Origin of the sequence: Brucella haematophila (assembly GCF_005938105.1) — a bacterium.
Taxonomy (GTDB): Bacteria; Pseudomonadota; Alphaproteobacteria; order Rhizobiales; family Rhizobiaceae; genus Brucella; species Brucella haematophila.
The window spans coordinates 115,054-172,724 of sequence record NZ_VCPE01000003.1 but is presented as its reverse complement, the minus strand read 5'-3'; the positions used below and the strand labels follow the sequence as shown (position 1 = coordinate 172,724).

Here is a 57,671-nt window from a genome sequence, read left to right as displayed (position 1 = left end):
TCACGCTCATTCTGAGCGGCATCTTATTGAATCCCAGTCTGAATCCCTTTTTGAAACTCAAAATATAAAAACGACGATTTTGAAGGAGCCCCTTGCACTCTCATCAGAGACCACGATCAAGCCCAGCGACACCAAACAACCCCCCCCGCTTTCTATCGATACAGTTCTTAGAGCATGCCCGGACATCGCTGATTACGCACCAAACAAAATCGTTTCATGGCGCGATCTAATCGAAGCCTCGAGGGTCGTTTCTACTTTTCTCGGTATCAGCCAATCAGCCTATCATGAAGCTTGTCAGGTCATAGGTATCGAAAGCGTGTCGGCAACTATCGCAGGCATTCTCCAGCGCATAAGTGAAATCAGTTCTGCTGGAGGCTATTTGCGCGCTCTAACGCAGAAGGCGAGGGCGGGCGAGTTCTCTGTTGCTCAGATGCTTTTACCTTTGCTCAAAACGAAGAAATCTGAATGCACATCAAGCTAGTTGGCATGCCGACATCTTTTTCAACGCTTCATCCAAAGGTCGCAAAGATTTCCAACCGATGACTGAAACGCATGCCGGCTGAGTGAATGGCACTACTTGAGAGCTAACAGCACCAATTGCTGTACGAGCGGATCAGGTTCATTTCTCTCTCCTCAAAATTCTCTGTTTGTTACAAACAGCATATCGGTCCGCGTGATCTCGGACAGAAGCGCTAGTTTCGCATCGCTGACATGCCAATAAGATGGGGTAACGGCGTAAGTCCCAGCATGATCGCAGCAAGGCCGAGCGAGAGTTCTTGGTTTGTGCTCAATCCAATTTCTTGTCTAAGAAGACGTCCGCAACGAATATTTAACCATAATCCGGCGAATACTTATCGGGTTCCAATCAGGCTTACGGTATGTCGCAATTCGCAGTTTTATCCAAATTCACATTGAGTATTGTTGTAATTTCCGGCGTGCTAGTCGGTTCGGGCAACGCAGCGACGCAATTTTTTGAATATGGGATAGTGCGACAATCTTTCGAACAGCACCGACGCCATTCCTTGCCGTTTTCAACCATTGAGCTACCGATCAATGGACTGCTTTTGCGGGTAAAAGATATCCGGCTGTCCGCGTCAGTGGGGTCCGCCGCACCTATCGAAGCCGAACTGGACCAGATGGCCACCGGCAGCATCAACCGCACACAACCGGCTCGTCAGGAAATTTCTTCGACCTATGTGCCAACTGCCGACGACATGGCACCCGCGATAGAAATGCCAAGGGGCGTTGGTTCCAAAGAACAGATTGCAGCCTATCAGATCATGTTGGACAGGGCTGGCGCGTCGCCTGGGGCTATCGATGGGCGTTCAGGCAGCAATGTCGACAAGGCTGCTGCGGCTTTTGGCGAAATCACGGGCAGATTTATCAATCCAGCCGATCCGACCGCTGTTCAGGCTGAACTGGAAAATACCGGCGGACCAGCTTTCAAGGATTACCTCATCACCAATGAAGACGTTGGCAGGCAGTTTGTTGCAGAAATCCCCGCTGACTACGCTTTGAAAGCCCAATTGCCAGCAATGGCTTATACCTCAGTCACAGAAATGCTTGGCGAGCGGTTTCAAATCGATGAAGGGTTCCTTAAAGAGATCAACCCAGGGGTTAACTTCAATCAACCTGACTCGATCATCAAAGTTCCCAATCTCGGCAAAGCCAAACGCACGCCGATTGCCCATATCATAGCAGATAAAGGTCGCAAACAGGTTCGGGGCTATGGCGCAGATGGAAAGCTGAAGGTAGCCTACCCGTCCACAATCGGCTCTTCTGACACTCCTTCCCCTTCAGGCACGGTTCAGGTCAAACGTATAGCGATCAATCCCAATTATACATACAATCCCAGGATAAACTTCAAACAGGGAGCCAATGAAGGTGTTCTGACCATTCCGCCTGGTCCAAACGGTCCCGTCGGTACGGTATGGATTGCGCTTTCCAAACCCACTTACGGTATTCATGGCATCCCTGACCCTTCACGCATCGGCAAAACATCGAGCCATGGCTGTGTGCGTCTTACAAACTGGGATGCGGAAGAACTCGCGAAAATCGTCAAACCCGGCGTCATGGTCGTGTTCACGGAGTAAACGCAGATCGCCATCGCATTGACGGGTGGTGGCTCCCGGTCATGTTTGATGTTCATCTTATATGATCCAGTGTCGATTGGGTGCTCTTCGTTCCGATCACCTCTAACAGTTAGTACAGCGTAAATCTCCGCCATCGACGCCGCTATGAAATCGACCCGAAGTCAGTATTAGAGGTTAGAGCGCGAGCAGAATTGATGCGATGCATTATGGATCGAAAAGTCCCTTTTGAAGTGACTTGGTGTCTGGCTGCAATCAGGTGCAAGCAGTCGACAGCCGCTCTGCTTCATGCTGGGAAGGGGATACGAGTTTGCGGCAGTGTATCATATCAACAGAAGACCGTTCTCGATTCTTCTAGCGTAAAATGAACCGCCCACACAGTTACCCCTGGGGTCCGGACGTGACGTCGAGTGTGTCGCCCACGCGGGTTATCCGCAAGGACATTGACCGCATGCCAATGTTGATCAGGACGCATAGGTCCTGGATGAAATGATGCAGAACCGCCGAAACACTAAGGCTACCGAACGCCTGTTAATCAGCCTATTGATGAAGCACGGCACTCAAAGCGCCAGATCATACCACATGTCGAGCACAAGTCTCACAAGAGGCTTAACTACCTGTCGAGAATTCTCATCTGCCGTTTCGAAAACGCGAAAAGACACGGCAAGGGTTTGGATCCATCGCGCAAGGCTATCGCTGAATTGATTGCTGTAGCCCGTCAACTCGCCTGAGGGCCGGAACAGCGTCAATCGCGTCTTAATTCAAACAATGTGACAGCATCTACCAGCCACATCTTTAATGCTTAAGGCTATTTTCTGCCCGCCAAAGCGCTCCAGCACATATCGATAATCAACTGCCTTTCGCTCAACTCGAGGGGGGCAGGATTGGGTCTTCTTCGTTTCAGTGTATGACGGATTGCACCGCGCGCAAAACTTGCAAGAAGCTTTGGCGATCCTGAACGAACCGCACCGGCCTCCTGTGCGGCGAGAATGAGCGCATCGGTATATGCGAGGAATTCCCGAAACAAATCAGCAGTTTGTTTCAGCGTCAGGACCGGATTATTGTTTAGATAGTCGAACAAAGCCGCCCGCTCTGCATCTTCCCAAATAAAATCGACATAGCGTTCCAGATATTGGCGGACGCGCTTCTCGTGCGGGAGGTCAGCCGCCGTCTCTGGCGCGAGCTTCTCATACATAACCTGGGCAATATCTGCATAAATCTCGCGAACCAACTCATCCTTGGAGGCGAAATAGTTGTAGAGCGACCCGGTTGCGACGCGAGCTTCAATAGCAATAGCCGCCATGGAACATTGCAGGCCATCGCGGACGATCAATCGTGATGCCGCGGCAATGATCCGTTTGCGTTTGTCGAGACTCATATCCATAAACTGAATGAACCTTCATTCATTTGTCATGTGCCAACGCTATCGATGTCGATGACTGGGCGCAAGTCCAAAAATTTGGCAGCGCCACAATTCGCAATGAACCCGCAAACCACTGTCGACACAATCGATTCAGGAGCCATCCATGTCAGAGCCCGTAACCTTTATCCATCTCACCGATCTTCATATCGGTAACCCGGCTGTTGAAGACGATCATCTTTATTCCGACACGACGACGACGCTGGCGCGCATTCTGGCTGAAATCAAAACGCTCAAGCCGCAGCCTCGTTTCATGGTCGTCAGCGGGGACCTGACCAATCGCGGCGACGCTGGCAGCTATGAACAATTGAAGCGCCTCATGGCGGAAGCCGAACTCGACATGCCGGTCGTCTACGCCCTTGGCAATCACGACCGTCGTGATGGCTTCTATCCAACCATGCTCGGACGGGTCGACAATATTAATGCACCTTATGATCACGCGAAGGTTCTGGAGGGCGTTCACGTCATCGTGCTTGACACAAGTGTGCCTGGGAAGATCGGCGGCTTCTTCGAAGACGGCCAACTCGACTGGCTCAAGGCAGAACTTGATCGCCACGCAGACCTGCCCAAGCTTTTGGTCATGCATCACGCGCCAGCGCTTGATACTGACGATACTGACATGGAATGGGAAGCGCTCAGCTATGCTGATACCGAGGCGCTGCGTCAGGCTGTTGAAGGGCATAACGTTATCGGCATTTTGTCAGGACATATTCATTACGATCGCGTGAGCAACTGGTATGGCATTCCGGTCGTCGTAGGCGTCGGCCAGCATGCCGCCACTGACGTTTTGTGGCTGCATGAAGGACTTCGCATGCTGGAAGGCTCTTCCTTTGCTATCGGCACGCTTCGTTCTTCAGGACTCAGCATTACTTTCGCACCACAGCCATCCACACGGCGGGAGTTGCATAGCTTCACCTTTGCCGGGATGGCAGAAGTGATCCGCCGCTACGAAGCCGACGCACTAGCTGCCGAATGATTTCCAACGCGAAAGAAGCTATGACCATGCTTAAGAAGATAGTTTTCGGCGCGCTTGCGGTGGGGCTGACCTGGCCCGCGATTGCGGAGACGATGTCGGCGCAAGTGGACAAGCCTGTTACGATCACATTCTATAATTACAATCTCGCTTCCGCCGGTAATGGTGCGGAAGCGACCAAAAAAATGATCGCTGAATTCATGGCGGCGAACCCGAACGTCACGGTGCAGGGCGTGCCATATTCCGCTGCCGATACAAGCCGCATTCAGGCCGATCTGGCTGCCGGCCTGCCGGTCGATCTTGCCCAGACCGGCTTCATGTCGCTCGACTATGCACGGGAGAATTATGGCGCGAAGGCGTTGGAACATATTGTTCCCGCGCAGGAATTGGCCAGCCATTTCGAGGGTATGAGCCCGAATGGGCTGAAACTTGCCGTTATCGAGGGCAAGTCTTACGGCGTCCCATATACATTCTCGACGCCTGTCTTGTTCTACAATGCCGATCTGTTCCGTAAGGCTGGTCTCGATCCGGAAAAGCCACCGCGCAATTGGGATGAGCTGAAGCAGGATGCGCTCGCCATCAAGAACGCTGGCAATATGGGTTTCGCTGCGGGCATCACCGGGCCGGCCAACTATGACTGGTTGCTGCAGGGTGTAGTGCGCTCAAACGGTGGCGAGGTAATCTCCCGAGACCGAAAGACGCTGAAATTTGCCGAACCGGAAGCCGTTGAAGCGGTGAAAATGCTGCGCGATCTGCATGACGTGGGCGTCTACGAGAATCTGGATTTTAACAGCCAGCTGGAGAACATGGCCGCTGGCAAGGTTGGCATGTATCTTATGACAAGCGCCATTCAAGGCGCGCTTATCGCTGGGGCCAAGGATAAGTTCGAGCTTCGAGCCGCTCCCATGCCGCAATTCGGCGACAAGCCGACCAGGCCCAACAATTCGGGTAGTGCGCTCACCATTCATACCGATGATCCGCTCAAGCAGCGCGCCGCCTGGGAGCTGACGAAGTTTCTCACTTCCAAACACGGCTACACCATCGTGACCTCGGAGATTGGTTACCTGCCGCTTCGGCCTGATATTGTCAACGACCCACAATATCTGGGGGAGTGGGTCAAGGCCCATCCTCTTGTGGCGCCTAATCTCGACCAGCTTTCGCGCCTGGAGCCATGGGATCCTATGCCTGGCCCGAACTATGTACAAATCATCAATACCATGATGGACGGCGTTGAAGCATCGATCTTTGGAACCGGCGATGTACAGCAAACGCTAGTGGATGCTCAGACGAACGCGCAGGCTCTTATGCCTTAATTCTCGTCGGCCCGTCGTTTCAAGGCGGGCCGCCTTTTTGAAAGGCCGACAATGGCGCTGCTTTCTTCCTCAACTCCCGTCCGCACGGTAGGACTGCGAAAAGCTTCCCGCTCCCCGCTTGCTCCTTGGCTCTACCTGATACCGGCGCTGCTCACGCTCACCATCTGGGTCTATTGGCCTCTGGTGGACGCATTCCGGCTTTCCTTCTATCGCTGGAATATGTTGCCAACCGCGCCGCAGGTCTTTGTCGGATGGGACAACTATCTGCGCATTTTTTCCCTGCCGAAATTCTGGCAGGCACTGAGCAACACCGGCATTTATGTGCTGGGATTGCTACCGCTTTCTGTACTGATACCGCTGGCGCTCGCCATCTACACTCATGATTTGCCGGCCCGGGCGCGTACCGTCTATCGCGCTATCATCTTTGTTCCGATGATTATCGCCCCTGTTGTAGCCGCTGCCTTGTGGCGATGGCTACTCGATCCCGGCTATGGCCTCGTCAACACGGTTCTGCAAATACTGGGCTTGGGGCCGGTCAAATTTTTGACTGATCCATCGCTCGCGATCTGGACGGTGATCGGCATCACAGGATGGAAACTGATCGGTTTTTCCACTTTGATCCTCTCTGCGGCTAACGCGAATATCAATCCGTCATTGATTGAGGCTGCGCGAATGGACGGTGCAAACCAGTGGGAAATAATCCGTGACGTGCGTCTGCCGCTTTTGCGGTCGTCTGTATTGTTTCTGGTCATGATGACCATCCTGCTCGGTGCGCAATGGAGCTTTACCTACATCAATGTTCTCACAGGTGGTGGTCCCTTGGGTGCGACCTCCAATATCTATTATCTGCTGTGGGATTTCGGGTTCTCGTCGATGTCGGTTGGCTGGAGTTCTGCTGCCGCGGTCATTCTGTTCCTGGGCTTCAGCGTTGTTGCTTTTGTCCTTTTCCGTCTCATCGACAGGTATTCGTTCCATGACAATTGATGCAGTCTTACAGACTAAGGCGACGGGAAGGGCGCGCTTACGCCGCAGGAACAAGGCCCAATCGTTTGTGCAAACAGGCTTCGGCCATGCAACGATGGTTCTCCTGTCGCTGACCTGCCTTTTTCCCGTTTACTGGATGGTCGTTACATCGTTGCGCCCGGCCAATGCGCTCTTCGAGGCGAGCCTGTGGCCGAGCGCTGTGTCACTGGATAACTATGCCTATGCGCTCAACACCATTCCGATCATGCGCATGCTTGGCAATACGCTTCTCGTCTCTGCTGTCGTCACTGTGATCCAGCTCATTACCGGCTTGCTCGCCGCCTACGCATTTGCACGCTTCCGGTTTCGTTTCGACAAATTTGTTTACACGATCATCGCGCTGACCTGGCTTGTGCCGTTTCAAGTCGTGATGATTCCGAACTATCTCCTGGTTGCGCGAATGGGGCTTCTCAACAGCGTGGTCGCGTTGATCTTGCCGCATTTTGCCTCTGCACTGGCGATTCTTCTGCTCACCCAATCCATGCGCGGTTTTCCCAAGGAAGTGTTCGAGGCAGCGCGTGTGGATGGCGCGCGAAGCTGGCGCATTCTTTGGGAAGTCGTCGCGCCAAATCTGCGTGGCACCATCGCCTCACTGGCGATTTTGATCTTTATTTCGACCTGGAACGAATATTTCTGGCCGCTGCTTCTATCACGCAAAGCTGAAAACAGCGTGGTGCAGATTGGCATACAAATGTTCATGACAAGCGAAGGCAATCAATGGGGTCCACTCATGGCGGCCTCCACCATGGCCAGCCTTCCCATTCTGCTTATCTATATCGTTCTGCAACGGCAGGTCGTCCAATCTTTTATGAAATCAGGAATTCGTTGATGCACATGAAACATACCCGCCATATCCCGGTTGTGGGCACCTTCAATATTCGCGATCTCGGCGGCTACACCGGTCTGGATGGCGAAACCCAATGGCGTCGAGTGTTGCGAGCTGATGGCCTGCATCGGCTCGACGCTGAGGGCATGGCGTTGTTGGTCGATGAAGGTGTGACGACGGTGATTGACCTGCGCCATGATCGGGAATTGGAATCACAACCTGACCCGTTTCATGCGCATCCGGCGGTCACCTATCACAATGTTTCATTGTTCGAAGCACTCATACCCGAGCCTGGCGAAAAGGGGGATGTCCTTTACGATCTTTACATCAAGGCTCTGAACCACCGTCCGGTCGAAATTGTTCGCGTACTGACCATGATTGCCGAAGCGCCGGAGGGTATTGTGCTTTTCCACTGCACGGCCGGTAAAGATCGCACAGGTATCATAGCAGCATTGCTGCTGGCATTGGCAGGGGTGAATGCAGATATTATCGTGGAAGACTATGCGCTGACCGGCCCGATGATCGCGCCAATGATCGATGATATTCTCGCGCACGCTGCACTACACGGAACAGATCTGGAGAGCTTCCGCCCGCTTCTGGCTGCAGATCCACATACCATGGCTGACACGATCACTTATATCGATCAGCACTACGGCTCTGCTGCAGATTATCTGGCGAAGAATGGCTTAAGCGCTGCGACTGCCGCATTACTGCGCCGCCGCCTCATGCATGGAGACCTATCATGACTGATATTGTTATTTCGGATTTGCGCAAGACCTATGACGGTAAACCAGTACTGCATGGCATTGAAATGCAGGTCCCACATGGTCAGTTCGCGGTGATTGTCGGTCCATCGGGATGCGGAAAATCAACGTTGCTTCGCACGATAGCGGGGCTTGAGGATATCTCGTCAGGTTCTATACGTATCGGTGGCACCGTCATGAACGAGATTGACCCGGCGGATCGCGGTTGCGCTATGGTGTTTCAAAACTATGCGCTCTATCCGCATATGACTGTGCGTCAGAATATTGGTTATCCACTTCGCATCGCCAAAGTACCAAAAGGCGAAATCGAACGACGGGTGGGGGAAACAGCCGCTATTCTCAATCTGACCGACTATCTGGACCGACGTCCGGCGCAATTGTCCGGCGGCCAGCGCCAGCGTGTTGCCATGGGTCGTGCCATTGTGCGCGAACCGGATGTTTTCCTGTTCGATGAACCCTTGAGCAATCTTGATGCATTATTGCGCGTGCAGATGCGTATTGAGATCAAGCGCTTGCACAAGCGGCTGAAAGCCACATCGATTTTCGTCACTCATGATCAGGTTGAAGCGATGACACTCGCCGATATACTGATCGTGATGAATGGCGGTCGGGTTGAGCAAATCGGAGCTCCAGGCGAAATTTATAAAAAGCCTGCATCAGCCTTTGTCGCTGGATTTCTCGGCGCTCCGGCAATGAACTTGTTGCCCGCTACCGTCGGACCGCAAGGTCGCGTGACGCTCGACGAGGAAGGCTGTGAGCCCTTGCTCTTTACCCCCGCCTTACCGCAAGGGATGCCACTCACCATCGGCGTGCGGCCAGAAAAAATCAGTCTTGCAAGCGAAGAATTCCACGGTACACCTGCAACAGTTGATTTTATCGAGGAACTGGGAAACGCACGTGTGGCCTATTGCGCGCTCGGCGCGCATGAACTGGCTGTCATCCTGTCTGCCGAGGACATCCGCCGGGACGGCGAGCCTGTCAGGCTTGATATCGCGCCAGATGCCTGGCACCTGTTTGATCGTAGCACCGGAAAGCGAATTGAAACGCAATGCGTCGCTACCAAAGCCCCGTCAGAGCCCGTTGAAGAATGCGCTAAGCCGGTCCATTGCCTGTTCTAGCCGTTCGTAGCTTTCCGAGCCGAAGCACACCCGCAAGTGACTGTCGCCTGATTTGCCGTAAAAGCCACCGGCTTCCACTACAACGCCCGCCTCTTCAAGGATCATGTCGGCGGCCTGTTGGGAGGTGAGGCCCGTTCCGCTGATGTCTGGAAAGGCGTAGATGGTGCCTTCCGGGCTTTCACAGGTCACACCCGGCATCTGGTTGAGGCGGCTAACAACGAGGTCGCGCTTGCGGCGGTCATCGGCGACCATGTCGTCAAGAATAGCAGCCGGACCTGTGATGGCAGCCAGAGCGCCATACTGAATAAAGGTGTTGACGTGGGTAATCTCATTGGCCGTTAGCTTAAGGAAGGCTGGCATAAAGGATGCGTCGGCGACGACATAGCCCAGCCGCCAGCCGTCCATCGCATAGGCCTTGGTGAAGGCGAACATTGAGATGGTGCGCTCTTTCATGCCCGGAAGTGCTGCGATGGAGATGTGTTCAGAACCATCAAACAGGATCTGTTCGTAGACCTCGTCCGACACGATGACGAGATCATGTTTAATGGCCAGATCGGCCAGGATTTCCAGTTCGGCGCGGCTATAGACACGGCCCGTCGGGTTCGAGGGGTTAACCAGCACGATCATCCGCGTGCGCGCTGTAATCAACGGCTCGATCAGCTCCCGGCTGATGCCGAAATTCGTTTTGGGGTCGAGCGGTGCCAGCACCACGCGAGCACCGGTCATCTCGATTTTGTTAATGTGCTGGGGATAATATGGTTCCAGCAGGATTGCCTCGTCGCCCTCGTCGAGAAGAGCCATGAAAGCAACGAAAGATGCCTGGGTGAGGCCGTTGACCATGAGAATTTCATCGTTGGTCACGTCGATCTTGTTATATTCCGCGAGCTTCTTCTGCAGGGCGTTGCGCAGCTCTTTTTCACCGCGCATGTCGCTGTAATGCACGTGACCGTCGCGCAAAGCCTTGATTGCGGCGTCTTTGATGTGCGCAGGCGTGTCATGGAAGGGGCGACCGAGTTCAAGATGAATGAGGTCAACGCCGGAGGAAGCCAGCGCGGCAGCCTTCTGGAACATGCCGAAACTCTTGGGAGAGGTTTGCGTAATCCGCCGCGCAAAACGTGCCATCTGGTCATTCCTGTGCTGGTCTATCTTGATCCGGGTTGGGATTCCGGGCCGTTGTGCAGACTTCTTATCGAGTTTTGAGCGTTTGATCAAATGATATATCGGCTTGTTTTCGCCTCTGCGGCATGTAAAAGTTCGGCATAGTATTTTTCGCAATCCAACAAAGGAGTCTGGTTGTTGTCACTCGACGAAGGATTTGGTCCCGTTTCCGGCCGAGTGACCGTACAGGACGCCGTCTACCTGCAGTTGCGTGAGGCGCTATTGATCGGTCGTTTCGATCCGGGTCAGGTGCTGACCATTGCGTCGCTGTCGCAGACATTCGATACAAGCCATATGCCCGTGCGCGAAGCATTGCGGCGGCTTGCGGCGGAGAAGGCTCTTGAAGTGGCACGCAATGGTTCGGCGCGGGTCCCGCCGGTCAGCGTCGCCAGGCTTGACGACCTCTGTCAGGCGCGAGCTACGGTGGAAGGTCTTGCAACTGAATTGGCAGCGCAAGCAATTACTGCTGAGGAAATCGAAGCGCTGGAAGCCAATATCGTTCTGCATGAAGCTTGTGCTGGCGAGGAGCAGGTTTACGCAATGCTCGATCGCAATCGCGAATTTCATTATCTTATCTACAAGGCATCCCATTCTGAAGTCCTCATGCAGCTGATAGACACGCTATGGTTGCGGTATGGTCCGTATATGCGTATGTTGTCGGCCTATGTGCAGCCGCGCATGAAGGCAGAAGGCGACAAGGCTTATACACGGAATCACCGTCGTATTGTCGCGGCGATGAAATCGCGTGATGCAGGCCGTGCTCGTGAGGCAATGGTGTCGGATATACGGGATACACAGGATCTTTTTCGAACGCTGATCGTGGAATAACGCCCAGCTTTTGCATCGTAGCGTGCGATTTGGCGCCCAGAGATTTCCGTAATCGCATATAAATCAATAATTTAATAGATTTTCGATGGAGCGCAGAATACAATTGTGCGATCCGCACAGGTCACCGCATTGACGTCGCCCGAATACTGTGATCTTTTGATCAAAATATTTGAGGTCTGAAATGTCTGACTATTTCCTCTATCATTCGATCGGCACTTTCCCCGGCAAGGCGGAAAAGATGGGGGAAGCTCTGTCCGCTTTCTCCGCCGTTTGGTCTGCGGAGGATGATGGCCAATGGCCTGCCGCGCTTGCGGCCCGTCGGACTTTCATTGATGCTTGGCGCGGTGTGATCGATGCGCCGGAAGGCTCGCTGACCACGGCCGAGAATGTGACGACGGCGCTTTACAGTATCATCGGCGGACTGCCGGAAGAGCGATTGCGTGGTAAGCGGCTGCTTGTTGCCGCCGATTGTTTCCCCAGCCTGCATTTTATGCTGGCCGGTATCGCGCAGCGCTTTGGTTTTACACTGGACACGGTGCCTATGCGTCCCGGCGAGGCTTGGGTGCGCGACGAGGATTTCATCGCACGCTGGCAGGATGATGTGGGTGTGGCATTGCTGACATTCGTTTCGTCGACCACATCACATAAGGCGGATGTTGAAGCTCTTTGTGTTCATGGTCGGGCGATGGGGACACTGGTCGGTGTCGATATCACACAAGGCGTCGGCGTTCTGCCATTCTCGGTCAAGACAGTTGAGCCGGATTTCGTCGTTTCCACCTCGTTGAAATGGCTATGCGGCGCTTCGGGTGCAGGGATCGTACAGGTCAGGCCGTCATTGCTGGCTGATCTGCGGCCAGAGCTTCGCGGTTGGTTCAGCCAGGAGAACCCGTTTTCCTGGGATCTCGACGGGTTTTCCTATGCGGACGATGCGCGACGCCTGGATCACGGTACACCAGCGATCCTGGCTTCCGTCGCGTCTCTGCCCGGTATTCAATGGGCGATGGAACAGGGTGTCGATAACATCCGGGCGAACAATCTTGCCAGCGCCCATGCCATCATCGCACGTGCACAGAATCTCGGTTGGAAGCTCGTCTCGCCGACCGATGACGCTCGGCGCGGCGGCAGCGTAATGCTGACTCTGCCAGCCGATGTTGTTCCGGCGGCGGTGATATCGGCGCTGCGCGAGCAGAAGATCTATTGCGATGCGCGGGGCAGCACGATGCGGCTTTCGCCTGGTTGGGTTACGTCAGCCGATGCGGTCGACCACCTCTTTACTGCGCTGGAACGCATCGTACCCAAACAAGCTGCCTGATGCAGGTGACAGGCACAGATAACTATCGATCATAATCAGAGACAAGAAGTCCAGAGAGGAACCATGTTTAAGAAAGTCGTTATCCTGACAGCTGCAGCTCTGTCGTTGATGGTTTCGTCCGCATTCGCGGACGGCAAGATTGTCGTCGGCTCCTATGCCGCCAACCCTCCATGGGAATTCAAGAACGAGAAGGGCGTCTTCGAGGGCTTTGAAGTCGATGTTGCTACCGAAGCCGCAAAGCGCCTCGGCATGGATGTTGAATTCCAGCCTCTCGGCTTTCAGGCACTGTTTGCCGCGACCAGTTCAGGTCGCGTCGATTTTGCCATTTCGTCGATTTCGGTCACGAACGAACGCCTGAAGACGCAGTCCTTCACGCAGCCCTATTATGACAGCGACGGCACAATCGTTGGCAAGGCTGATTCCTCGGTCAAGACATTGGAAGACCTCAAGGGCAAGGTGATCGGCGTTGTCGCTGGCACCACCGGTGAGAGCTGGGCAAAGGAAAATGCCGAAAAGCTTGGCATCGCTGATGTCAAAAGCTATGCGGCTCAACAGGATCTGCTGCTCGACGTGCAGACTGGCCGAATTGTGGGTGGCGCTGGTGAACTGGCCGGTTTCCAGTACGCGATCCAGAAAATGCCAGCCCTGAAGGTTCTCGTCCGCATTCCGACGGGTGAACGCTTTGCCATGATGGCCAAGAAGGACCTTGAAATCCTGCCGAAGGTCAATGACGAGATTTCCAAAATGAAGGAAGACGGCACTCTCGCCGCCATTCACAAGAAGTGGTTCGGTGTCGAACCGGATGCTGGCACCTCGACCGTCAAGCCGATGCCGGTTCCATCCGCGCAATAAACAAGAGTGGCTGCGTCGGTTGTCTGGCGCAGCCGCCTCTCAAACCACCTCAGGATTTCCGGATTGGTGCCATGGGTCTGATCGAAACGTTTTTCAATTGGGACATTCTCGTCCGGTCCTTTCCGATCCTGCTGCTCGGGCTGGGTAACACGCTGCTGCTGGGCATAACCGCGATTTTCTTCGGTAGCCTTTTCGGCCTGCTACTCTGCTTTGTGCGCCTCTATGCGCCCAAACCGTTTCAATATATCGCCATCGGCTATATCGATATCTTTCGGGCTCTGCCAGTTCTGGTGGTCCTGATCCTGATCTATTACGCACTGCCTTTCGTCGGCATTTCGTTTTCGTCCTTCACCTCGGCGACGCTGGCGCTATCGATGGTCTTGGCGGCCTTTACTGCCGAAGTTTGCCCCGCCGGTATTGAGAATGTGCCAAAGGGACAGTTCGAGGCGGCGGTTTCACTTGGTCTGCCTTTCTGGCAGGCAATGCGCAAGATCATCCTGCCGCAGGCGCTCAAGGTCATGGTGCCCCCGCTGACCTCCAATTGCATCTCGACCTTCAAGGACACGGCGCTCGCTTCGGTTGTTGCCATGCCTGACCTGCTTAAGCAGGCCAACGACACACAAGCGCTGATGGCCAACCCAACGCCTTTGATTGGCGCCGCGATCATCTATTTCGCTTTCCTCTGGCCGATGGTTCGTCTGGTCGGCTATCTCGAAAAGCGCAGTGCTACTGCAAAGACTGCGCGCTGAACGCGACAAGACTGGCTTCCCCGATGACCGAAAAGTTCTCAGCCTACACGACCGACCGACCAGCTATCATCATGAGTGGCATCAACAAGTGGTACGGTAATTATCACGCGCTTCGCGATGTGAACCTTTCCGTCGCGAGGGGCGAGCGCATTGTCATTTGCGGGCCGTCAGGCTCGGGAAAATCGACAACCATCCGCTGCATCAATCAGCTTGAAAAGCACGAAAGCGGCTCGATCGTCGTCGACGGCATAGAGCTTAACGGCAAAGGCCCGCAGCTCGATGCAATCCGTCGCGAGGTTGGCATGGTGTTCCAGCATTTCAACCTCTTTCCGCATCTGACGATCCTGGAAAACTGCACCATCGCGCCGATGACAGTGAAGAAGATTCAGCAAAAGGAAGCCGAGGAGCTTGCCCGCAAATATCTCGAGCGTGTGCGCATAGGCCATCTGGCGGACCGCTATCCTTCGCAGCTTTCGGGTGGGCAGCAGCAGCGTGCGGCAATTTCGCGGTCGCTCTGCATGCAGCCCAAGGTGATGTTGTTTGACGAGCCGACCTCCGCGCTTGATCCGGAAACTGTGGGCGAAGTGCTGGATACCATGATCGCGCTCGCCGAAGACGGCATGACCATGCTGGTTGTGACCCACGAAATGGGCTTTGCACGTCGCGTTGCTGACCGGGTGATCTTCATGGATCACGGTGCGATCTGCGAGGAAGCCAAGCCGCAGGATTTTTTCACGGCGCCTAAGAGCGAGCGAGCTGCAGCCTTTCTCCAGCAGATCATGCACTAGCCGCGAAAGCGACACCAACATTCGTTTGGGAGTATCTCGATGCCTACAGCTTTTGAAAGCGCCGGAGCGTTTCCGGTGGACCGCGCGCGCGCCCATTTTCCGGCTTTATCCCTGCCGGGCAATCCGGTTTTCTTCGACAATGGAGCAGGCGCACAAGTGCCTCAAGGCGTTATCGACGCCGTCAGCAACCACATGCTGCATCGCATGGTGCAACGGGGAGGCCGATATGCATCGAGCCGCGCGGTGGATCAGGCGATAGCTGAGGCGCGCCAGAGCGTTGCCACTCTCGTCAATGCCTATGATCCGGCGGAGATTTCCTTTGGCATGAACGCTACTTCGTTCATCCGGCTTGTCAGTCTGGGCATCGCCAAAATGATTGATCAGCGCAACGAGATTATCATTACCGATATGGATCATGACGCCAATATCTCGACTTGGCTTGCGCTTGAGAGTCAGGGCGTGAAATGCGTCTGGTGGAGGATGCGCGAGGACGGCAACCTGCATGTCGATGATTTGAAGCCACTGCTGAACAATCGCACACGCCTGGTAGCTGTCACGGTGGCCTCGCATTCTATCGGGTCGCTTGTCGATGTCTGTACCGTCGCGGAATTGGCGCATGCTGCCGGTGCGGAAGTCTTCCTTGATGCCGTCCATTATGGACCACATGGTCTGATTGATGTGCAGGCTTGGGATTGCGACTATCTTGTCTGTTCCGGCTACAAGAATTTCTCACCGCATATGGGTTTTCTCTGGGGCCGGTTTGAGTTGCTTAGAGCCCTGCCGACTTTCAAGGAAGATTTCATCCCCGACGTGCCACCACACAAGATCGAAGTGGGCACCTTCACCTATGAAAATGCTGTGGGTATGGGGGCAGCGGTTGACTATCTGGAAGCGCTTGGCCGTAATTTCGAGGCATCGTCGGTGCAGTCACGTCGCGACGATTTAGTTGCTGGCATGACGGCTATCAGGACCTATGAGACGACGCTGTCGCGTTCTGTTCTGAAGGTGCTGAAGTCGCATGGTGCCATCATCTATGGGGTGTCAGACGAGGCACGCATTGCCGAACGTGTGCCAACTTTCTGCTTCAACGTGCCGGGCAAGCAGCCTGCCGACGTCGCTCAGGCCATGGCAGATGCAGGTATCATGATCCGCGACGGTCACCTGTTTGCGCCGCGGCTGATGGCGAGGCTGGGGCTCAGCATGGACAGCGGCGCTCTCCGCGTAACCCTGGTGCACTACAATACGATTGAAGAGATCGCTCACTTCGACCGGGTACTGACATCAATTCGGGATTGAAGGCAATTCGCTGTCAATAATCTGGCGCATAGGATCCGCGTCGGTCATGACCCGTATCCCAAACGGTTCCGTCACGACCACGGCAGGGCTTGCAGGGGGGGACAAAGCTATTCGCGCGGCTGCTCAAGCATTACGGGGGTGGGGGCAATGCCTCCGCTTCGAGCCAATCTGGGTCGATTTCCGGCAGCGGAATTGCATCGAGCAACGCGCGCGTATAGGCCGATTTCGGGTTGGCGAAGACCCGTTCGCAGGCCCCCGCCTCGACTACCTTGCCGGAACGAAGCACATAGACGCGGTCGCAGATCGCGCGAATGACGCTGAGGTCGTGACTGATGAAGGCCATGGACAAGCCCATGTCCCGCGACAGGTCCTTCAACAGGTTGAGAACCTGCGCTTGCGTCGAGACATCCAGACCCGAGACAATCTCGTCGGCCAGAACGAAGTCCGGTTCGAGAAGGGCGGCACGGGCGATGCCTATACGCTGACGTTGGCCGCCTGACAGTTCGTGAGCGTTGCGGCTGAGCACAGCCTTGGGCAGGGTGAAACGGTCGAGAATCCTGAGTACCTTAACCTCGGCTTCAGCTGCGTTACTGGCCAAGCCGTGCAGGAGCATTGGCTCCACCAGGATACGACGAATGGAATGGCGTGGATTGAGCGATGCCATCGGGTCCTGAAAGACCATCTGCATACGTCGACGCAAAGGCCGCATTCTGTTGTCGGGCAGGCGGGTGATATCCTGTCCGTCGAACCGGATTTCGCCAGCGGAGGTATCGACGAGACGCAACAGCGCCCGGCCTAGCGTAGTCTTCCCCGACCCGGACTCGCCGACAATGCCAATCGTCTCGCCACGTTCGATGTCGATATCGATGCCATGCAGCACTTTATGGCCAACGGACTTGCTGAAAAGTCCGCCAGCGCCGTAAGCGACCTCTACGCCGCGAGCTGTGAGAAGCATATTGCTCATCAATTTATTCCGATCTCGGCGCGTAGTTGCTCGAACACCGATTGTGGCACAGGCTCCAGGCCAGCATCGGGGCGGTCGTAGCGCGGGCCAGCTGCCAGCAGGGCTTTCGTGTAGATGTGCTTGGGGTGCTGCAGGACGTCCGCAGTGCTGCCCTGCTCGATAACCTTGCCGGAATAGAGCAGCGTTACGCTGTCACATATTTGGGCAACGACGCCGAGATCGTGCGTCACGAAGATCACCCCCGTGCCATGAGCGCGCTGCATACCGCGAATAAGGCGCAGGATTTGCTTTTGCACGGTCACGTCGAGCGCGGTCGTTGGCTCGTCCGCAATCACGAGCTTGGGTTCGAGCGCAAAGGCTGAGGCAATGAGTACGCGCTGGCGCATGCCGCCCGACAGTTCATGCGGATAAGCACGCAGAACGCGCTCGGGATCGCGGATATGCACTTCTTCCAGCAAGGCGAGCGCACGTTCTCGGGCGGCCTTGCTCGATAGGCCGCGCTTGAGGCGCAAGCCATCGGTTAGTTGTGCCTCGATGCGACGGCCGGGATTGAGCGCTGTCTGCGGGTCTTGGGGGATCAACGAAATCTCGCTGCCCATGATCTGGCGCAATTGCGGTGCGGGCATGGTCAGCAGGTCGCGGCCTTCAAAATCAATGGCACCACCGGTAATGCGGACCGTGCGTGGCAGGATGCCAAGCAGTGCTTTGGCGATGGTCGACTTACCGGCGCCGCTTTCTCCGACGAGGCCTCGGACCTCGCCGCGCTCGAGCGTCAATGCGACGTCGCGAAGAACGGGCGCGCCGCCATCCCGATCCGAGACTGCCGAGAGGTTATTGATGGAGAGAAGGGGTGCGGTCATCGGCGCATCATCGGGTCAAGGGCGCGGCGAAGGCCGTCGCCAAGCTGGTTGAAGGCAAGAACGGTGAGGAAGAGCATTATGAGAGGTGCTACCAGCACCCACCAGCCCTGATAGATGATCTGTCGACCCTGCGCGATCATACCGCCCCAAGTCGGTGTATCGGAGGAGACTGAAAGGCCGACGAAGGAGAGAATGGCTTCGACGATTACGGCAATGCCCATTTCCAGACTTATGAGTGCGATCAGGACCGGGCCAACATTGGGCAGGATCTGGCCGATCAGAATCTTGAAGCGAGAGAAGCCGAGAACCTTCGCTGCCGTCACATAGTCCATCTGCGCCTGTGCCATGGTTTCCGAACGAACGACGCGACAAAACCGCGTCCAGTCGATGATAACGATGGCTGCGATTACAGAATGAACGCCCGCGCCGAAGACCGCAACCAGAAGGATTGATAGCAGGACCGGCGGGAAGGCCATCCAAATATCGACGAGGCGGGAGATGATGGCATCCACCCAGCCGCGATACCAACCAGCGAGTAGCCCGAGTGTAGTGCCGACCAGTGCTGAAAGACCTGCGGCGACGAAGGCAACGAGCAGGGCGATGCGCGTGCCGTGGATCAGGCGTGAAAGCACGTCGCGGCCAAGATCGTCGGTGCCAAACCAGAAGCCGGGTTCGGCGCCCGCATAGCCTGCCGGGGGCAGGGTGGCGAGCATCAGGTCCTGTTCGAGCGGATCCTTCGGTGCGAGCCAGGGCGCGAAGATGGCGACCAGTATCAGACAGAGGATAAAGCCGCCGCCGAGGATCACCTTGGGTTCGGAAAGCGCAGCGCGCAGTGACTTAGCCATGGCGCAGCCTCGGATTGAATGCGGCGACGAGCGCGTCCACCAGGATATTGATAATGATGAACAGCGCACCGAAGACCAGAACAAGGCCTTGAATGAGCGGCAGGTCGCGATTGATGACGGCGTCGATGGCCATATTCCCGATACCGGGATAAGCGAAAATGCGCTCGACGACGACGGTGCCGCCAATCAGGAAGGTGAACTGGACCCCGGTTAGCGCGATGGTCGGACCAACGGCATTGCGCAGTGCTTCTTGTAGCACCAGTCGTAGCGATGACATACCCTTGAGCTTGGCGAGCAGGATATAGTCCTGCACCATGGCTTCGAGGAGCGCCTCCTTCAGCACGCGGGCGATAATCGCCGCAAGCGGTAAGCCAAGCGCCAGCACTGGCATGGTCATATGCGAGGCGATGTCAGCGAACTGGGCAAAACGCAGGCGCAGCAAGCTTTCAAAAAGATAGAAAGGAGTGGCGAAATCGCTCTGCACGCTCGGGTCGATGCGCCCGGATAAAGGCAATACCGGGAAGAACACACCCAGCAACAGCACAAGCGCCAGTGCCCAGACGAAGTCCGGCACAGCCAGCACCACGCCGTTGACGGTATCTATGACGGGTTCGGCTGGTGTGCGGCGCACGAGGGTGCCGACAACAGCTACGGCGGTGCCGAGCAATATGGCGAACAGAAGCGCGACGAATGCCAGCTCAAGGGTTGCCGGAAGGCGTTCTGAAAGCAATTCCAAAACATTGCGGCGCAGCGAGATGGATGTACCGAAATCACCTGAAAGCAGTGACGTTAGCCAGATACTGAACTGGTTGAAGATACTGCCATCCAGCCCATAGTTCGCGCGAAGCTGTGCGATCTGTTCGGGGGTAGCGCCCGGGGAAATCATCATAGCGATCGGGTCGCCAGGAACGACGCGCAGGAGGACAAAAACCACAACCGCAACCCCGAACAGGGTCACCGCCGCGAGAACCAGACGGTTCAGGATTGAAAGAGCAAGCAGTTGCATGGGTATGAAGCCTCACGCAGGCAGACAAGGATGCTATGCGAGCGTGTCCGGCTGAAGAAGCCGGACAACAATCTAGCAAGGGAAGACCGGAACACTGGGTGCTCCAGCAACGCGCAATCAAGCCCTCGATATGAGGGTCGGCTGCAGTGCGCCCGAAACGTTCGGAATGGCCTTCAGCGTCGATTTGTAGATGATTGGCTGTGCGTATTGCAGCAACGGCAGCACGTAACCCTGCTCCGCAATATACTTGCAGACGGCTTTCCAGCCGGCGATGCGCTTGGCCTCGTCTTTCTCGCCCCATAACGGCGCGATCATGTTGTCGAGGTCATCCGTGTTCCACACCGAATGCGGGGAGGGGCCAAACATAGCAAATCCCGTAGAGGTGGTCGGGTCGCCGATTGCATTGCCCCAGTTGTAGAAGGCAGCGGGCGCAAGTTGGTCGGCAGCGCGCAGCTCATAATGCTTGGCGATTTCGTAGACCTCGATCTCGGCTTCAATGCCGACCTTACGCCACATGCCCACGATGGCCTGAACCATTTCGTAGTCTTTCGGCTTCAGGCCCCGCGTGGTCTGGATCTTGAACTTCACGGGCTTGTCGGTCGAATAGCCGGAGTCGGCCAGCAGCTTTTTGGCAAGGGCAGGGTCGTAGGGAACCTTGATCGATGGATCGTAGGCCGAGTATTCCGGCGCTTCGAGCGTATCGATTGGTACGCCATAACCGCGCAGCAGGCGCTTGACGATGGCTTCCTTGTCAATCGCATGACAGGCGGCCAAGCGCACGTTCTTGTCGTTCATAACCTCGATATTGTTGATGAAGATCATGCCAATATCGGAGATCGGGGTCGCAACGCCTGCAAGGCCTGCTTTTTCCTTCAGACGGTCGAATTCCTCATAGGGGATTTCCAGCGTGACATCGGACGAACCGGATTCGATCTCGGCGACGCGGCTGGTACCATCGGGCACGAACTTGAAGATTACTGTCTCGAAAGCGGGCTTGCCGCCCCAATAGTTGGGATTAGCCTTGAGCCGCAGGAAGGCGTTGCCTTCATAAGCATCAACCATATAGGGGCCAGTACCAATGGGCTTCTTCTCGAAACCTTCCGCGCCGACCTTCTCGTAATAGGCTTTGGGCAGGATGTAACCGGTGAGGAAAGCCATCCACATGAAATAGGTGGGTTCGAAGCGCAGCACGTCGCCGGTGATCTTGTTGCCTTCGATCTTGTAATTGCCAGCCGTGGACCAGACGAACTGGATCGGGTTGCCGGTCTTGTCGTTGGCGGCGCGTTCCAGAGCCCAGACCACGTCTTCCGGGGTGAACGGCGATCCGTCATGCCAGGTCACGCCTTCGCGGACATCCATCCAGACCTTGGTTTTGTCGTCGTTCCAGCCCCATGCGGTCAGCAGACCCGGGACAAATTTAAGATCGGGATCCTGGCCGATATATTGGTCGAAAATCGAGCGATAGATTGCCTGGATGGTCGGATTGACCGCCGACGGACCGACGGTCGGGTCGAAGGACGGGAGATTGACATTGAAAGCGATGGTGAGCGTGTCGGCTTCTGATGCCTGCACTGGCACGCGCCCTGCCAGTATGCTTGAAAAAAAGGCAGCAGCGCCCATACCCAGCGTCTGGCGACGGGTGAATTCAGTCATGATTTGCTCCGCGTTCCCCTGATCCCTGGCTTTTTTGAGTGTTCCCCCACTCGCCAAGGTATTTATTGTTCGGAATACTTTAATCTTAAAATAGCGCCGATTGGCTGGCAAGCGAATTGTATACTCTGACAGCAATTTTAAGGCGAACCATATGCTTATGCATATTGTTACTCTATCCACTTCGCCCGTCAATCGTCGAGAGTGTTGGCTCTGTGCGCTGGTATTCGCGGCTTCACGAATATGCAGATAAAGAAATATGATTCTGCATAGGTTTGGTGATGAAGCCGCAAGTGTGGCAGGTGCATGCCCCAACTAGTCGTCAGTCATACCGCATCCTATTTCAGCGAGCACGCGAGCAGCATGCCCGAACCGCCCCCCAATCCCGGACCCGGATGGGTTGACGCGCCAATATGATAAAGACCCGGCACGTGGGTCCGGTGATTGACCGACGACTTGAATGGACGCCAGATGAAAAATTGATCGACGCCGCAGAAACCACCATAGGGGTCACCACCAACGAGGTTCATGTTCATCGCTTCAAGATCGGCTGGCGAATAGGTCTTGCGGGCGATGATGGTCTCGGCAAAGCCCTCGATGTGCTGGGCGAGAATGCGCTCGATACGGTCGGCATATTGTTCGCGCAGTTCGTCAGTCCAGCGCCCATCGGCGGGCGTAACGAGTACTCCCGCCGCATCTCCTTCGATGTGTCGTGGGGTTTCAGGCAATTGCAGCCAGAGGATTGCCTGACCTTCGGGTGCGCGGGATGGGTCAAGCGCGGTTGGTTGGCCGACGCAGATGGTTGGCACCGCTGGCAACATGCCGCGGTCACACTCATTAGCGGCGCGCGAGACACCATTGAGGCCGGGTGTGAGGTGCAAAAGCGCCACTTTCGACAGCTCCTCGCCGCCCTTCCAGCGCGGCGGAGACTTTAGTGCATAGTGGACCTGCATGTTGCCTTTGCCATAGCGATAGCTTTGTAGCCCATCCGCAACGGCTGAGGGCAGCGGTATGCTGGAGTTCTTCAGAAGGCGACCGTAAAGCTGGTTGGGTGTGACAGAGGCAATGACACCCTTGCTCGCCTGCAGAACCTCGCCACTGGCAAGCCGGACACCCGTGGCCTGACCGTTGTGGCCTTCGACTATTGTCTCCACATCCGTTCCGGTGCGGATCGTGCCGTCTTGGTCCTTGATGAGTTGTGCGAAGGCCTTGACGAGATTGTCGGCGCCGCCTTTGACAATCGGGCAGCCAGCGAGTTCGATGGCAAACCCGATGACCCGGAGCATGGCTGCTGAATAGGTGCTTTCCGGATTGAGGCCGCAATGAAGCACCCAGGGCGCAAAGAGCCCGCGCATCACATCGGACCGATAGGTGGTTTCGAGATGATGGCGACCGTTGACAAGCGCCTCGCCGAACCATGCGGCGAGATTGCGGGGGCCGCGCTTCCACGCTTCCTTCAAAACTGTCTTGAAGATGCCGCCGGACCAGAGCGATCCGCCAAGCAGCGAGAACATGAACGGTGCGTCGGCACCCATCCGGTCCATCTCGCGGGCAAAGGACTTGCCGTCGCCCTCGGCGAGCGCGTCGAAGGCTGCGATGTTGGCTTTGCGATCTTTGGACAGGATTGCATGTCGCCCGTCGGCCAGTACGACGCCGGTGGGCAGGTCGGCATGAGCGAATTCGAGGCCTCGTGCCTCCAGGTCTTTGCCAAGTGCGCCATAGGCAGGCGAGGTCAAGAAGAGCACCATTGTCGTTGCCATGACATCGTGGTGGAAGCCCGGCGCAGTGATCTCTTCGGTGCGCAGGCAGCCGCCGAGCCGGTCGTTACGCTCGAGCAGCAGAACCTTCTTGCCTTTCTTGCCGAGCATGGCAGCGGCTACTAGTGCATTAATGCCGCTGCCGACCACGATATAGTCATGTGTCACCATGTTTCGTCGCTCCCCTGAAATTGGCCATTGGCCAGCGCCACGTCGGTTTTTTATCGATTATATCGTCAGTAGTGCGAGTATCGACAGGCCTGTTCCCTGAAGTCCAACAAAGGATTCTCTGACATGGACTTCCCCTCATGCGCTTCTTTAAAAAGCTTGATATGAATTTTCTTGAAGCTTAAAAGATATCATATGTGAATGCAATGAAATGCCTGCGCTCAAAGTTGAGCTTTCCGATGTATCGTGTCTTCGGAGCCATTAACACACGCGGGAAGCGCTTGCTTCAGGGCCTGAGACGTCAGAGGCACTGCTGCCGTCGACTTTCGCAGTTATATGCATTTGAAAATAATTGGGGGGACTAAATGAGCGGAAACGACATGGAGTTTGATGCTATCGTCGTAGGTGCAGGGCACAATGGTCTTGCTGCAGCGGTGCATCTGGCGTCAAAAGGTTGGCGCGTTGCTGTTGTGGAGGCTGCAGCGTCACCCGGAGGGGCGGTGAAGACCGTGGAACTGACGGAGCCGGGTTTCCGTCATGACTGGGCCGCCATGAACTTGTCGATGTTCGCTGGATCAGCTTTTCACGCAAGCTACGCCGCAGACCTCGCTGCTCACGGTCTCGAATTCGTACCCGCACAAAATTGCTTTGCCAGTGTGTTTCGCGACGGCACCCACTTGGGTGTTTCCAGCGACGTAACCGTAACGAACGCCAAAATTGCAGAACTGTCACCTGCCGATGCCAAGGCGTGGGCAGAGATGCTGTCTGATTTCGAGCGCAATGCGCCGCATATTTTCGGCTTGCTGGGCTCGCCGATGCCGTCACTGGCCGCAGTGAAGACAGTCTGGAAGGCTTACCGGGCGCTCGGTATGGATAACCTCTGGCGCATTGGACAGCTTCTGCTGGCGACACCACGTGATTTTCTCGATGCGAATTTCGAAAGCCCCAAACTCAAAGCCATGATGGCAGCCTGGGGTCTGCATCTCGACTTCGCGCCTGACGTTGCAGGCGGTGCGCTGTTTCCCTATCTTGAATCAATGGCCAATCAGGCATTCGGTATGGTCATCGGCAAGGGCGGAGCCGATACGATCATTCGTGCGATGGTGGGACTTCTGCAGAAGAAGGGCGGACAACTCATTCTTGGTCAGCGTGTGGAAGAGATCAGGCTCGACAAGGCTGGAAAGGCGACGGGCGTGGTTCTGTCCGACGGACGCACGTTAAATGCCAAACGGGCGGTGATAGCCAACCTCAACCCCAAAGTGCTTTTTGGCGGTGACATGCTGCCCCCGTCCGCCATCCCGCAGAAGGTTCATAAGGCGACAGATGCCTTTCGTGCCGGACCTGGCACGATGATGATCCATCTTGCTATGGACGAATTGCCAAACTGGACGGCGGGCGCGGAACTCAAGCGTTTCGTTTATGTCCATGTTGCTCCCGACCTCGCCATGATGGCACGCGTCTACGCCGAAGCGATGGATGGATTGCTGCCGGGAGAGCCGGCGCTTGTCGTTGGCCAGCCCACGGCCATTGATCCAACGCGCGCACCCGAGGGCAAGCATGTTCTTTGGGTGCAGGTGCGTGTCCTCCCGGCGGAGATCAAAGGAGATGCCACCGGCGAGATTGCTGGCAGGGATTGGAGCAGTGTGAAGGATGCCTATGCTGATCGGGTTATTGCCATCCTCGAGCGCTATGCGCCCGGGATTGGCGGCTTGATCCGGGCTCGTTCGGTCTTCTCTCCTGAAGACCTTGAGTATGAGAACGCCAATCTTATCGGTGGTGATAATCTAAGTGGTTCACACCATCTCGATCAAAATTTTCTGTTCCGTCCCATTGCGGGCTACTCGCGCTACAAGACGCCTATCCGCTCGCTTTACATGTGCGGAGCCGCCACTTGGCCCGGCGCTGGCACGGGCGCGGGCTCCGGCTTCATGCTTGCAAAGATGCTCGCCGGAAACTGATGGGGTGGTGTGCATACCGAATCGTCTCGGATTGGTGGGTTAGCACTTGACCTGGAATCAGAGTCAATAAAGCCACAACAGATCCGCTTCGGTTAGGTTTTGGCGGAGTGGGGCTAATTTGTCGCTGTTTTCGCTTGGGGATAGTGAAAATGAGAATATATCAGGATGCCAGATGACAACGTTGTCACGATCTGGATCATTCTTTCAAGTCAAGATTCTGGCAAGGGTTGAATTTGGCGGTTTTCAAAGATCTATACTGAGAAGGATTGCTTATCAGGTTAATCAACCTGCTTTGCGGATGTGAAAATAATAGCGCGCTGATCAAATTTGAGGCAGTTGTATATACAAGTTCGTACAAATTTCTATATTTTAAACTTAAGTATAGAATTGTTATAACGCAACTTGTTGTGGCTTTTGTGCAATGGAAAAGCATCAAATGCATTCTGCGGTTGAAATTTTGCGCGCCACTTATTGCAAATATAGAAATATCGTGAATATTTCGGCCCAGAACGTGATTTCCTCAAGGGCCGGAGCCGCATTTCATGAAATCTATTTCATCCAAGCGCATTGATATCAAAGAAGAATTATTGAATACCATCTACTCGTATAAGAATGTGGCTCTGATTTCTGTTGCGGCGATGATGGGCGGTGCTGGTTCTGCTGAAGCGCAAGTCGTTATTCCAAGCTCAACATCAACGATCAATCTTCAAACCTTGAGCCCGGGATCATCTAATTTTGACGCCCCTTCAACGACCGTCGTGAATGCTACATCGTCCACGGGCGTTAATGCCAATGGTGCGCAAAACTGGGTGGTGACAAATTCCGGGTCGATTTCTGGACCATCTGTCGGCATCAGCCTGGGCAGCGCTGCGGGCACCAACACATCCACGTTCACCAATTACGGAACTGTCACGAATACCTCCTGCGGGACCGGAGCAGGTTTCTGCGCCAGTGTGATCATCCGCGGTGCCGGTACGGTTACCAACGAAACCACTGGCAGCCTGGTGTCGGCATCTGACGGAATCTACGTTGGGGGGAACTCCAGCGTGATCAATAATGGTCTCATCAATGCCGGCCTGACCGCTGTCTATTTTGGTTCGACGGGCACATTTTTGCAGTCGAGCACTGGGAGCATTATTTCAGCGAATTATGGTGTCTCGGTCGACAGCGGCCCTGTAACCGGCAATAATTTTGGTCTGATTTCAACAAGAGGCAGAGGGTTAGGCGGTACGGGCTATCTTACGTTCACCAATGAAACAGGTGCAACGATCATTAGTTCCAACAATGACGCGGTACGATTTGAGACCGGTTCGACCGGCAATTTAACAAATAATGGAACGATCACAGGTTCCACGTCGGCGAGCGGTACGGCGGGTGTTAAGTATGATACGGGCGGCAGGGGTGGCGCGCTTATTAATACCGGTACCATTACGGGTGTCAGGGGTGTTATAGTTCGCACGAACAACACAACGATCGATAATTCCGGAACAATTACCGGAAACACCGAAGGCGTCTATATTTCGACATCGGGCGTAGTTACTTCTTTTCTGAACCAAGCTGGCGCCACTATTACCGGCGGAACTTATTCCATTAACAACCTTGGCACCATTTCCAACGGTATCGACAACTACGGCGTGCTTCAGGGCAATGTCCAGTTGACTGGCGCAGCGCTGAATCTGCTGGGGACCAGTAGTGCGGTCAATGGCACAGTCACTGGCAATACCAGCTCGGCCATCAATGTAGGCTCCGCTTCGCAGACCGGTGAATTTACAGTGAACTACACCGCTGATGTTGGGACAATCTCTGTTGCTTCCGGCAGTGCACTGACACTGGCCGACGGCATAAACTGGACGGCATCTGTCGCGAGCGACGCAGCAATTTCCAATGCCGGAACCACCATCCTTGGCAATGGCAGCAGTCTCACTGGCAACACCAGCAATGCCGGCCTGTTGACCCTGAGCACTGGCAATAGTGTAGCCGCAAGCATCGTGGGCAATCTGACCAATGAAACCAATGGCGTCATCAAACTTGGTTCGAGCTCCGATAGCGCCGGAAACACGCTGACTGTCACCGGTAATTATATCGGCAATGGCGGTACGGTGGCGTTTAACACCGTTCTCGGCGACGATAGCTCATTAACGGATCAGTTGATCATCAGCGGCGATTCATCGGGGACGTCCAGCGTTCAGGTGACGAATGTCGGCGGAACCGGGGCACCAACCGTTGAGGGCATCAAGATCATCGCCGTTGCAGGCGATTCAGCTGCCCAATTTTCGCTGTTGGGCAATACGACCTATGATGGCGATCAGGCTGTTGTAGGCGGCGCATACGCCTATCGTCTCTATCAGGGTGGCGTAGCCACGCCAGCTGACGGTAACTGGTATTTGCGTTCGTCTTTGGTACCGACAACACCCGTTGATCCCACAACACCGGTCGATCCTACAACTCCGGTCGACCCCACTACGCCGGTTGATCCTACAGTTCCAGTCAATCCCGGCGAACCAACGGATCCGACCACCTCTGTCCCTCCTACCATTCCGCTCTACCAGCCGGGTGTGCCAAGCTATGAAGCTTATCCTCAGGCGCTGCTTGGTCTGAACGGTTTGCCCACTCTGCAACAGCGTGTTGGCAACAGGTTTTGGGTTGGCAATGGCAACAGGGTAATTTCGCAGGGCGCAGATCCGGTAGGGACACCTTACGCAGCACCCGAAGAAGCCGGGCCTTATATTGACACCAACGGCATATGGGGGCGCATTGAAGGTTCGCATACCAGCATCGATCCTCGCCGCTCCACTTCAGGTACGGATTTCAATCAAAATGTCTTTAAACTGCAAGCCGGTATTGATGGATTGCTGGCAGACAATGAAAGCGGAAAGCTGATCGCAGGCATTACAGCCCATTATGTACACGGCAGGACCGATACGGACTGGCGTTATGGTGCTGGCGGATATGGCGACGGAGAAATCCGCACGGATGGTTATGGATTTGGCGGTACACTGACCTGGTATGGTGAAAACGGCTTCTATATTGACGGTCAGGCACAGGCGACATGGTATAAAAGCGATCTGAGTGCCAATCCAAACGGAGATTTGACTGAAGGCAATGACGGTTTTGGCTACTCGCTGTCCGTTGAAAGCGGAAAGCGCATCGCAATTGACCAGAAGTGGTCCATCACACCGCAGGCGCAGCTGGTCTACTCGAACGTAGATTTCGACAGTTTCCGGGATGTTTTTGGTGCGCGCGTGAGCCTTGATGATGGTGACAGCCTGCAAGGTCGCCTTGGCCTCACACTTGATCATGAAACGTCATGGCAAAATGCGAACGGCCTTATCAATCGGGCACACATCTACGGAATTGCGAATATGTACTACGAGTTTCTTGAAGGTACGAAAGTCAATGTTTCGGGTGCAAGCTTTGCCAGCAGTGGCGAACGCATCTGGGGTGGGCTCGGCATTGGTGGCACCTATAACTGGAATGACGACAAATATTCGATCTATGGCGAGGGGCTTGTTAACACCAGCCTGAATAACTTTGGTGATAGCTATTCCGTCAAAGGACAGGCCGGTTTCCGTATCAAGTGGTAACGGCCAATTGTTAGGTCCGGTCAACCCCGCTTTCAAATGACCGGCCTATCGCCGCTGCCAGTGGAACCCTTAACGACTGGCAGCGGCTCTTCGGCCAAAGGCATTCCAAACCGATGTTTTGGGTAACAAGTAACGTTGTTATGGATTGAGTTTTAATCGCCGGATGAGCAGTTCGGTATTCATAGACAGATATGAACTTCCTACCGTTGAAGTCAGCTCAATCATCGAGGATTACCACGCAATCTATGGTGATAAGGCAAGCATTATGGCGGTCTGCTTCGCCTTGGACGCGTGGACTGCAGGTGGAGATGAAGCAAAGTCCAGATGGGCGACAGCTCTCAAACATACGAGCCCGTAAGCAGTGCCATTCGTTCAACGGAAACACGTTCCTGGCTGACAATCCAATGCCGTCGCGTGCACGTTGTGGCAGTTCTTTCCCAATGGTCGATCTGGTGCCTTTCAGGCGTTAACTCGAGGTGGTGAACGCAGCTTGCCTGAAACACTGCGTTCACCACAATCGCGCTTAAACAGGCTCGGCCAGCACCTTGAGTGCGTTACCACGAATGGATGCGTAGTCTGGGTAACGCTCGTTGCCGAGCTGCTCAAGTTTAGAAAGCTGGACAGATGTGTCAAAGATGAACTTTGCCCGTTCATAGCGGCGCTTCATGAAGCGAGCCAGCGCGTCGCTGAGAGCGCCTTCTGCCGCGAGCTCTTCAGCCAGCACGATGGCGTCTTCGACAGCCATGACGCCGCCACTTGCCAGATGCGGCGTCATTGTATGTGCCGCATCGCCAATCAGTACGGAACGCCCGCGATACCATGGTTCGGTAACGAACAACGTCTCGAGTGGCCGATAGATATAGGCGGTGCTTTCGATCAGCGTCGGTCGAATGGCTTGTGCGAACGGTTCTGTGTATTCCTCAAGAAGCTCGGTCATCAGGTTGCGCGTGCTTTCGGGCGTCACCCAGATATTCTCTTTGAGGTTCAGCATCAGATAGGCGTAGATTTCATTGCCGGGCAGGGGAAATATGCCGAATTTGGTCGTTGTACCCTTCAGGGTCATGCCTTCGGTCAAGCCGATATTGTTGGGCACAATCCAACGCCATACACCCTGCCCGCCAAATTCCGGCTTGAGCTCCTTGCCAAATGTCAGTTCGCGAACTTTTGAATAAGCGCCATCGGCACCGACGACTAGGTCCACGGTACGTGTTGTACCATCTGACAAGCCAACTTTTGCAGCGGTCTCACCTTGCTCGATAGCATCGACGGTCACGCCTTCAAGAATGGAGATGCCAGCATTGGTTGCGTTCTTCATCAAAACATCGGCCAATGCGGCGCGGGAGAGTGTCACATTTGAAGGCAGTCCGTTGCCGGACTTGGCGACATAAGCCAGATCGGCAATTGGCTTGCCGGTCGCGTCGCCATAGAAGATCGAATTGCTGGAAGTGCCCCGCGCCACGATTTGCGAAGCGATGCCGTAGCGGTCGAGCAATCGCAGACCCGTAGGCCCGATACCAATGCCCGAGCCGGATGGATGTGGATCGAGATCGACGACCTCGACGCCAATCCCTTGCGTTTTCAAGACGATGGCCAGGCACAAGCCGCCCACGCCGCCGCCAACGATCAACACGTTGTTCACAGCCGCCATTTTCAAATTCCTTCTGATCTGGTCTTTAAATTTCAAACGAAGGCGTCGGGATGCTTTCCTTCAGCCGGATGGTGTATTCGTGCTGGGGGTTCAAAAGAACGTGCTCGGTCCGTCCTTCTTCAACCACTTTGCCGCGATGCATCACGATGCAAAGATCGGTTAGTTGTCGGACGACAGCGAGATTGTGGGAAATCAGGATGTACTGAACTCCCATTTCCTTCTGGATTTCCGCGAGCATGTTCAGAATTTGCGCCTGGATCGATACGTCCAGCGAGGCGACGGCTTCATCGAGCAAAATGAAACGCGGCTTGACCGCGAGTGCACGCGCAATGGCGACGCGCTGCCGCTGTCCGCCCGAAAGCTGCAACGGGCGGACGTCTGCAAACCGTCCACTCAATCCCACTTGTTCGAGAAGACGGTGGCTTTCATGTCGGGCAGCATGGTCATCGGCGCCGTGCAGACGCAGCAGCTCCTTCAGACCACCACCAATGGTTTGTCTCGGGTCCAGCGAGCTGTAAGGGTCCTGAAACACCATCTGGATTTGCCGTGCATGCGCCAGTCTTTCAGCAGTTCGCCGATGGCGTATGTAGGGCGTCCCAAAAAAGGAAATTTCGCCCTCGGTCGGCACTTCGAGCCCAAGCATCATGCGGGCAATCGTGGATTTTCCGGACCCGGACTCACCAATGATGCCGAAATTTTGCTGCGGTGGAATATTGAAGGAAACATTGTCCACGGCGATGATTTCGCGTGGACGTCGGCCAAGCCCGGCCTTGACGTGAAAGACTTTCCGAAGCGAGCGGGCGGAAAGCGCAGGACTAGAGGCGCTGACAGACAGCATCGGTCGCTCCATATTTGGTGTCATAAAGGTGGCAGGAAACGTGGCTGGAACCGACTGGCTGAAGACGTGGTTTCACATCGACGCAGGGTTGCATCATGCGATCGCAACGCGGTGAGAATGAACAACCCGAAGGTGCCTCATATGCAGGTGTTGGACTTCCCGGCAAAACCGGCAAGAGCTCGACGCGCTCTTCCAGACTTGGGCGGCATTCCAGAAGCTTGACCGAATAGGGATGACGCGGCGCCGTATAGAGATCGCGGCTTGTGCCAATTTCAACGATCTCGCCGGAATACATGACTGCCGTGCGGTCGCAGATGGAGGCTGCCAGATCGAGGTCATGGGTGATGAACAGGATGGCAAGGCCGCGCCGCTTCTGCAATTCCATAAGCAGGGCCGAAACTTCTGCCTGCGTCGTGACGTCGAGAGCTGTGGTTGGCTCGTCCGCAAGAAGCAGCTTGGGTTCGGTTGCCAGCGCGGCGGTGATCGCAACGCGTTGAAGCATCCCACCTGAAAGCTGATGGGGATAGCTTTTCAGGCAGCGTTCCGGATCTGCAATCCCCACCTCCCGAAGAAGGTCGGCAACCACTGTTCTCAACACATTGTATGGCCTGCGATCATAGAGCTGAAGCCCTTCCAGGAGAAAGTCTTCGATGCGCCGGACCGGATTGATATGTGCCCGCGGGTCCTGATAAATGACGCCTACATGGTGCTGCCGGTACGCGCGCAATTCCCGCGAGTTCATAGCTGTTACAGACCGGCCGGCGAATTTGATTTCGCCTTTGACTACGGCGCCATGGGGGAGGGTACGGGTTATGGCCTTCGTGGTCATCGACTTACCCGAACCGGATTCACCGACGAGCGCGAGGGATTCCCCTTCGCGTATTGTCAGCGACACGTTGGCCACAACCGGACGAATTCTGTTCCGCGTTGCGATCTCGACGCTGAGATTGTTGATTTCGAGCAGCATTACCGAGCCTCACGCTGGATTTGCGACAACCTGTCGCCAATAATGGTGACGGCGGTTACGACCACGACGATAGCGAGGCCAGCCGTTGCAGCTTCCCGGATTTCGCCCTGGATGATCCCTGCCTGTCCTTGTGCGACCATCAGACCCCAATCGGCAGCAGGTGCCTGAATGCCAAGGCCGATGAACGAAATGGCGGCGAGTTCGACGGTTGCATATCCAAATGAGAGGATGAGCTGCGTTGCGAAGAAGGGCCAGATTGCCGGTAACAGATGCATGATGCAGATTCTAAGGCCCGACATGCCCTGCGATTCCAGCGCTTCAATATAAGGCTGGGACCGCTCCCGCAGCAGGGTGCTGCGCAAGAGCCTTGCCTTATGGGGCACAGATGCAAGACTCAACGCCACAACGGCAGGCCAGAAACCGCTGGAAAACGTGGCTGTGATGAGCAAGGTCAAAAGAATAGCTGGGAACGCGAACTGAATATCAATGACCCGGCTGATCAGTATGTCGACGAAGCCACGGTTCCAGGCGGCGATCATCGACATGATCATCGCAACGGTGCCCGATAGAAAGACAATGGCGAGCGGTCCGAGCAATGCCGTGCGGCTTCCCCAGATCAAACGCGAAAGAATGTCCCGACCGAGTGCGTCCGTGCCGAGAAGGTTGACTTCACTCGGAACGCCGTAGGTGTTGATAATATCGATTTCTAGCGGGTCGTGTGGTGCAAGCCATGGCGCAAAGATTGCAATCAGACAGACGAGTGCCAGCACCACGACCGCGATGACCCCCAGGATGCCGAGTTGCGACAGGATTTTGAAAGCGAGATTGGGCTGCTCTGTGTCGACGTGGTTGTTTATGGCTTCAGCGGTTTTCAAGGCGAACCCTCGGATCAATGGCAATGTAAAGAAGATCGACAACGAAATTTACGAGCAGGTAAGTACCAACCAGAAGTGTGGAAACGGCCTGAACGATGGGAACGTCCTTTTGCTGGACTGCGGCGATGAGCAGCGTGCCGACCCCATGCAAACCAAAGGCGAACTCAATGACCACCGTTCCTGCAACCATAGTGGCCATGCTGATGCCGGCAATCGTCACAATCGGGATCAATGCATTACGTAGCACATGCCGGATCAGCACGAGATGGGACGGCACACCGCGTATGATTGCGGTCTGTACATGTTCACGCCTCATTTCATCGCTGACGGAAACTCGCGTGATACGCGCGACAATGCAACAGGTGGTCAAGCCGAGCGCGATCGACGGTAGAACGAGGTGCCACAATCCGTCGGCAAATCCTTCACCGGAACCGAGAGCCGGAAACCAGTTCAAACGAACAGCGAAAAACGTCACCAGAACGATGGAAGCAACAAAGCCCGGAGTGGCAAAACCAATGGTGGTGATGATCGACATCACCATGCTGACGAACCGCCCGCCGATGGACGAGAGGATGCCTATCAGCATGCCAAGGCTTATGCTGAAGAGCGATGCCAGAGCGATCAGTCCAAAGGTTGTGGGCAACCGGCTGGCAATAACCGCCCAGACATTCTCACGCATTGAGTAGGACTGGCCCCAATCTCCCGAAAGCGCGTGGAGAAGCCACTTGCCATAGCGCGTCAAAAGCGGATCATTCAAACCATATTGTTGTTCTATGAACGCGATTTGCTCCGGTGTCGCCGTGTTCTGGCTGCCACCGAGAATGAAGGCTACCGACGAGCCCGGCGAGTAATGCAAGGCGGTGAAGATGATGAAGGAGGCTATCAGCAGCGTTGCCGCTGCTGATAGTAATCGAATGGAAGCTGCTCTTAGCATTGGAGTGTCCTGCGGAGGCGCTTATTTCGCCGCGCCCACCTGGGCTGCCCAAGGGTAATAGGGGAATACGTAGGAAGCGGGTGCGCCTGTGATCGAGCCATCCATGTAGAGCGCATTGGTGAATTCCACGAGGGGTATCCATGCTTTCTCACGGACAATGATATTCTGGGCTTCGCTGATCAGTGCTGAACGCTTGGCTTCATCCGTTTCGCTGCGGGCCTTGACAATGCGGTCGACGACTTCCGGATTGTCGTAGTGCCCGAAATTGAGGGCCGCAAAGGAAGGGGTGAACACGGAGAAGAAATCGAGTGGGTCGGTCATGTTGATGTTCTTGGTCATCATCATGAAATCGTTCTGCCGCAGCTTGCCATCGAAGAACGCTGCAACATACTGATCGTAAGGCACTGCTTTCAGCTCAATCGGCACACCGATCTTGCGACCAGCATCCATGATCAGCGAAGCCAGCATTTCATAGTCGGAGCGAGCGCCATAGGCGAGAAGCAGCGGCTTCTCGATTGGTCCCGCCTCGGCAACCAGAGCTTTTGCTTTTTCGAGGTCGATTGCAGGCACTTCAAGGTTAGGATTTGCCGAGGCCATATTGGAGAACGCCGCGCTTGGCGCTGGTGAAATGGTCGGGATAGCCGCACCGTTGAAAACCTTTGCGGCAATGGCCGTGCGGTTGATGGCCAGCGATAAGGCCTGACGGATTTTTTCGTTTGCGGCCACGGACGTCGCATCGGGGCGCATGTTCGGAATGAGCTGATAGTTTGAGAAGCTCTTGCCGAAATAAAGTTTACCCGCCGTCGCTTTCTTCAGAGCGCCAATAGCAGTCCCGGTTGGACCATACATGCCCTGCAATTGACCGGTGATCAGACCATTGACCTGAGCGGATGTATCGACAACGAACTTGAACTCGAATTTGTCGGCCAGGGCAGCATGGGTCGGGTTCCAATAATCCTTGTTCTTCTCAAGGATAATCGAAGATCCCGTGTTCCATGCTGTCAGTTTGAACGGACCGCTGCACATCGGCGCAACCTGCGGCGTGCCGATGACATTGCCGTTTGCTTCCGCATGGCTCTTCTTGATGACTGCGCTGGCCGCAGTCGCCATCGCGGAGTTGAACATGATGTCAGGCTGCTTGAGCGTCACTTTGACGGTTTCGTCGTCAACGGCCTCGACCTTGTCGACATTAATGTAATAGCGCGCCCAGCGAGATTTGACATTCGGGTCGAGATTGCGCTGGAGGCTAAAGGCAACGTCAGCCGTCGTGACCGGCGATCCATCCCAGAATTTAGCATCCTTGCGGATCTTATAGAGGTAGGTCTTGTCATCCGGTTGCGTAACGCCGGTCGCCAACCAGTTCTCGACCTTGAAGTCAGGGTTGATGACAAAAAGCGTTTCACAGAGGTTCGACAGAACCTGATTGATGACGAATTCGTTCGATTGTGCAGGGTCCAGAGAAGCGGGCTCTTTACCGAGCGCCCATACCACATCAGCGATGGGGCCTTTGGCAGCCGGAGTGTCAGCGATAAGCGCCGGAGTTTCCCCTTCGGCGGCATGCGCCAATCCAATCGTGCCAGCAACAGCAGATATCAATACAGCACTGAAAAGGCTTTTCTTAGCAGTCATGTGGTTCCCATTTTCGTCGCCGAGTTCCCTGCGGCATTTTTGGTTGATAATTGCATTGTAATCTGCGGAATTACATTGTAATTGTCAAGCCAGTTTTGACAACTCGCATGCATTTGTTGGATTGTTGCCCGCCCGAACCTATTGGCTGCGATTCTTTATGAATGGCGGATCAATTGCCTTTAATGAGGAATGTGCTGAGATATGAGCATCCAAGACAGCCACCTGTATGTGAAATCCGTGGAGAAGGCTTTCCTTGTCTTAGGCGCGTTCAATCGCGATAAGCAGTCCCTGACACTTGCAGAAATAGCTGCCTATGCTGGGTTGGACCGCAGTGCAGTTCAGCGTTTTGTCTATACGCTTCATGGTCTGGGCTATTTGACGAAGGAGACGAGCCGAAACTACAGGCTTTCGCCTCGCTTGCTGGAATTTGGTTTCACATATCTGGATACAGATCCACTTATTGCTCTTTCGCAGGATCATTTGAAGAAACTGCACGACGCAACAGGGGAAACAATTAATCTGGCCCAACTCGTAGGGGCGGATGTGCTCTTGGTTTCGCGTCTGGCGAGTGAGAAGATCGTGTCCGTCAATGTTCGGGCAGGCGCAAAACTGCCTGCGCTCTATACGGCCTCCGGTCTGACTATGGTCGCGCATTTACCGGGTGAGGAACAGGAGCGGATCATCGATGCGACGGAAATGCAGCAGCATACCGAGCATAGCATTGTTGAGCCTGGCGAGTTCAGGCGGTTATTACAGAAAGCACGCGATGATAATTACTGTGTGACCAGATCGTTGCATTTCCGGGGCGATCTATCTGTGGCAGCACCCATATTTAACGGTTCGGGTGAAGCCGTCGCGAGTGTGAGTATAACTTCGCTTGAATTTGAAGGGCCGGATGAGGAACGGGAAGCGCTGTTTGTAAAAGCAGTATCTGAAACCGCCGGGGCGATTTCAAAAGCTCTCGGTGCGTTGGGTTGAGATTTAGACGAAGGGAAGATTGCAACGGCGGAAGCAGCAATCAAACGAGCAAGGCCACTTTGCATCTCTGGCGTTTCAGCACAGTGTAAAGTTGGGGCAGGCGCTGGATAAAGCCATCGTTGTTCAGTGATAGAACTGGCGCATTGACTCCTCTTAAAAATTGGCTATAAACGTAAATGCAGACTGAAGATTTAAGACCATCTGCAAGGTTGGTCTTATTGCGTCTGGAATCCGGATAAGTCCTCTTGCAGATGTCATAGCGACGTTGGGAGGACGCCGTAATGCACGGAAGCAAAATAGCCCTTAGGGGTGTGCCGGATATTATTTCCTACATTGATGCGAATGACGGTATTCGAGGCCGCGCCGGTATTATCTGGTGGTTGGCGCTCGGTGGCCTGTTCCTGGACGCCTTCGCCAATTCGGCGCTGAGCGCGGGGCTTGGACCAATGACCCGCGATTTGGGGCTGGACGCCGCGCAGGTCGCGCTGATGACGTCCTTTGCCTCATGGGTGTCGATTGCATTCAATCCAATCGGCGGTTGGATCGCCGACCGCTGGGGCCGTATGCGCCCGCTGATCTTCGCAAAGCTCCTCGCTCTTATCGGAGCGGTGCTGGTGATGACGGCCCATTCCTATGAAGTCATCCTCATGGGACGTTTTTTCGTTGGTGCTGCCTACGGTATCGACTTTGCAATTGCCATGGCAGTGCTTGCCGAGTTCACGCCTGCACGCCTGCGCAGCCGCCTCAATACCTGGCAGGGCATCTGGTACACCGCAGTTTGTACCAATGTGCTTCTGGCCATGCTGTTCTATAGCTGGGACGTGGGTGACTCGATCTGGCGCTATTCCGTTGCGGCAACCGGCGTTTTCGCCTTTGCCATCATGGTTCTTCAAGCGATGTTCATGGTTGAGAGCCCGATCTGGCTTGCCCGCAAGGAAAAGCTGGAAGACGCTGCCCGTGCGATGACCCGCATCTATCATCGTGATTTCGTTGCCGCTCTGCCGGAAGACCGTTTGCCGGTTCTCAATCAGGCTCGTCGCGGTATCGCCAATGTTGCCCTGATTTTCCGCGGCATCTATCTGCCGCGCACCATTCTTGCCGCGACCGTGCAGATCGGACAGTCAATCCAGTATTTTGCAGTGGGCTGGTACCTGCCCCTCATCAGTGCGGCCCTCTTTGGCAAGGACTTTCTCTACGCGATGCTGGGTACGCTCGTATTCAATGTGTTTGGTATTATTGGCGGCTTCTCTTCGCCGGTCATTGGTCGTGTGCTCGGCCTGCGCCGGGCTTCTGCCATCGGCTTTGGTGCAGTTTTCGTCATGTTGGTCATCATGGGGCTGTTCCATGACACCATGCCGACCTGGCTTGCGGTGATCGTTCCTTCGCTGTTCATCCTGTTCCACTCTGGTGGTCCGGGTGCCAACGGCAAGAGCCTTTCGTCACTGTCGTTCCGCAGCGAACTGCGTGCTGGTGCCAACGGTATCATCGGTGCGCTTGGCGCTATGGGTGCTGCACTCGGCTTGCTGGTTTTCCCGATTTTCCGTGAGACCTACGGTCTCGGCACGACCTTCCTGATCCTGTCGGTGGTACCGCTGATTGCTTGCATCATCTGCTCGATCATCCAGTGGGATCCGACCCGCACAAAGATCAGCCCGGATGACGAGCCGAACGCGCCGCAGTTCGAAGGCGACCGGTAACAACGGAGGATAATGTGAACGGACGCAGACAGGCCATTCTGGCCATTGATGAAGGAACGTCCGGAACCCGGGCCGCGCTTGTCGCGGCCGACGGTTCGGTCTCTGCCGTCAACTACACAACACTTGCCGTATTCTCACCGCGACACAATGTGGTGGAACAGGACGCCGATGTTCTTTTGCAGAAGACTATCGAAGTTTGCGGCAAGACGATTGCGGCGGCGCGAAATGCCGGGATGGAGATTGCTGCCATGGCAATCGCCACACAACGCGCAACTGGCGTTCTTTGGGATACGGAAACGGGTCGGGCGCTGGTTCCGGCTATGGTCTGGCAGGATTCACGTTATGCTGAAGAGTTAAAACCGCTTGGGGCCAAATGGGATGCGAAACTCGTTCCACTTGCTGGCCGCCCGGTTGGCGGAAGAGCGATCTATCTCTGGGCTGCGCGTCATATGCAGGAAACGCCGGTCGTTCGCGAGGCATGGAAGGCAAAACGCCTTGCTTTTGGTACAGTAGACAGCTGGCTGCTGTGGCACTTGTCCGAAGACCGCAAAGCCGTCACCACACCGACAAATGCGACTTCTGCTGGGGCCTATATTCTCGGTGAGAACCGCTATTTCACGGATTGGATCGAGGCGCAGGATTTTCCGCTGGAACTTTTGCCCGAACTGAAACAGGACGCGGACGATTTCGGTTATACGCGACAGGATATTCTGGGTATCCGTGTGCCGATCAAGGCATCATGCGGCGATCAGTTGGGCGGACTTGTCGGTCTTGGCTGTCACGATGCGGGGCAGGCCATGTGCGTGCATGGTACGGGCAGCTTTGTCGATCTTGTGATCGGAAAGCAGACGCCGAAAAACCCCGGCCTTTATGAAGCAACTTTCACCATGACAGCCTGGCGGAGCGAAAATATCTCGCATTTCGCGGTCGAAACCTATGCCGCTACAACAGGCTCAGCACTCAACTGGCTCTGCAATGAAATGCGCTGGTTCGACAATGCAAAAGAGATTAGCGAACTGGCTGCAACGGTGCCGTCTTCCGATGGTCTTTTCTTCATGCCGACGCTCACGGGATTGCGCCAGCCGAACATCGTTCCGGATGGTCGCGCATCACTCACCGGGCTTTCGATGGCGCATAGTCGAGCGCATCTTGCTCATGCCATTCTGGAGGGCATTGCAAACTCGGTCGTTTCCTGTGCGGAGGCGAGTGCTGCAGTGGCTGGCGTCTCTGTACGGGAAGTCGTGGCAGGCGGAGGGCTTTCCTCCAGCGATACTTTGCTGCAGTTGCAGGCTGATCTCAGTGGTGTGCCAGTGCGGCGCATGGCGGATCAGGACCGTGCGAGCCTACGGGGCACAGCATTTCTGGCAGGCAGCGATGGATTGCTCTGGAGCGACCTATCGGAAGCTCGCGCCACGCTGCCCGAGGGCAATCTATTTATCCCCAAGACCAGCGACGCGGAAAGACAGGACCGTAGAGCGCGATGGCACTCCCTCACGGATGAGGAAGTCGCACGCGTTCAGTCGGGTCACTATCATTAAACAGGAGTTGAAATGCTGAATCTGCGCTCCCGGCGCGCGGACAAGGATCGCGCCCGGATGATCCGCACCGAGCCGCTGCGGCTGAACCGTTCGGAACAGGAAGACCGTCTTGCCACTGAAACCTACGATATTCTGATCGTTGGTGGTGGTGTGACTGGCGCTTACTGCGCCTTCGACGCAAGCTTGCGCGGTTTTCGTGTTGCGCTGGTCGAGAAGGATGATTTTGCATCCGGCACGTCATCGAAGTCCTCCAAGATGGTGCATGGTGGCTTGCGTTACATCGAACAGGGCAATCTTGGCCTGGTTCGCCATTCCCTGCTGGAACGCCAGCGCCTGCGGCGCAACGCCGGTCATCTGGTGCAGCGCCTGCCCTTCCTGTTTCCCATCCTGGAACGGGACGGTGTGTTCGATGCACGCTTCGCCAAGGCGTTCGAAGGCTTGCTCTGGACATATGATCTGGCTGGCGGCTGGCGGGAAGGCATCCTGCATCAGAAACTGACTGCTGCGGAAGTGCTGGCGCATTGCCCGACCTTCAAGGACGAATATCTGCGCGGCGGCCTCATGTATTTCGATGCCCGCGTCGATGATGCGCGCTTGACGCTGGCATTGGCCCGTTCTGCCGGCTTCTACGGGGCCACGGTCCTCAATCATTCGAAGGTGGCCGAGATTACCCGCAGTTCGGGCCGGGTCGATGGCGCTATCGTCCATACCGTCGAGGGCAAGGAAATCCGGGTGCGCGCCAAGACCGTCATCATGGCGACGGGCGTATGGTTGCGGGACTGGATGGGGCTTGGCAAGGATGGCGAAAAGCCGTTGCATGTGCGCCCCGCCAAAGGCGTCCATGTGGCGATCCCCTGGTTGAAGATCCGTAACGACTGCACGGTGACGGTGCCAGTGCCCGGGCGCAGCCGCCGCGCAACCATCACGCGCTGGGGCAACGTCTCCTATCTCGGGACAACCGACGAGGATTATCAGGGCGATCTCGATGATGTGCATTGCACGCGTCGCGAGCTTGATTTTCTGATCGAGGGCGCATGCAGTGCGCTCAACATCGACCTGACGCCGGATGATGTCGTCGGCAGCATTGCCGGATGTCGCCCATTGGTGGCTGCTTCGTCAGGAGGCAGTACTATGGATGTCAAACGTGATCATTCCGTGCATGTCGCGCCTGACGGCCTCGTCACGATTGTGGGCGGCAAGCTCACGACTTCGCGGCATATGGCCGAACAGACAGTGGATGCTGCGGCGAAAGTTCTCGGCGATCGTCGTCGCTGCACCACGAAGAAGGCATTTCTGTTGGGTGCTGCCGGATATGACGCGCAGGCAATCGTGGCCTCCGGCGGCATGGAGGCGCATCTGGGCGAGCGTTACGGTACGGAATCGCGCTTCGTCAGTGATCTGATGGCCGCACGTCCTGAACTGGCCGAGCCGCTGGTCGAGGGACTGCCATATACCGCTGGTGAAGTCGTCTATGCCGCGCGGCACGAACTAGCCCGAACCATTGACGACGTGCTGTCGCGTCGCATGCGCGCCCGCCTGATGGCGCGCGATGCCTCTGCTCGTGCTGCGGCAAGGGTTGGCGCCTTGTTGGGTGAGGAGCTTGGTCTCCCCCAGGCCGAAATCGACCGTCAGGTCGCCGCCTATGTGGCCGCGACCGAAAAAGAAAAATCCATTCTCACAGGAGCGAACTGAACATGATCAGCAAGGAAGCCATCAAGCGCGGTTACAATCGCGGAAATTATGTCGTCGGCGCCCCGACACAGCCGCACTATGCTGGCAGCATCAACGAAATCGGCACCAAGGCCGATCTGGCTCAGAACGCCGTTTCTGTGGACGCAGCTCTCGTTGAGAAGCTGCAGGGCGTTGCAGATGAAGTTCTGACCTCGCGCGAAGATTTCGTCGTGAACACACGTGACTGGTGGGCGCGCACGATGGTAGCGGAAACGGGCGGAAACCCCGCAACGGTTGACGGCGTATTCGTTCGCGTGTCGACGGTGGAGCAGGTTCAGGCCGTTATGCGCCTTGCGCATGAAGCCAAGGTTCCCGTCACGGTTTCTGCCGGGCGCTCCAATGTTACTGGCGCGGCGCTGCCACTGCGCGGCGGTATCGTGCTCGATGTCTGCAATCTCAACCGTTTTGTCAGCTTCGATGCGGACAGCCAGATCGTTGAAGTTGAAGCTGGCATGTTCGGCGATATTTTCGAGGAAATGATCCAGCGCGACTTTGGCATGACCATGGGGCATTGGCCGTCTTCATTCGGTATCAGCACGGTGGGTGGCTGGATTGCCTGCCGCGGTGCAGGTCAGCTTTCGACGCGCTACGGCAAGATTGAGGATATGGTCTACGGCATGGAAGTCGTGCTGGCCGATGGTTCGCTGGTGACTGTTGGAAACTATGCCCGCGCAGCAATCGGGCCCGATTTGCAGCAGATCTTTATCGGCTCGGAAGGCACGCTCGGCATTATCGTAAAGGCACGCCTGAAACTGCATCGCCTGCCGGATTACGCGCGAGCAATCGCCTATGGGTTCAAGAGCTTTGCTATCGGCTTAGAAGCCTGCCGCCGCATCATGCAGGGCGGAGCCAATCCGGCAGCGCTTCGTCTCTACGATGAGCTGGAAAGCGGCGTGCAGTTCGGTCTGCCGGAAAGCAACGTGCTGCTGATTGCGGACGAAGGCGTGCAGGAAATGGTCGATGCCGTGATGGCGATCAGCGAAAAGGTTTGCGCTGAACTCGGTGACAAGCTTGATGGTGATACGATTTTCGAGAAATGGCTCGATACGCGTTATCTGACCGGCAAGAGCGCCGAGGGCTTCAAACGCAGCCCCGGCTTTGTTGCCGATACGCTTGAAATGACTGGATGCTGGCGCGATCTGCCCGCGATCTACGATGAAGTCGTGGCTGCCATCAATGCCGTGCCGGGTACACTGGCGGGATCGGCGCACCAGTCGCATGCCTATGTCGATGGCGCCTGCCTTTATTTCTCGCTGCGTGGTGATGTGGACGTGGAAAAGCGCGCAGAATGGTATCGCGCTGCATGGGATGCTGCCAATGCCGTTCTAATCAAGTATGGTGCGGCCTTGAGCCATCATCATGGTGTCGGACTGCTTCGTGCGCCTTACATGAAGGATGCTCTGGGATCAGCATTCCCGCTGCTGGAAACAGTGAAGAAGGCGCTTGATCCAGACAATCTGCTTAACCCCGGCAAGCTCGGACTATCGCTCGACATGCCAAGAGACGGAAAATGATGGAATGACTTTGGACAGAACGATCGGTGAGCGGCTTTTGCGGGCGCCTGTCATGGCAACGCTCTACGGCGTGGATAATCTTCAGGCATTTCTGGACAGCAAGGCGGAAGTTGGCATCGTTGCCAATATTGCCCTGCGCCATGTGGCTGAAGTGCTGAATGCGCTGAAGAAAAGCAACAAGCTGATCGTTCTGAACATCGACAGTTGTGAAGGCCTGTCGCAGGATAAGGGAGCTATTGAGTTCCTGGCCGAGATAGGCATTTCGGTTCTGCTGTCGACCCGCGTTCCGACAATCCAGAAGGCCGCGCAATGCGGCCTCCTGACCATGCAGAAGGTCTTTGTGACCGACCGTTCCACATGGCCCCGCAGCCTGAAGGCAATCTCGCAGAGCGCCCCTAATCTGGTGCAGATCATGCCATCGCCGATGCTGGGGTACCTGTCTGCGGAGGACAAGCGCCGCCTCCCGCCTATCGTGGCTTCTGGCTTTATTTGCAATGAGGCCGATGTGGCTACAGCAATGAAACAGGGTGCCATTGCCGTTTCTTCAAGCAATAAGTCGCTTTGGGATTACAAGCGATAGCCTGTGCCTGAAGGCTGTTTTCAACATTCGCACCTGACGCTCAGATCGGGAATTTTGGCGTGACTGCCAAGGAAAATCGCATGACACCTTTCACGTTCAATACCACTGCCCAGATCATCTTTCGCCTTGGTGCCTCTGCCGAAATGGGCGCACTGGTGCAAGACAGGCTGGGTGAACGGGTCTTGTTCGTAACCGATCCTGGTCTGCTTCAACTTGGCCTATGTGACCCCGCACTTCAATCCTTGGCAGATTCCGGTGTTGAAACATTGGTTTTCGATCGCGTCGAGGCCGATCCATCGCTCGCAACCGTTCTGGCCGCGACAAAGGAAGCGAGAGCCAGGAAAGTTACAAGCGTCGTCGGGTTTGGCGGCGGCTCTTCGCTGGATGTTGCAAAGGTGGTGGCTCTTCTTTGCGGCTCGGGCGAAGATGTCGATACAATCTGGGGGGTGGGTAATGCCAAAGGACCGAGATTGCCGCTGGTTCTGGTGCCCACAACATCTGGCACTGGGTCGGAAGTGACACCGGTTTCCATCATCACCGTTGGCGACAATGAAAAGCGCGGGGTTTCGTCGCCGATCATTCTGCCTGATGTGGCAATTCTCGATGCTGACCTCACTCTGGGTCTGCCGCCGCATATCACTGCCGCTACAGGCATCGACGCTATGGTGCATGCAATCGAAGCTTATACATCGCTAAATGCGAACAATAATCCGTTGTCAAAGATGCTCGCCAGACAGGCTTTGCAGCTTTTGGGAGCGAATATTGAAAAGGCTGTATTCAACGGGACAGACAGGGAAGCAAGAGGTGCTATGCTGCTGGGATCAATGCTGGCTGGTCAGGCATTTGCGAATTCTCCGGTCGCAGCCGTGCACGCGCTTGCTTATCCGATAGGCGGAACCTTTCACGTTCCCCACGGGCTTTCAAACGCACTGGTACTGCCGCACGTCATGCAGTTCAACGCTCAGGATGCATGTTCGGATTATGCAGAGATTGCAGCCGATGCCTTTCCAGATATCAGGGCCGAGTGGGATGAAGAAGAACGCTGCAATGCATTCATCGAACGACTTTCTACACTTTGTGTGAAACTGGGCCTGCCATCCCGATTGCGAGAGGTCGGTATCGAGGAAGCTCACCTGCACGCGATGGCCCGTGACGCCATGAAGCAAACGAGGCTGCTGGTGAACAATCCAAGAGAGATGAGTGAACCCGACGCATTGGCAATTTATAAAGCAGCTTGGTAACGTCGTCGGGGTTCGCATATCTGCTGTGCGTGTTGGGATAGACGACAAGCTGCACGCGCAACAAGTAAAATAGATCCACTGGGTTGCCGGGAGAGTGTTGCCTCTGCAATTCGGCAGTACGCTGACGGGGCAATCAAAGCAGTCTTTAGTTACAGTTTTTCAAACGTATTGAACGTGGTTCTGATTTGTCTTAAAAGCTGACCTTACTGGCACCGTCCATCCTTTTCGAACAACGAAAGCGCTTTGCACCTCTTGGCATCGTCCATCGGTAATAGCGTTTTCCAAGATGGAGATTTGACGATGAATGAAATCGCAGATCATGGTGTCCGTTTTGGACGGATTGCCACGACGCTTCCAGTCACTGACATGTCACGAGCGTTGACTTTTTACGTCGGGGTAATGGGCTTTACGAAGGTTTTCGAAAATGGAAACCCTGTGGGCTTTGTCATCTTGAAGCGAGACTCCGGGGAGTTGCATCTGACTTGGCAGCCGAACCACAAGGCAGCGAACTTCAACGTCGCTCACCTTCTTGTCGATAATATTGACGCGCTATTTGTCCGGTGCAAGGAGCACCGTGTGCGGATCATAAAGGGCCTGCAAGACAAGGATTATGGCTTGCGGGCCTTTGTATTTGAGGACCCGGATGGCAATCGCATCGATGTCGGCCAACTAATTTAACTGCTATTCAAGACCCGGAAGACATCTTCCGGGTCCTTGATAGTACTTTGCTATAAATTCGGTTGCTTTGGGCGTGCCGCATAGACATCGCTCACTCCTCATATGAGGCATTTCAAGTTGGATGGGAGCCTGCATTGCCACCGTGCGAAATGCTTCGAGGGTGAGGTGTCGTGTCGATCCGGGCTTGACCATGACTTTCGTCTGCAGGAGGCAGGTGCCGGAACCTTCCCGGATCAGAATTCAAGCAATGTTAAGGCACCCATGTGGTTGCTATCGAGACCGCATCAACAGCGCAGAAGATTGATCAATGCTCTGAGGGCCGCAGGGACGTGACGGCGACCCGGATAGTAAAGATAGAAGCCGGGATAGGGCGGACACCAGTCTTCAAGAACACGGACCAGCTTTCCGGAAGCAATATGTTCGCTGACATGCTGCTCGGTGCCATAGGCCAGTCCGATGCCGTCGAGTGCCGCGGTGATCATAAGTTCTGGATCGTCCAGAACCAGTGTTCCGTTGACGGCAACATTGAGTGTTTGTCCGTGTTTGGAAAACTCCCAGCGATAAAGACCACCATTCGCAATCTGGCGAAAACCGATACAATTGTGCTGGTGAAGATCGCGAGGTGTTTCTGGTGGTGAATATCGTGTGAAATATTCCGGTGAAGCGACAATGGCTGTACGCAAATCGGGTGTAATGCGCACCGCGATCATGTCCTGATCAAGACTTTCGCCGAGCCGAATGCCGGCGTCAAAGCCCTGCTGAACGATATCGACAAATCCGTTTTGTGCGGCGATCTCCAGGGTAACGTCTGGGTAAAGATCGCTATAGGTGCGGAATTTAGGTCCCAACACTCGCAACGCGACAGTGCGTGGAGTGCTGATCTTTAACTTGCCGGCTGGTTGTTGGCGAAAATCATTGAGCGTTTCCACCGCTGTTTCGATGCTGGCAAATGCCGGACCGATCTGACGCAGAAGGGGGTGTCCTGCTTCAGTTAGCGCGATCGTCCGTGTCGTTCGGTTAAAAAGACGAACCCCCAGCTTTTGTTCAAGTGAGCGGATGGAATGTGACAGGGCAGACGGCGTTAAATTCAGCCGAACTGCTGCTTTGCGAAACCTGCCTTCTTCCGCAATAGCGATGAACGCCGCTAGTTCACCAAGATCACTTGTTCTCATCATTGATGAATATAGCTCACTATTGAATGAAATGGAAGGTGGGTTAAATTGAATAGTGAACTGATCTAGCCTGAAGGAAATGAGCCACCTGCGAGGTAGATATGTCAGATTTTTCAGGACAAACGGCAACTTCAAGCCACTTTCAGAACAAGGTCGTTATTGTGTCGGGGGCCGGTACCGGTATCGGTCGTGCGGCAGCTATCGGCTATGCCCGCGAGGGTGCAAAAGTCATGTTGGCGGGGCGCCGAACAACCGAGATTGAATCCGTGGCGCATGAAATCTTCGAAGGCGGTGGTCAGGCAATTGCTGCTCCCACCGACGTATCGAACGAAGACGATGTCCGTCGTCTGATCACAACGGCATTCGATCAATACGGCAGGCTGGACGCAGCGTTTAACAACGCAGGAATCCTCGGCAACTTCGCGCCAATTATCGAACAGAGGAGCGCTGATTTCGATGCGGTGATAGCCATCAATCTGAGAGGCATCTGGCTTTCGATGAAGTATGAAATCGAGGCGTTCTTGAAACAAGGCTTTGGCGGGGCGATTGTAAATACTTCATCCTGGCTCACGAAGGGAGCGCTCCGCGGGTCATCAATCTATTCGGCCAGCAAGGGCGCGCTTGATGCGATGATCCCGGCACTGGTACTCGAATACGCATCCAAAGGTATTCGTATCAACAATATCAATCCGGGTATTATAGAAACCCCGATGGCTCACGGCAGTGTCAACGGCGATATGACGGCATTTGCGCCGTTCGTCGCGCACACGCCGGCAGAACGGCTTGGCCAGCCGGATGATGTCGCCGATCTTGCAATCTGGCTTTCATCGGATGAAGCCCGCTTTGTAACTGGCCAGACAATCCTCGTGGATGGCGGCTACACGATTGCTGGTGTGCGGTGAGCTGAACCGGCCGGTGGCGTTGGCAGTTGTGAACGACCTGAGCCCCGAATTGCCCGGCAGAAGTTGTCTCAATTGGAGAACGACAAATGTACTATGTTTCTCTCGGTGATAGCGGATTGAAAGTGTCGCGTCTTGCGCTTGGTTGCATGACCTATGGCGATCCGTCCTGGAGGCCATGGGTTTTACGGGAGGACGAAGCCCGTCCGTTCATTCGTGATGCATTGGAAGCGGGGATTAACTTCTTTGATACGGCCAATATTCGGTTGGTGAAAGTGAGCGGATTCTGGGACGCGCACTGAAGGATTTTGGTTCTCGCGACGATGCGGTCATTGCCACCAAGGCTTTCTTCCCATTGGATGAAAAGCCAAATAATCGGGGGCTATCGCGGAAGCATATTCTGGCAAGTGTTGATGCTTCTCTGAAACGGCTTGGCACGGACTACATTGATTTAGTCGTCATCCATCGCTTCGACCCTGAAACGCCTGTCGAAGAAACGGCCGATGCACTTGATATGATCGTTCGGGCCGGTAAGGTGCGCTATCTCGGGGCGTCTTCCATGCATGCATGGAGATTTATGAAGTTGCTTGCCTTTCAGCGCAACAACGGCTTGGCCAGCTTCATCTCAATGCAAAGCCAATACAACCTCATTATCCGTGATGATGAAGAGGAATTGATACCATTGTGTCGCGAGGAAGGTGTTGGTCTGACACCCTGGTCGCCTTTGGCACGCGGCAGACTTGCGGCAACGCAAAGTATTGAAACATTGCGCGCTGGGACGGATGAACAATCTGTCCAATGGTACCAAGGTACTGGTGGAGTTGACGAAACAGTGGCGAGTGTTGGCGTTCTTGCCAAAGCACGTGGCGTCTCACCAGCGCAAATCGCCTTGGCCTGGGTGCTGGCGAAGCCGGATATAACCTCTCCGATAGTTGGTATGTCCAAGCCCCATCATCTCCCCGATGCGCTTGGCGCGTTATCCCTCGAATTGTCGAGCGATGAAATGGTCAGGCTGGAAACCGCCATCGATGCAAATCGTCGAGCGCCGCACTGGTGAGTGTTTCGGTTGAAATATCGAGCAAAGTTTTTGAGTACTTCAAGATCGAAGGATGAGTGTATGAAACACGCTTTTCAATATCGTTTAGTTTTGGCTGCAATGACATTTCCTTCCATTTGGTGAGAAGTAGCATCTGGCATGATATCACTGGTCTGCAACTCGCGTAATCACGACATCCATGATCAAGACGCATCGAAGCGCGGGTTAAGGTTCCATTGCCTTCATCAGCTTGAAGTGGCGTCACCCAGATAGAGCTTGTGAAGCCGGGCGGGGTCTTTGGCGAGGACTTCACTACTACCATCATAGACGATCTGCCCGCGACGCAAGACATATGCATGATTGCTTATGGAAAGCGCGAGTGCCGCAAATTGTTCCACCAGTATGATCGCCATGCCGTTATCAGCAAGTTGTCTCACGGCGCGCATGAGCCGATTGACGATGACGGGCGCCAGACCGGATGACATTTCATCGATCAGCATAACCTTCGGCCGATTGACGATGGAGCGCGCAATCACCACCATCTGCTGTTCACCGCCTGATAGCATGCCCGCTTTGACGTCGCGTCGCTGAACAAGCTCTGGAAACAGTTCATAGGCCTCGTTCAAATCTGCAACTGGATGTAGAGCAACCTTGAGATTTTCTTCCGTTGTCATGTCCGAGAAGACGGTGCGTCCCTGTTCGACATGGCTCAGGCCAGCCTTCGTTCGCAAGCCCGGCCTTAGTTTGGTCAGCTCTGCGTCACCGATGCTGATCGAACCGGCTCGTGCTGATATGATGCCGGATAAACTCTCAAGGAAGGTTGTTTTACCGGCGCCATTGGAACCCAGCAACACGCTGATTTCACCGCTTTGCACCCTCAGATCTACACCGCGAATTACCGGAATGCCCGAACGGTCGACCTGCAATGCCTTGACTGAAAAACAGGTCATTCGGCAGCCTCTTCAAAATCGATGCCCATATAGGCTTTCTGGACGGAGGGTAGATCTAGAACTTCAGCGGTTGCGCCACTGGCGATGACGCGCCCAAAGTCGAGGACCGTGATTGATGAACAGGCATTGCGCACAAGGTCCATGTCATGTTCGATCAATAATATCGAACTGCCAAATGTTGCAGGGATGGCAGCGATGCGCTGGCCAAGTTTCAGCGCCTCGTCATAAGAGATGCCGGCTGCCGGTTCATCGAGCAAGATAACGGGCGCCCGTGACGCGACTGCTCCCGCTACGTCGATCAGGCGGCGCGTTCCCACGTCAACTGAGCCGATGGTAACATCCGGGCCGGGGCAACCAAACCAGGCAAGCAGGCTTTCAACCTCGTTTTGCGCAATGGGACCAGCCGCCAGCCGCATATATTCACCGATCCGCAGTTCAGGAGCTATGCGTGTGGTCTGCCACGTACGGCGGACACCCCTTTGCGCGCGTGATGCTGCGGAATGCCCTTCCAGTGAGCTTCCGTTCAAGAGGACGGCGCCGTCGTATCGAGGCAGGAAACCGGCGATGGCATCGACCAGTGTGGATTTCCCGGCGCCGTTTGGCCCGACGAGTCCAATGACAGCACCCGCCGGTACTGTAATGTTAACCCCATCCAGTGCCGTGACTGCTCCATAACGCACGGTAAGGTCACGCACTTCAAGCGCTGTACCGGTGTTTCCTTGTGCACTCCGCGACGTGGCGTTCGGCAGGGTTTGAGCACTGGATGGTTCTGGTTGCCTGTTCTTGCGGGAAATCAGTTTGCGCCCGAGCCTCGACCAGGTTTGGGCTATTGTTTCGCCGGTCGACAAGGCTTGTACGGCTCCGAGCGCAAAGAACACGTTGCCGACATCCTGTGGTAGATTGATACGACGTAACAGCTCTGGGAAAAGCACGATAAGGATGCCGCCAATAATGGCTCCCATCGTGAAATGGGCACCCGTCATTGTCGCAACTGCAAATAACGCCAATGATTGCATCATCGAAAAATTTTCAGAAACGAGCGTGCCCAGATACCCTGCAAGAAGGCCGCCAGAGATACCTGATATGAAGGCACTGATAGCGAAGGCGCTGAGTTTGGCAAGTGGCACGCTGATCGCATTGGCGGCAGCGGCACGTTCGGAATAGCGTACTGCAAGCCAGGAGGAACCAAGTCGGGAATGACCAATGAATTCCAGTAGAACTGCGATGACCGTGTAAAACAGCAAGACAAGCAAGAAGTAGCCCTGGTCCGAGGTGAAAATATCGGGGCGGGCAACCTGGGTAAAACTCGTCTGACCCGGAAAGGTGATGGTTGCGAGTACTGTGTCAAAAGCCGCGGCAAAACCCAGTGTGACAATGGCGAGATTGATACCGCGCAACCTGAGCGCGGGAAGGCCGATCGCAATTCCTACAGGCACGGCTGCCAGGCCGCCAATCAAGACCCAGACGATCAATCCGCCCGGTGCTTCTATCAGGTTGAGATAACCGGTAACCCAGGCTCCTACACCGGCGAAGGACATTTGGCACAGTGAAATCATACCTGTTCGACCCGTGACGAGACCGAGGCTTTGTAGTGCAATGCCGACGATGAAGACCGCCGTAATCAGGAATATCCAGTATTTGGGCAGGAGAGCCAGAGCAAGCGCGCCGAGCGCTGCCAGGGACAAAACGATGATGATGGCGTGAAAACTAGCGTGCTTCATCCCAACGGGCTCCTCGTTGCGACCACAAAAGGACGGCCAGAATGACCAGAAATGGAACGGTGCTGCGATATTGACCGATGGAACCCATCGCACTGACCATGCCTTCCAGCACACCAATCATCACGCCACCAATGAGTGCAACGCGGAAGCTTGAAAAAGCGCCGATCAGGGCGGCGGCCAGCGCTGGAACGACCAGAAGGCTGAGAGATGAGAAATCTGGGGAACGCAATGGCGCTATCACCATCAAGGCGAAGGATGTCACAGCGCCGGTGACCGCCCAGACGCCAAGCGCCAGCAGGCGCACCCGGATGCCGATGAGTTCAGCGGCCATGGGGCGTTGCGACAGTGCGCGGAGCTGAAGGCCTGTGCGCGTGCGAGCCAGGAATTGTTCGGTTGCAACCGTGAAGACGAGGGCAAGCAGCAGCATTGTGACAGCAGCCCATGTAACTTCGACCCCCGCCAGACGAAAGGCTGAACCGGGTATCACAGCGGGAAAGTAGTGGGGATGCTGACCACCGGTGAAACGTAGCCCCAGTGCTATGATGCCAACGAGAAGCGCTGCGGTTACCGCCGCTTTGGTTGAGGCGTTGGCGTTGGCAAACCAGGTGGTCATGACGATGCCGATCATGACACCTGCAAGCACACCAGTTGCGATGCCAAGGGCAACCGCGAGTGGCAATGGCACACCCGTTTCGAACAGGCTGACCATCGCGAATGTCCCGATGGCACCTATTGCAGCGCCCGTAAAATTTACCACGGCAACCAGCCGATAAGTGAAGATGGCGCAGACGCCAAGGATCGCATAAGCGCCACCTGCCGATAATCCGGCTACTGCAGCTGTGAGAAGAGAGCTCATGGCTGGAACCCCAAAACAGTCGGGCACAAAGCCCGAACGATGAATAACGGTATGCCTGTCGCGGTACTTGCGGCGGCGGTCGTCCGGTTCTCGAAAGAGCCGGAAAAGAACATCCTGCTGTTCAAACAGTCTCGATTATTCCGCTTTTGGTAGCGAGAACCAATCGTTGGTCTTTACCGTCCACTTACCCGCTTCGAGCTGCATGACCTTGGTGGCTTGCATTGGCGCGTGTGCTTTGGCTTCGCCGAAGACGTAAGGACTGCCTGCCATGGCATAATGCAATTCCTTGCCGGATTTAAGCGCGGCGGTTACACTCGCGCGCGTGACCTCGCCATCAATGCCTGAGATGGTGTCGATAAGTGCTCTTGCGGCAAGGAAGCCACCTTGCGAGAAAGCGGTTTTGGGCAGGCCAGCCGCGTCCATTGTCTTGATCCAGTCGGCATTGGCGTCGGTAGCCTCGGTATAAGGCTCCCATTCGGTGCCGATATAGATTGGCTGCTTGCTATCGGCGAGCGCTTTGGCGACTCCCTCCGTATAGCCGGGAGCAAGAAACAGCCAGTTCATACCGCTGATCTTCTGTGCGTCGGCGGTCTTCACCCATTGAACGACACCTGGCTCGACTTGGTTGGTCAAGACCGTATCACATCCAGCGTTGCGAGCTTTGATGAGATAGGGGGTGAGATCACCTTGTGCAGGCAAGGTCATGTCACTGAGGGCGATCTTCTTGCCGCTGATCTTCTCCCAGCGCGTGACGGCTGCGGCATAGGCCTCCTGTGTGCCGCCAATGACGAGGAAAAAAGCGCAGAGTTTCTGAGCACCCAGATTTTTTGCCGCATAATCGAGCATGGCTGTCGTCAAAGTGTAGGGGCCGACATTCACAGGCGCGATGCTGGGAGCATTAAAACACAGTGGATCGACGCCGACGCCTTGTATCGCCAGCACATCATTTCGATTGTAGGTGGCCGCATTGACGGCGCAATCGAGCAGACTTGCGCCCCCGGACAGGGCAACAACAGATTTGTTGTCAATCAGATCGCGCGCAGCCTGGGCTGCGACCTGTGGATCGCCCTTATCGTCGGCGATGGTGTAGTCAATCTTGCAGCCGTTGATACCTCCGGCAGCGTTAAGCTGCTCGAAGACGGCCGCCGCCGCTTTGGGAGCATCGGAAAAATCGACTACGCCCGTTATCGTGGAAACTGCGCCTATCTGGATGGGGCCATTTTCACAGGAAGGGGAAGCCTCGGCCTCCCCGGCGAAAACCCACATGCCTGACAATATTACCGCTGAAGCGAGAAGGAGGTTTCTGGTCGATTGCATGCTGTTCCCTTTTTTATTTGCCCGCAATGCATCGGGAGAGGTTTCATGAAACGGCTAGCGCTGATAGACGGCTCGCCCTTCGAAGAAGGTGGTCAGAACTTTGGTGCTGGCGATCTGATTGGTCGGGACATCGAAGACATTCTGGTCGAGAATGATCAGGTCTGCCGACTTGCCGGGCTCCAAAGACCCGGTCTGTTCCGCGATACCCATCGCGGTTGCTGAATTGAGCGTGAATATCTTGATCGCGGTGGCCAGATCGATGGCCTGTTCGGGCCAAAGCGAAACGCCTGGAAACGCGCCGGATGGATTTTGCCGGGTTACCATTCCTTCGATACCGGTCCATGGGTCGGGTACAGGAATAACCGGCCAGTCGGAGCCGCCTGCCAGAAGTGCGCCAGACTGATGGAGATCGGCTATAGGCCAGAACCGCGATGCCCGCTCTTCGCCCATGGCTGCCTTGTGGCCCTCAAGAAAGGTGGTCGGGTACCAAATCATCGGGCAGAGGTCGGCGACCACCGAGAGTTTTGCAAAGCGCTCGATATCCTGTGGGCGGATATAGCTTGCATGCGCTATATGATGCAGGACCTTTGCCGGCCCCTTGAAATAGCGCACAGCCTCTACGGCATCCAGCATTTCGCTGACTGCAAAGTCTCCGGCACAGTGGATCTTTAGTCCCATGCCAAGCATTTCCGATCTGTCGATATATTTGACCAGATCGGCATAGCTGACGAGCGTTTCTCCTCTATAACCATGGGGGTGAGCGTCGTCGTTCAAATAAGCGTCGTGAAACGCCCCGGTACGTGCACCGGGCACGCCATCGAGGAAAATCTTGGTGAAGTTCGGCCGCACATGATGGGTACGATAATGTTCGCGCACCGCAAGAAGCTCATCACCGGAAAGCCCGAACATGAATGACGGTTCGATTAAGGGAAGGGACGTGACAGCCCAGGCTGTCAGCTTGTTCTTGTTATCGAGATTTGTGAGCGCTTGCAGAACCGGCTGCACCGAGGCGGCATCCTGAAAGGCGGTGATGCCATAGGAATTGGCCAATTCGACCGCGCGTATGACTGCGGCTTCGCCCATGGCTTCGGTGAAATGGCTTGCCGCTACCCGTTCAACAATACCTGCTGCAGATTCAACCAGTAGTCCGGTCAATCGACCGGTCGCCGGGTCTCTTCCGAAAGCACCAGCAGGCGGATCCGGTTGGTGCTCGTTGATGCCAGACAGGTGCATTGCAACGCTGTTGATCCAGCGGTTGTGCATGGTTTCATCACGTAACAATACTGGATAGCCGAGGCTGGCAGCATCAAGTTTTTGCAATGCTTCCTTGGTATTGAGCACGGCGATCATGTCCGCGCCCCATTGATTGGCGATAATCCATTGACCAGGTGCAGCAGATTTCGCCTGCTCGCGTACATGGGCGCAAATGTCGTCGATAGTTGCGCCTTTGGGCAACTGCGTTTCAAACAGTTCTGCCTGGCCAGCCATCATGATGTGGTTGTGTACATCAACAAAGCCCGGCATCACCATGCGGCCTTCGAGATCGATGACCTCGGTTGTGTCTGTTCGATAGTACTCGATTTCAGACACGCTGCCGACAGCAAGTATCTTCCCATCCGCGACTGCAATGGCCTGCGCCCAGGGGCGTGAAGCGTCGATCGTATAGATACGGCCATCAGTGAGAATGAGGTCTGCGTGTCGCGTCACTGTCATGCTGATGTTCCCTTTGGGTTCATTATTTGAACCTGCTATTCACTATTAGAGTGCCGCCCGGATTTAAGTGTGTCAAGATAATTCACACGTTAAATAAAAGGTTGGAGGTTTACTTTGAGATGCCCACAAATTGGCAATGGAGTACTGGGTAAGGCGCGTTTACCCAGCCTCTCAATGCGTTGTCGATTGAACTGCCTTGGATCAGTGCACTTGGAGCTGTCCGAGGCAATTTGGATTCAAAGTTGAATCCAGGCCGTTTTCAGATCTATATATTTATCCAGCGCGTGCAGTGATTTGTCGTGACCGTTGCCCGACTGCTTGACGCCTCCCAGCGGGACAGAATTGTCTGCGCCACCATATGTGTTGACGTGTACTACCCCGGCTCGAATATTACGAACCATGCGGTGCGCACGCGACAGACTGGAGGTCCATACCGCTGAAGCGAGGCCATAGCTTGTGTCATTGGCGATTTTCAACGCATCGTCTTCCTTGTCGAAAGGGATGATCGCAAGAATGGGGCCGAACACTTCTTCACGGGCTAGCGTCATGTCAGGGGTCACGTCGAAGACAGTCGGTTGCATGTAATAACCTCCAGTTTCTTCCAGAATACGATTACCCCCGGTTCGCAGTCGTGCACCTTCCGATAGCGCTTGCGCGGCGAAACCGAGATTTTTGCCCAGCTGCACCTCGCTGGAGATAGCGCCGGCCTCGGTGGCGAGGTCCAACGGGTTGCCAAGTTTCATGACGCCAGCAATTGCGCTCACGCGTTCTGCAAACTCCTCTGCAATGGAGCGCTCAATCAGTAATCGCGATCCGGCAACGCATACCTGACCCGAATTACGGAATATTCCGTAAGCGGAGACCTTTGCTGCCCGGTCAAGGTCGGGTGCATCGGCGAATACGATATTCGGCGATTTGCCGCCAAGCTCCAGATAGACCCGTTTCAGGTTCGAACGGGCTGAATATTCGAGCAGTTTGCGACCGACATGTCCTGATCCGGTAAAGGCCAGAACATCGATATCGTTGTGTAGCCCAAGTGCCTCACCCGTGATCGCGCCTGCACCGGTCACAACATTCAAAACGCCTTCCGGCAGCCCCGCTTCAGCGCATAGTTCAGCAAGACGGAGCAGCGTGAGCGACGCACCTTCGGCTGGTTTGAGAATGACTGAATTACCAGCGGCCAAAGCCGGCGCAATTTTCCATGCACTGATCATCATCGGAAAATTCCAGGGCACGATCGCGGCCACTACGCCAACGGGCGTGCGGTGGATGAGGCCGAGCACATCTTCTGCAGTCGGGGCGATCTCGCCATAAACCTTGTCAATGGCTTCCGCGTAGTAGCGGAACGTGTTCGCTGCACTCCCCGGCTCGGCTTTGATCGCCATCGAGATCTCGGTGCCGTTGTCGCGTACTCCAAGTACCGCAAGTTCAAGTGCGTGTTTTTCGATCAGTTCGGCGATCTTTAACAACACCTTTTTTCGTTCGGCGGGGGAGGCCCTTGACCACAGGCCCTTGTCGAAGCTACGGCGAGCAGCCGTCACGGCGCGATCCACATCAACTGTTCCCGCAGCTGCCAGACTGGTCAGCTGCTGGCCGTCGATAGGCGAGATAGTCGCCATCGTGGCTTCATCTATAGCGGATTGCCATCGCCCGTCGATAAACAGCAATTGTGGTGCGATGTTTTGCTGGCCGAGAGCGTCGATCTTGTCTTGCATGGCAAATTCCTTGAACCGGTAGATGATAGAGCCATTAGGGAGAGGTGCGGGTCAGACGATCTGACCGGCACCAAGACGGGCAAAGCCGGTTGCATTGTTGGTCCTGAGCCTCATGGCAAGCAACAGCCCGATGACAGCAGCA

The 57,671-nt window shown here is 55.3% G+C and carries 47 protein-coding genes and 1 pseudogene (2 of these 48 only partly in view); 26 read left to right on the top strand and 22 right to left on the bottom strand.

Annotated features, from left to right (window positions below):
• Together repC and FGI60_RS06095 are read left to right on the top strand one after the other, a co-directional pair.
• Nucleotides 1-481, top strand: the final stretch of a protein-coding gene (gene repC, locus FGI60_RS06100) for a plasmid replication protein RepC (RefSeq protein ID WP_138784379.1). It extends 743 nt beyond the left edge of the window; only the last 481 of its 1,224 coding nucleotides appear in the window; its start codon lies beyond the left edge, outside the window; it ends in the stop codon at nucleotides 479-481.
• Nucleotides 482-878: 397 nt separating this feature from the next.
• A complete protein-coding gene (locus FGI60_RS06095; RefSeq protein ID WP_235889747.1) occupies nucleotides 879-2,093 on the top strand; it encodes a L,D-transpeptidase in 1,215 nt (404 codons plus the stop codon).
• Nucleotides 2,094-2,898: 805 nt separating this feature from the next.
• On the opposite strand, the gene FGI60_RS06090 is transcribed toward FGI60_RS06095, so the two are convergent.
• Nucleotides 2,899-3,468, bottom strand: a complete 570-nt coding sequence (locus FGI60_RS06090; protein ID WP_268898794.1) for a TetR/AcrR family transcriptional regulator — start codon at nucleotides 3,466-3,468, stop codon at nucleotides 2,899-2,901.
• Between the two features lie 148 nt (nucleotides 3,469-3,616).
• Between FGI60_RS06090 and FGI60_RS06085 the strand changes: the two genes are divergently transcribed.
• Genes FGI60_RS06085 through ugpC form a run of 6 tightly spaced genes read left to right on the top strand, consistent with a single transcriptional unit; the run spans nucleotide 3,617 to nucleotide 9,527 of the window.
• Nucleotides 3,617-4,486, top strand: a complete 870-nt coding sequence (locus FGI60_RS06085; RefSeq protein WP_138784377.1) for a metallophosphoesterase — start codon at nucleotides 3,617-3,619, stop codon at nucleotides 4,484-4,486.
• A gap of 26 nt (nucleotides 4,487-4,512) precedes the next feature.
• Nucleotides 4,513-5,796: an ABC transporter substrate-binding protein gene (locus FGI60_RS06080; protein ID WP_171058709.1), complete on the top strand. Its 1,284-nt coding sequence runs from the start codon at nucleotides 4,513-4,515 to the stop codon at nucleotides 5,794-5,796.
• A gap of 51 nt (nucleotides 5,797-5,847) precedes the next feature.
• Nucleotides 5,848-6,780 (top strand): carbohydrate ABC transporter permease, encoded by a 933-nt coding sequence (locus FGI60_RS06075; protein ID WP_138784375.1) that lies wholly within the window; start codon nucleotides 5,848-5,850, stop codon nucleotides 6,778-6,780.
• Nucleotides 6,770-7,648 carry a carbohydrate ABC transporter permease gene (locus FGI60_RS06070; protein ID WP_171058708.1) on the top strand — a complete coding sequence of 293 codons (879 nt, stop codon included), beginning with the start codon at nucleotides 6,770-6,772 and terminating at the stop codon, nucleotides 7,646-7,648. The genes FGI60_RS06075 and FGI60_RS06070 overlap by 11 nt, the downstream gene beginning before the upstream one ends.
• Nucleotides 7,648-8,391, top strand: a complete 744-nt coding sequence (locus FGI60_RS06065) for a tyrosine-protein phosphatase (RefSeq protein WP_138784374.1) — start codon at nucleotides 7,648-7,650, stop codon at nucleotides 8,389-8,391. The genes FGI60_RS06070 and FGI60_RS06065 overlap by 1 nt, the downstream gene beginning before the upstream one ends.
• Nucleotides 8,388-9,527 carry a sn-glycerol-3-phosphate ABC transporter ATP-binding protein UgpC gene (gene ugpC, locus FGI60_RS06060; protein ID WP_138784373.1) on the top strand — a complete coding sequence of 380 codons (1,140 nt, stop codon included), beginning with the start codon at nucleotides 8,388-8,390 and terminating at the stop codon, nucleotides 9,525-9,527. Before FGI60_RS06065 ends, ugpC begins: the two co-directional genes overlap by 4 nt.
• Here ugpC and FGI60_RS06055 read toward each other — a convergent pair.
• Nucleotides 9,480-10,649, bottom strand: a complete 1,170-nt coding sequence (locus FGI60_RS06055; protein ID WP_138784372.1) for a pyridoxal phosphate-dependent aminotransferase — start codon at nucleotides 10,647-10,649, stop codon at nucleotides 9,480-9,482. The two genes, ugpC and FGI60_RS06055, sit on opposite strands and share 48 nt — an antisense overlap.
• Before the next feature lie 174 nt (nucleotides 10,650-10,823).
• Here FGI60_RS06055 and FGI60_RS06050 point away from each other — a divergent pair, with 174 nt between their 5' ends.
• The 6 genes from FGI60_RS06050 (at nucleotide 10,824) to FGI60_RS06025 (ending at nucleotide 16,510) form a co-directional block, all read left to right on the top strand.
• Entirely contained in the window at nucleotides 10,824-11,513 is a 690-nt protein-coding gene (locus FGI60_RS06050; RefSeq protein ID WP_138784371.1) for a GntR family transcriptional regulator, read from the top strand.
• A 181-nt stretch (nucleotides 11,514-11,694) separates the two neighbouring features.
• The gene (locus tag FGI60_RS06045; protein WP_138784370.1) at nucleotides 11,695-12,825 is read left to right on the top strand and encodes an aminotransferase class V-fold PLP-dependent enzyme; all 1,131 of its coding nucleotides are present in this window, start codon (nucleotides 11,695-11,697) and stop codon (nucleotides 12,823-12,825) included.
• Nucleotides 12,826-12,888: 63 nt separating this feature from the next.
• A complete protein-coding gene (locus FGI60_RS06040) occupies nucleotides 12,889-13,677 on the top strand; it encodes an ABC transporter substrate-binding protein (protein ID WP_138784369.1) in 789 nt (262 codons plus the stop codon).
• Between the two features lie 71 nt (nucleotides 13,678-13,748).
• On the top strand, nucleotides 13,749-14,426 hold the full coding sequence (locus tag FGI60_RS06035) for an amino acid ABC transporter permease (RefSeq protein ID WP_138784368.1): 678 nt from the start codon (nucleotides 13,749-13,751) through the stop codon (nucleotides 14,424-14,426).
• A gap of 23 nt (nucleotides 14,427-14,449) precedes the next feature.
• Nucleotides 14,450-15,214, top strand: a complete 765-nt coding sequence (locus tag FGI60_RS06030) for an amino acid ABC transporter ATP-binding protein (RefSeq protein WP_138784367.1) — start codon at nucleotides 14,450-14,452, stop codon at nucleotides 15,212-15,214.
• Between the two features lie 39 nt (nucleotides 15,215-15,253).
• Nucleotides 15,254-16,510 carry a cysteine desulfurase-like protein gene (locus FGI60_RS06025; RefSeq protein WP_138784366.1) on the top strand — a complete coding sequence of 419 codons (1,257 nt, stop codon included), beginning with the start codon at nucleotides 15,254-15,256 and terminating at the stop codon, nucleotides 16,508-16,510.
• Between the two features lie 130 nt (nucleotides 16,511-16,640).
• Here the strand turns inward: FGI60_RS06025 and FGI60_RS06020 are convergent, their stop codons facing one another.
• From FGI60_RS06020 to FGI60_RS05995, 6 genes are all read right to left on the bottom strand, one after another.
• On the bottom strand, nucleotides 16,641-17,474 hold the full coding sequence (locus FGI60_RS06020) for an ATP-binding cassette domain-containing protein (RefSeq protein ID WP_138784365.1): 834 nt from the start codon (nucleotides 17,472-17,474) through the stop codon (nucleotides 16,641-16,643).
• Nucleotides 17,474-18,334, bottom strand: a complete 861-nt coding sequence (locus FGI60_RS06015; RefSeq protein WP_138784364.1) for an ABC transporter ATP-binding protein — start codon at nucleotides 18,332-18,334, stop codon at nucleotides 17,474-17,476. Before FGI60_RS06015 ends, FGI60_RS06020 begins: the two co-directional genes overlap by 1 nt.
• Complete coding sequence (locus FGI60_RS06010; protein ID WP_138784363.1) at nucleotides 18,331-19,179, bottom strand: ABC transporter permease; 849 nt, start codon at nucleotides 19,177-19,179, stop codon at nucleotides 18,331-18,333. The genes FGI60_RS06015 and FGI60_RS06010 overlap by 4 nt, the downstream gene beginning before the upstream one ends.
• Nucleotides 19,172-20,179, bottom strand: coding sequence for an ABC transporter permease (locus FGI60_RS06005; protein WP_374843060.1), 1,008 nt, complete (start codon nucleotides 20,177-20,179; stop codon nucleotides 19,172-19,174). The genes FGI60_RS06010 and FGI60_RS06005 overlap by 8 nt, the downstream gene beginning before the upstream one ends.
• Before the next feature lie 123 nt (nucleotides 20,180-20,302).
• Complete coding sequence (locus FGI60_RS06000) at nucleotides 20,303-21,838, bottom strand: ABC transporter substrate-binding protein (RefSeq protein ID WP_138784361.1); 1,536 nt, start codon at nucleotides 21,836-21,838, stop codon at nucleotides 20,303-20,305.
• A 335-nt stretch (nucleotides 21,839-22,173) separates the two neighbouring features.
• Nucleotides 22,174-23,763 (bottom strand): phytoene desaturase family protein, encoded by a 1,590-nt coding sequence (locus FGI60_RS05995; protein ID WP_138784360.1) that lies wholly within the window; start codon nucleotides 23,761-23,763, stop codon nucleotides 22,174-22,176.
• Between the two features lie 362 nt (nucleotides 23,764-24,125).
• On the opposite strand from FGI60_RS05995, the gene FGI60_RS05990 reads away from it, so the two are divergent.
• Nucleotides 24,126-25,718, top strand: a complete 1,593-nt coding sequence (locus tag FGI60_RS05990) for a phytoene desaturase family protein (protein ID WP_235889745.1) — start codon at nucleotides 24,126-24,128, stop codon at nucleotides 25,716-25,718.
• A 542-nt stretch (nucleotides 25,719-26,260) separates the two neighbouring features.
• On the top strand, nucleotides 26,261-29,302 hold the full coding sequence (locus FGI60_RS05985; protein WP_138784359.1) for an autotransporter family protein: 3,042 nt from the start codon (nucleotides 26,261-26,263) through the stop codon (nucleotides 29,300-29,302).
• 523 nt (nucleotides 29,303-29,825) lie between these two features.
• Here FGI60_RS05985 and FGI60_RS05980 read toward each other — a convergent pair.
• Genes FGI60_RS05980 through FGI60_RS05955 form a run of 6 tightly spaced genes read right to left on the bottom strand, consistent with a single transcriptional unit; the run spans nucleotide 29,826 to nucleotide 36,193 of the window.
• Nucleotides 29,826-30,950 carry an FAD-dependent monooxygenase gene (locus tag FGI60_RS05980; protein ID WP_138784358.1) on the bottom strand — a complete coding sequence of 375 codons (1,125 nt, stop codon included), beginning with the start codon at nucleotides 30,948-30,950 and terminating at the stop codon, nucleotides 29,826-29,828.
• 25 nt (nucleotides 30,951-30,975) lie between these two features.
• Nucleotides 30,976-31,788: an ABC transporter ATP-binding protein gene (locus FGI60_RS05975; protein WP_138784357.1), complete on the bottom strand. Its 813-nt coding sequence runs from the start codon at nucleotides 31,786-31,788 to the stop codon at nucleotides 30,976-30,978.
• Complete coding sequence (locus tag FGI60_RS05970) at nucleotides 31,766-32,755, bottom strand: ABC transporter ATP-binding protein (protein ID WP_138784356.1); 990 nt, start codon at nucleotides 32,753-32,755, stop codon at nucleotides 31,766-31,768. The genes FGI60_RS05975 and FGI60_RS05970 overlap by 23 nt, the downstream gene beginning before the upstream one ends.
• The gene (locus tag FGI60_RS05965) at nucleotides 32,755-33,630 is read right to left on the bottom strand and encodes an ABC transporter permease (RefSeq protein WP_138784355.1); all 876 of its coding nucleotides are present in this window, start codon (nucleotides 33,628-33,630) and stop codon (nucleotides 32,755-32,757) included. Before FGI60_RS05965 ends, FGI60_RS05970 begins: the two co-directional genes overlap by 1 nt.
• Nucleotides 33,617-34,564 carry an ABC transporter permease gene (locus FGI60_RS05960; RefSeq protein ID WP_138784354.1) on the bottom strand — a complete coding sequence of 316 codons (948 nt, stop codon included), beginning with the start codon at nucleotides 34,562-34,564 and terminating at the stop codon, nucleotides 33,617-33,619. Before FGI60_RS05960 ends, FGI60_RS05965 begins: the two co-directional genes overlap by 14 nt.
• Before the next feature lie 21 nt (nucleotides 34,565-34,585).
• Nucleotides 34,586-36,193 carry an ABC transporter substrate-binding protein gene (locus tag FGI60_RS05955; protein ID WP_138784353.1) on the bottom strand — a complete coding sequence of 536 codons (1,608 nt, stop codon included), beginning with the start codon at nucleotides 36,191-36,193 and terminating at the stop codon, nucleotides 34,586-34,588.
• A 201-nt stretch (nucleotides 36,194-36,394) separates the two neighbouring features.
• Here FGI60_RS05955 and FGI60_RS05950 point away from each other — a divergent pair, with 201 nt between their 5' ends.
• The 8 genes from FGI60_RS05950 to FGI60_RS05915 all read left to right on the top strand — a co-directional run bounded on the left by FGI60_RS05950 (nucleotide 36,395) and on the right by FGI60_RS05915 (nucleotide 46,150).
• Nucleotides 36,395-37,171 (top strand): IclR family transcriptional regulator, encoded by a 777-nt coding sequence (locus tag FGI60_RS05950; protein WP_138784352.1) that lies wholly within the window; start codon nucleotides 36,395-36,397, stop codon nucleotides 37,169-37,171.
• Nucleotides 37,172-37,452: 281 nt separating this feature from the next.
• Nucleotides 37,453-38,868, top strand: coding sequence for an MFS transporter (locus FGI60_RS05945; RefSeq protein WP_138784351.1), 1,416 nt, complete (start codon nucleotides 37,453-37,455; stop codon nucleotides 38,866-38,868).
• A 14-nt stretch (nucleotides 38,869-38,882) separates the two neighbouring features.
• The gene (locus FGI60_RS05940) at nucleotides 38,883-40,406 is read left to right on the top strand and encodes an FGGY-family carbohydrate kinase (RefSeq protein ID WP_138784350.1); all 1,524 of its coding nucleotides are present in this window, start codon (nucleotides 38,883-38,885) and stop codon (nucleotides 40,404-40,406) included.
• A 12-nt stretch (nucleotides 40,407-40,418) separates the two neighbouring features.
• The gene (locus tag FGI60_RS05935) at nucleotides 40,419-42,098 is read left to right on the top strand and encodes a glycerol-3-phosphate dehydrogenase/oxidase (RefSeq protein WP_138784349.1); all 1,680 of its coding nucleotides are present in this window, start codon (nucleotides 40,419-40,421) and stop codon (nucleotides 42,096-42,098) included.
• Between the two features lie 2 nt (nucleotides 42,099-42,100).
• Complete coding sequence (locus tag FGI60_RS05930; protein WP_138784348.1) at nucleotides 42,101-43,651, top strand: FAD-binding oxidoreductase; 1,551 nt, start codon at nucleotides 42,101-42,103, stop codon at nucleotides 43,649-43,651.
• A gap of 4 nt (nucleotides 43,652-43,655) precedes the next feature.
• Entirely contained in the window at nucleotides 43,656-44,231 is a 576-nt protein-coding gene (locus FGI60_RS05925) for a glycerol-3-phosphate responsive antiterminator (RefSeq protein ID WP_138784347.1), read from the top strand.
• Nucleotides 44,232-44,311: 80 nt separating this feature from the next.
• Nucleotides 44,312-45,472, top strand: a complete 1,161-nt coding sequence (locus FGI60_RS05920) for an iron-containing alcohol dehydrogenase (RefSeq protein ID WP_138784346.1) — start codon at nucleotides 44,312-44,314, stop codon at nucleotides 45,470-45,472.
• A 300-nt stretch (nucleotides 45,473-45,772) separates the two neighbouring features.
• Nucleotides 45,773-46,150 carry a VOC family protein gene (locus tag FGI60_RS05915; protein WP_138784345.1) on the top strand — a complete coding sequence of 126 codons (378 nt, stop codon included), beginning with the start codon at nucleotides 45,773-45,775 and terminating at the stop codon, nucleotides 46,148-46,150.
• A 284-nt stretch (nucleotides 46,151-46,434) separates the two neighbouring features.
• On the opposite strand, the gene FGI60_RS05910 is transcribed toward FGI60_RS05915, so the two are convergent.
• Entirely contained in the window at nucleotides 46,435-47,322 is an 888-nt protein-coding gene (locus tag FGI60_RS05910) for a LysR family transcriptional regulator (protein WP_138784638.1), read from the bottom strand.
• 101 nt (nucleotides 47,323-47,423) lie between these two features.
• Here FGI60_RS05910 and FGI60_RS05905 point away from each other — a divergent pair, with 101 nt between their 5' ends.
• Together FGI60_RS05905 and FGI60_RS05900 are read left to right on the top strand one after the other, a co-directional pair.
• Nucleotides 47,424-48,224, top strand: a complete 801-nt coding sequence (locus tag FGI60_RS05905) for an SDR family NAD(P)-dependent oxidoreductase (protein ID WP_138784344.1) — start codon at nucleotides 47,424-47,426, stop codon at nucleotides 48,222-48,224.
• An 86-nt stretch (nucleotides 48,225-48,310) separates the two neighbouring features.
• Nucleotides 48,311-49,278, top strand: a pseudogene (locus FGI60_RS05900) (aldo/keto reductase).
• Nucleotides 49,279-49,502: 224 nt separating this feature from the next.
• Here FGI60_RS05900 and FGI60_RS05895 read toward each other — a convergent pair.
• The 7 genes from FGI60_RS05895 to FGI60_RS05865 form a co-directional block, all read right to left on the bottom strand.
• Nucleotides 49,503-50,207, bottom strand: coding sequence for an ABC transporter ATP-binding protein (locus tag FGI60_RS05895; RefSeq protein ID WP_138784343.1), 705 nt, complete (start codon nucleotides 50,205-50,207; stop codon nucleotides 49,503-49,505).
• Nucleotides 50,204-51,928, bottom strand: a complete 1,725-nt coding sequence (locus FGI60_RS05890; RefSeq protein WP_138784342.1) for a branched-chain amino acid ABC transporter ATP-binding protein/permease — start codon at nucleotides 51,926-51,928, stop codon at nucleotides 50,204-50,206. The genes FGI60_RS05895 and FGI60_RS05890 overlap by 4 nt, the downstream gene beginning before the upstream one ends.
• Nucleotides 51,915-52,784 (bottom strand): branched-chain amino acid ABC transporter permease, encoded by an 870-nt coding sequence (locus FGI60_RS05885; protein ID WP_138784341.1) that lies wholly within the window; start codon nucleotides 52,782-52,784, stop codon nucleotides 51,915-51,917. The genes FGI60_RS05890 and FGI60_RS05885 overlap by 14 nt, the downstream gene beginning before the upstream one ends.
• 135 nt (nucleotides 52,785-52,919) lie before the next feature.
• Complete coding sequence (locus FGI60_RS05880; protein WP_138784340.1) at nucleotides 52,920-54,101, bottom strand: ABC transporter substrate-binding protein; 1,182 nt, start codon at nucleotides 54,099-54,101, stop codon at nucleotides 52,920-52,922.
• Nucleotides 54,102-54,155: 54 nt separating this feature from the next.
• Nucleotides 54,156-55,814: an amidohydrolase gene (locus FGI60_RS05875; RefSeq protein WP_138784339.1), complete on the bottom strand. Its 1,659-nt coding sequence runs from the start codon at nucleotides 55,812-55,814 to the stop codon at nucleotides 54,156-54,158.
• Between the two features lie 236 nt (nucleotides 55,815-56,050).
• A complete protein-coding gene (locus FGI60_RS05870) occupies nucleotides 56,051-57,529 on the bottom strand; it encodes an aldehyde dehydrogenase (protein WP_138784338.1) in 1,479 nt (492 codons plus the stop codon).
• Between the two features lie 51 nt (nucleotides 57,530-57,580).
• Nucleotides 57,581-57,671: the final stretch of an APC family permease gene (locus tag FGI60_RS05865; protein WP_138784337.1), read on the bottom strand. It continues 1,373 nt past the right edge of the window; 91 of the gene's 1,464 nt are visible here — the last part of the coding sequence; its start codon lies beyond the right edge, outside the window; the stop codon is at nucleotides 57,581-57,583.

Excerpts from the sequence above, each read along its gene's own strand:
- FGI60_RS06095 (WP_235889747.1), top strand. The coding sequence starts at position 879 with ATGTCGCAATTCGCAGTTTTATCCAAATTCACATTGAGTATTGTTGTA.
- FGI60_RS06090 (WP_268898794.1), bottom strand. The coding sequence starts at position 3,468 with ATGAGTCTCGACAAACGCAAACGGATCATTGCCGCGGCATCACGATTG.
- FGI60_RS06085 (WP_138784377.1), top strand. The coding sequence starts at position 3,617 with ATGTCAGAGCCCGTAACCTTTATCCATCTCACCGATCTTCATATCGGT.
- FGI60_RS06080 (WP_171058709.1), top strand. The coding sequence starts at position 4,513 with ATGCTTAAGAAGATAGTTTTCGGCGCGCTTGCGGTGGGGCTGACCTGG.
- FGI60_RS06075 (WP_138784375.1), top strand. The coding sequence starts at position 5,848 with ATGGCGCTGCTTTCTTCCTCAACTCCCGTCCGCACGGTAGGACTGCGA.
- FGI60_RS06070 (WP_171058708.1), top strand. The coding sequence starts at position 6,770 with ATGACAATTGATGCAGTCTTACAGACTAAGGCGACGGGAAGGGCGCGC.
- FGI60_RS06065 (WP_138784374.1), top strand. The coding sequence starts at position 7,648 with ATGCACATGAAACATACCCGCCATATCCCGGTTGTGGGCACCTTCAAT.
- ugpC (WP_138784373.1), top strand. The coding sequence starts at position 8,388 with ATGACTGATATTGTTATTTCGGATTTGCGCAAGACCTATGACGGTAAA.
- FGI60_RS06055 (WP_138784372.1), bottom strand. The coding sequence starts at position 10,649 with ATGGCACGTTTTGCGCGGCGGATTACGCAAACCTCTCCCAAGAGTTTC.
- FGI60_RS06045 (WP_138784370.1), top strand. The coding sequence starts at position 11,695 with ATGTCTGACTATTTCCTCTATCATTCGATCGGCACTTTCCCCGGCAAG.
- FGI60_RS06040 (WP_138784369.1), top strand. The coding sequence starts at position 12,889 with ATGTTTAAGAAAGTCGTTATCCTGACAGCTGCAGCTCTGTCGTTGATG.
- FGI60_RS06035 (WP_138784368.1), top strand. The coding sequence starts at position 13,749 with ATGGGTCTGATCGAAACGTTTTTCAATTGGGACATTCTCGTCCGGTCC.
- FGI60_RS06030 (WP_138784367.1), top strand. The coding sequence starts at position 14,450 with ATGACCGAAAAGTTCTCAGCCTACACGACCGACCGACCAGCTATCATC.
- FGI60_RS06025 (WP_138784366.1), top strand. The coding sequence starts at position 15,254 with ATGCCTACAGCTTTTGAAAGCGCCGGAGCGTTTCCGGTGGACCGCGCG.
- FGI60_RS06020 (WP_138784365.1), bottom strand. The coding sequence starts at position 17,474 with ATGAGCAATATGCTTCTCACAGCTCGCGGCGTAGAGGTCGCTTACGGC.
- FGI60_RS06015 (WP_138784364.1), bottom strand. The coding sequence starts at position 18,334 with ATGACCGCACCCCTTCTCTCCATCAATAACCTCTCGGCAGTCTCGGAT.
- FGI60_RS06010 (WP_138784363.1), bottom strand. The coding sequence starts at position 19,179 with ATGGCTAAGTCACTGCGCGCTGCGCTTTCCGAACCCAAGGTGATCCTC.
- FGI60_RS06000 (WP_138784361.1), bottom strand. The coding sequence starts at position 21,838 with ATGACTGAATTCACCCGTCGCCAGACGCTGGGTATGGGCGCTGCTGCC.
- FGI60_RS05995 (WP_138784360.1), bottom strand. The coding sequence starts at position 23,763 with ATGGTGACACATGACTATATCGTGGTCGGCAGCGGCATTAATGCACTA.
- FGI60_RS05990 (WP_235889745.1), top strand. The coding sequence starts at position 24,126 with ATGAGCGGAAACGACATGGAGTTTGATGCTATCGTCGTAGGTGCAGGG.
- FGI60_RS05985 (WP_138784359.1), top strand. The coding sequence starts at position 26,261 with ATGAAATCTATTTCATCCAAGCGCATTGATATCAAAGAAGAATTATTG.
- FGI60_RS05980 (WP_138784358.1), bottom strand. The coding sequence starts at position 30,950 with ATGGCGGCTGTGAACAACGTGTTGATCGTTGGCGGCGGCGTGGGCGGC.
- FGI60_RS05975 (WP_138784357.1), bottom strand. The coding sequence starts at position 31,788 with ATGCTGTCTGTCAGCGCCTCTAGTCCTGCGCTTTCCGCCCGCTCGCTT.
- FGI60_RS05970 (WP_138784356.1), bottom strand. The coding sequence starts at position 32,755 with ATGCTGCTCGAAATCAACAATCTCAGCGTCGAGATCGCAACGCGGAAC.
- FGI60_RS05960 (WP_138784354.1), bottom strand. The coding sequence starts at position 34,564 with ATGCTAAGAGCAGCTTCCATTCGATTACTATCAGCAGCGGCAACGCTG.
- FGI60_RS05955 (WP_138784353.1), bottom strand. The coding sequence starts at position 36,193 with ATGACTGCTAAGAAAAGCCTTTTCAGTGCTGTATTGATATCTGCTGTT.
- FGI60_RS05950 (WP_138784352.1), top strand. The coding sequence starts at position 36,395 with ATGAGCATCCAAGACAGCCACCTGTATGTGAAATCCGTGGAGAAGGCT.
- FGI60_RS05945 (WP_138784351.1), top strand. The coding sequence starts at position 37,453 with ATGCACGGAAGCAAAATAGCCCTTAGGGGTGTGCCGGATATTATTTCC.
- FGI60_RS05935 (WP_138784349.1), top strand. The coding sequence starts at position 40,419 with ATGCTGAATCTGCGCTCCCGGCGCGCGGACAAGGATCGCGCCCGGATG.
- FGI60_RS05930 (WP_138784348.1), top strand. The coding sequence starts at position 42,101 with ATGATCAGCAAGGAAGCCATCAAGCGCGGTTACAATCGCGGAAATTAT.
- FGI60_RS05925 (WP_138784347.1), top strand. The coding sequence starts at position 43,656 with ATGACTTTGGACAGAACGATCGGTGAGCGGCTTTTGCGGGCGCCTGTC.
- FGI60_RS05920 (WP_138784346.1), top strand. The coding sequence starts at position 44,312 with ATGACACCTTTCACGTTCAATACCACTGCCCAGATCATCTTTCGCCTT.
- FGI60_RS05915 (WP_138784345.1), top strand. The coding sequence starts at position 45,773 with ATGAATGAAATCGCAGATCATGGTGTCCGTTTTGGACGGATTGCCACG.
- FGI60_RS05910 (WP_138784638.1), bottom strand. The coding sequence starts at position 47,322 with ATGAGAACAAGTGATCTTGGTGAACTAGCGGCGTTCATCGCTATTGCG.
- FGI60_RS05905 (WP_138784344.1), top strand. The coding sequence starts at position 47,424 with ATGTCAGATTTTTCAGGACAAACGGCAACTTCAAGCCACTTTCAGAAC.
- FGI60_RS05895 (WP_138784343.1), bottom strand. The coding sequence starts at position 50,207 with ATGACCTGTTTTTCAGTCAAGGCATTGCAGGTCGACCGTTCGGGCATT.
- FGI60_RS05890 (WP_138784342.1), bottom strand. The coding sequence starts at position 51,928 with ATGAAGCACGCTAGTTTTCACGCCATCATCATCGTTTTGTCCCTGGCA.
- FGI60_RS05885 (WP_138784341.1), bottom strand. The coding sequence starts at position 52,784 with ATGAGCTCTCTTCTCACAGCTGCAGTAGCCGGATTATCGGCAGGTGGC.
- FGI60_RS05880 (WP_138784340.1), bottom strand. The coding sequence starts at position 54,101 with ATGCAATCGACCAGAAACCTCCTTCTCGCTTCAGCGGTAATATTGTCA.
- FGI60_RS05875 (WP_138784339.1), bottom strand. The coding sequence starts at position 55,814 with ATGACAGTGACGCGACACGCAGACCTCATTCTCACTGATGGCCGTATC.
- FGI60_RS05870 (WP_138784338.1), bottom strand. The coding sequence starts at position 57,529 with ATGCAAGACAAGATCGACGCTCTCGGCCAGCAAAACATCGCACCACAA.